This window comes from Flaviramulus sp., from assembly GCF_982512915.1.
The window spans coordinates 115,344-173,014 of sequence record NZ_CEWOCJ010000005.1 but is presented as its reverse complement, the minus strand read 5'-3'; the positions used below and the strand labels follow the sequence as shown (position 1 = coordinate 173,014).

The 57,671-nt window shown below is 30.7% G+C and carries 51 protein-coding genes, 2 tRNA genes and 1 pseudogene (2 of these 54 cut by a window edge); 8 read left to right on the top strand and 46 right to left on the bottom strand.

What is annotated here, in order from left to right:
* From AC1XJX_RS05580 to AC1XJX_RS05555, 6 genes are all read right to left on the bottom strand, one after another.
* Nucleotides 1–2,567, bottom strand: partial view of a hypothetical protein gene (locus AC1XJX_RS05580; protein WP_482002977.1) — the 5' portion only. It extends 892 nt beyond the left edge of the window; only the first 2,567 of its 3,459 coding nucleotides appear in the window; it begins with the start codon at nt 2,565–2,567; its stop codon lies beyond the left edge, outside the window.
* A gap of 97 nt (nt 2,568–2,664) precedes the next feature.
* A complete protein-coding gene (locus AC1XJX_RS05575) occupies nt 2,665–4,626 on the bottom strand; it encodes a PKD domain-containing protein (RefSeq protein WP_482002976.1) in 1,962 nt (653 codons plus the stop codon).
* 16 nt (nt 4,627–4,642) lie between these two features.
* Nucleotides 4,643–5,515 carry a glycoside hydrolase family 16 protein gene (locus tag AC1XJX_RS05570; protein ID WP_482002975.1) on the bottom strand — a complete coding sequence of 291 codons (873 nt, stop codon included), beginning with the start codon at nt 5,513–5,515 and terminating at the stop codon, nt 4,643–4,645.
* Nucleotides 5,516–5,569: 54 nt separating this feature from the next.
* A complete protein-coding gene (locus AC1XJX_RS05565) occupies nt 5,570–6,967 on the bottom strand; it encodes an Ig-like domain-containing protein (protein ID WP_482002974.1) in 1,398 nt (465 codons plus the stop codon).
* A 12-nt stretch (nt 6,968–6,979) separates the two neighbouring features.
* Nucleotides 6,980–10,129: a glycoside hydrolase family 2 TIM barrel-domain containing protein gene (locus AC1XJX_RS05560; RefSeq protein WP_482002973.1), complete on the bottom strand. Its 3,150-nt coding sequence runs from the start codon at nt 10,127–10,129 to the stop codon at nt 6,980–6,982.
* Between the two features lie 310 nt (nt 10,130–10,439).
* Nucleotides 10,440–13,250, bottom strand: coding sequence for a helix-turn-helix and ligand-binding sensor domain-containing protein (locus AC1XJX_RS05555; protein ID WP_482002972.1), 2,811 nt, complete (start codon nt 13,248–13,250; stop codon nt 10,440–10,442).
* Nucleotides 13,251–13,496: 246 nt separating this feature from the next.
* Between AC1XJX_RS05555 and AC1XJX_RS05550 the strand changes: the two genes are divergently transcribed.
* A tRNA-Arg gene (locus tag AC1XJX_RS05550) sits at nt 13,497–13,570 on the top strand.
* Between the two features lie 65 nt (nt 13,571–13,635).
* Here the strand turns inward: AC1XJX_RS05550 and AC1XJX_RS05545 are convergent.
* From AC1XJX_RS05545 to AC1XJX_RS05440, 22 genes are all read right to left on the bottom strand, one after another.
* The gene (locus tag AC1XJX_RS05545) at nt 13,636–16,884 is read right to left on the bottom strand and encodes a WD40/YVTN/BNR-like repeat-containing protein (RefSeq protein ID WP_482002971.1); all 3,249 of its coding nucleotides are present in this window, start codon (nt 16,882–16,884) and stop codon (nt 13,636–13,638) included.
* Nucleotides 16,885–17,211: 327 nt separating this feature from the next.
* Complete coding sequence (locus AC1XJX_RS05540; protein WP_482002970.1) at nt 17,212–17,367, bottom strand: hypothetical protein; 156 nt, start codon at nt 17,365–17,367, stop codon at nt 17,212–17,214.
* A 116-nt stretch (nt 17,368–17,483) separates the two neighbouring features.
* The gene (locus tag AC1XJX_RS05535; RefSeq protein WP_482002969.1) at nt 17,484–18,791 is read right to left on the bottom strand and encodes a cryptochrome/photolyase family protein; all 1,308 of its coding nucleotides are present in this window, start codon (nt 18,789–18,791) and stop codon (nt 17,484–17,486) included.
* Between the two features lie 17 nt (nt 18,792–18,808).
* Nucleotides 18,809–19,270 (bottom strand): SRPBCC family protein, encoded by a 462-nt coding sequence (locus AC1XJX_RS05530; RefSeq protein WP_482002968.1) that lies wholly within the window; start codon nt 19,268–19,270, stop codon nt 18,809–18,811.
* Nucleotides 19,270–19,731, bottom strand: coding sequence for a TspO/MBR family protein (locus tag AC1XJX_RS05525; protein ID WP_482002967.1), 462 nt, complete (start codon nt 19,729–19,731; stop codon nt 19,270–19,272). The genes AC1XJX_RS05530 and AC1XJX_RS05525 overlap by 1 nt, the downstream gene beginning before the upstream one ends.
* Nucleotides 19,728–19,895, bottom strand: coding sequence for a Lacal_2735 family protein (locus AC1XJX_RS05520; protein ID WP_482002966.1), 168 nt, complete (start codon nt 19,893–19,895; stop codon nt 19,728–19,730). Before AC1XJX_RS05520 ends, AC1XJX_RS05525 begins: the two co-directional genes overlap by 4 nt.
* A 3-nt stretch (nt 19,896–19,898) precedes the next feature.
* The gene (locus AC1XJX_RS05515; protein WP_482002965.1) at nt 19,899–20,441 is read right to left on the bottom strand and encodes a glutathione peroxidase; all 543 of its coding nucleotides are present in this window, start codon (nt 20,439–20,441) and stop codon (nt 19,899–19,901) included.
* A gap of 3 nt (nt 20,442–20,444) precedes the next feature.
* Nucleotides 20,445–21,128, bottom strand: a complete 684-nt coding sequence (locus AC1XJX_RS05510) for an SDR family NAD(P)-dependent oxidoreductase (RefSeq protein WP_482002964.1) — start codon at nt 21,126–21,128, stop codon at nt 20,445–20,447.
* A gap of 22 nt (nt 21,129–21,150) precedes the next feature.
* Nucleotides 21,151–21,366: a hypothetical protein gene (locus tag AC1XJX_RS05505; RefSeq protein ID WP_482002963.1), complete on the bottom strand. Its 216-nt coding sequence runs from the start codon at nt 21,364–21,366 to the stop codon at nt 21,151–21,153.
* Nucleotides 21,367–21,500: 134 nt separating this feature from the next.
* Nucleotides 21,501–21,734 carry a hypothetical protein gene (locus AC1XJX_RS05500; protein WP_482002962.1) on the bottom strand — a complete coding sequence of 78 codons (234 nt, stop codon included), beginning with the start codon at nt 21,732–21,734 and terminating at the stop codon, nt 21,501–21,503.
* 3 nt (nt 21,735–21,737) lie between these two features.
* Nucleotides 21,738–22,433, bottom strand: coding sequence for a GTP cyclohydrolase I FolE (folE, locus tag AC1XJX_RS05495; protein ID WP_482002961.1), 696 nt, complete (start codon nt 22,431–22,433; stop codon nt 21,738–21,740).
* A 46-nt stretch (nt 22,434–22,479) separates the two neighbouring features.
* The gene (locus tag AC1XJX_RS05490) at nt 22,480–22,752 is read right to left on the bottom strand and encodes a TIGR03643 family protein (RefSeq protein WP_482002960.1); all 273 of its coding nucleotides are present in this window, start codon (nt 22,750–22,752) and stop codon (nt 22,480–22,482) included.
* Nucleotides 22,749–23,177, bottom strand: coding sequence for a hypothetical protein (locus AC1XJX_RS05485; protein WP_482002959.1), 429 nt, complete (start codon nt 23,175–23,177; stop codon nt 22,749–22,751). The genes AC1XJX_RS05490 and AC1XJX_RS05485 overlap by 4 nt, the downstream gene beginning before the upstream one ends.
* A 93-nt stretch (nt 23,178–23,270) precedes the next feature.
* Complete coding sequence (locus tag AC1XJX_RS05480; protein WP_482002958.1) at nt 23,271–24,752, bottom strand: cryptochrome/deoxyribodipyrimidine photo-lyase family protein; 1,482 nt, start codon at nt 24,750–24,752, stop codon at nt 23,271–23,273.
* Nucleotides 24,742–26,274, bottom strand: coding sequence for a cryptochrome/photolyase family protein (locus AC1XJX_RS05475; protein WP_482002957.1), 1,533 nt, complete (start codon nt 26,272–26,274; stop codon nt 24,742–24,744). The genes AC1XJX_RS05480 and AC1XJX_RS05475 overlap by 11 nt, the downstream gene beginning before the upstream one ends.
* A complete protein-coding gene (locus tag AC1XJX_RS05470; protein WP_482002956.1) occupies nt 26,275–27,585 on the bottom strand; it encodes a DASH family cryptochrome in 1,311 nt (436 codons plus the stop codon).
* On the bottom strand, nt 27,555–27,695 hold the full coding sequence (locus tag AC1XJX_RS05465; protein ID WP_482002990.1) for a DUF2256 domain-containing protein: 141 nt from the start codon (nt 27,693–27,695) through the stop codon (nt 27,555–27,557). The genes AC1XJX_RS05470 and AC1XJX_RS05465 overlap by 31 nt, the downstream gene beginning before the upstream one ends.
* The gene (locus AC1XJX_RS05460; protein ID WP_482002955.1) at nt 27,691–29,121 is read right to left on the bottom strand and encodes an SDR family oxidoreductase; all 1,431 of its coding nucleotides are present in this window, start codon (nt 29,119–29,121) and stop codon (nt 27,691–27,693) included. Before AC1XJX_RS05460 ends, AC1XJX_RS05465 begins: the two co-directional genes overlap by 5 nt.
* A 9-nt stretch (nt 29,122–29,130) precedes the next feature.
* Nucleotides 29,131–29,748 carry a flavin reductase family protein gene (locus tag AC1XJX_RS05455; protein WP_482002954.1) on the bottom strand — a complete coding sequence of 206 codons (618 nt, stop codon included), beginning with the start codon at nt 29,746–29,748 and terminating at the stop codon, nt 29,131–29,133.
* Nucleotides 29,748–31,058, bottom strand: coding sequence for an ABC1 kinase family protein (locus AC1XJX_RS05450; protein WP_482002953.1), 1,311 nt, complete (start codon nt 31,056–31,058; stop codon nt 29,748–29,750). The genes AC1XJX_RS05455 and AC1XJX_RS05450 overlap by 1 nt, the downstream gene beginning before the upstream one ends.
* 9 nt (nt 31,059–31,067) lie before the next feature.
* Entirely contained in the window at nt 31,068–31,724 is a 657-nt protein-coding gene (locus AC1XJX_RS05445; RefSeq protein WP_482002952.1) for a TetR family transcriptional regulator C-terminal domain-containing protein, read from the bottom strand.
* 86 nt (nt 31,725–31,810) lie between these two features.
* Complete coding sequence (locus tag AC1XJX_RS05440; protein WP_482002951.1) at nt 31,811–32,467, bottom strand: MIP/aquaporin family protein; 657 nt, start codon at nt 32,465–32,467, stop codon at nt 31,811–31,813.
* Nucleotides 32,468–32,680: 213 nt separating this feature from the next.
* Between AC1XJX_RS05440 and AC1XJX_RS05435 the strand changes: the two genes are divergently transcribed.
* A complete protein-coding gene (locus AC1XJX_RS05435; protein ID WP_482002950.1) occupies nt 32,681–33,526 on the top strand; it encodes a DUF2911 domain-containing protein in 846 nt (281 codons plus the stop codon).
* Between the two features lie 58 nt (nt 33,527–33,584).
* Here AC1XJX_RS05435 and AC1XJX_RS05430 read toward each other — a convergent pair whose 3' ends face one another.
* The 13 genes from AC1XJX_RS05430 to AC1XJX_RS05370 all read right to left on the bottom strand — a co-directional run bounded on the left by AC1XJX_RS05430 (nt 33,585) and on the right by AC1XJX_RS05370 (nt 45,883).
* Nucleotides 33,585–33,785 (bottom strand): helix-turn-helix transcriptional regulator, encoded by a 201-nt coding sequence (locus AC1XJX_RS05430; protein ID WP_482002949.1) that lies wholly within the window; start codon nt 33,783–33,785, stop codon nt 33,585–33,587.
* Nucleotides 33,775–34,203, bottom strand: a complete 429-nt coding sequence (locus AC1XJX_RS05425) for a hypothetical protein (RefSeq protein WP_482002948.1) — start codon at nt 34,201–34,203, stop codon at nt 33,775–33,777. Before AC1XJX_RS05425 ends, AC1XJX_RS05430 begins: the two co-directional genes overlap by 11 nt.
* Before the next feature lie 109 nt (nt 34,204–34,312).
* Nucleotides 34,313–35,293 (bottom strand): Gfo/Idh/MocA family protein, encoded by a 981-nt coding sequence (locus tag AC1XJX_RS05420; protein WP_482002947.1) that lies wholly within the window; start codon nt 35,291–35,293, stop codon nt 34,313–34,315.
* A complete protein-coding gene (locus AC1XJX_RS05415) occupies nt 35,277–37,082 on the bottom strand; it encodes a sodium:solute symporter family transporter (protein ID WP_482002946.1) in 1,806 nt (601 codons plus the stop codon). The genes AC1XJX_RS05420 and AC1XJX_RS05415 overlap by 17 nt, the downstream gene beginning before the upstream one ends.
* Nucleotides 37,083–37,198: 116 nt before the next feature.
* Nucleotides 37,199–39,724, bottom strand: coding sequence for a PIG-L family deacetylase (locus tag AC1XJX_RS05410; RefSeq protein WP_482002945.1), 2,526 nt, complete (start codon nt 39,722–39,724; stop codon nt 37,199–37,201).
* Between the two features lie 364 nt (nt 39,725–40,088).
* Nucleotides 40,089–41,156, bottom strand: a complete 1,068-nt coding sequence (gene corA / locus AC1XJX_RS05405) for a magnesium/cobalt transporter CorA (protein ID WP_482002944.1) — start codon at nt 41,154–41,156, stop codon at nt 40,089–40,091.
* 32 nt (nt 41,157–41,188) lie between these two features.
* Nucleotides 41,189–41,731 carry a mechanosensitive ion channel domain-containing protein gene (locus tag AC1XJX_RS05400; RefSeq protein WP_482002943.1) on the bottom strand — a complete coding sequence of 181 codons (543 nt, stop codon included), beginning with the start codon at nt 41,729–41,731 and terminating at the stop codon, nt 41,189–41,191.
* A gap of 49 nt (nt 41,732–41,780) precedes the next feature.
* Nucleotides 41,781–42,728, bottom strand: coding sequence for a septum formation inhibitor Maf (locus tag AC1XJX_RS05395; RefSeq protein ID WP_482002942.1), 948 nt, complete (start codon nt 42,726–42,728; stop codon nt 41,781–41,783).
* A 27-nt stretch (nt 42,729–42,755) separates the two neighbouring features.
* A complete protein-coding gene (locus AC1XJX_RS05390; protein WP_482002941.1) occupies nt 42,756–43,349 on the bottom strand; it encodes a Maf-like protein in 594 nt (197 codons plus the stop codon).
* A complete protein-coding gene (locus tag AC1XJX_RS05385; RefSeq protein ID WP_482002940.1) occupies nt 43,349–44,266 on the bottom strand; it encodes a geranylgeranylglycerol-phosphate geranylgeranyltransferase in 918 nt (305 codons plus the stop codon). Before AC1XJX_RS05385 ends, AC1XJX_RS05390 begins: the two co-directional genes overlap by 1 nt.
* A 10-nt stretch (nt 44,267–44,276) precedes the next feature.
* Complete coding sequence (locus AC1XJX_RS05380; RefSeq protein WP_482002939.1) at nt 44,277–44,594, bottom strand: death domain-containing protein; 318 nt, start codon at nt 44,592–44,594, stop codon at nt 44,277–44,279.
* A 13-nt stretch (nt 44,595–44,607) separates the two neighbouring features.
* A complete protein-coding gene (locus AC1XJX_RS05375; protein ID WP_482002938.1) occupies nt 44,608–45,135 on the bottom strand; it encodes a KdsC family phosphatase in 528 nt (175 codons plus the stop codon).
* Nucleotides 45,116–45,883, bottom strand: coding sequence for a Rossmann-like and DUF2520 domain-containing protein (locus AC1XJX_RS05370; RefSeq protein WP_482002937.1), 768 nt, complete (start codon nt 45,881–45,883; stop codon nt 45,116–45,118). The genes AC1XJX_RS05375 and AC1XJX_RS05370 overlap by 20 nt, the downstream gene beginning before the upstream one ends.
* Before the next feature lie 197 nt (nt 45,884–46,080).
* Here AC1XJX_RS05370 and AC1XJX_RS05365 point away from each other — a divergent pair, with 197 nt between their 5' ends.
* From AC1XJX_RS05365 to AC1XJX_RS05355, 3 genes and pseudogenes are all read left to right on the top strand, one after another.
* Nucleotides 46,081–49,266 (top strand): cytochrome c biogenesis protein, encoded by a 3,186-nt coding sequence (locus AC1XJX_RS05365; protein WP_482002936.1) that lies wholly within the window; start codon nt 46,081–46,083, stop codon nt 49,264–49,266.
* Between the two features lie 85 nt (nt 49,267–49,351).
* Nucleotides 49,352–49,795: pseudogene (gene mscL, locus AC1XJX_RS05360) on the top strand (large conductance mechanosensitive channel protein MscL).
* An 8-nt stretch (nt 49,796–49,803) separates the two neighbouring features.
* Nucleotides 49,804–49,959 carry a hypothetical protein gene (locus AC1XJX_RS05355; RefSeq protein ID WP_482002935.1) on the top strand — a complete coding sequence of 52 codons (156 nt, stop codon included), beginning with the start codon at nt 49,804–49,806 and terminating at the stop codon, nt 49,957–49,959.
* Between the two features lie 6 nt (nt 49,960–49,965).
* On the opposite strand, the gene AC1XJX_RS05350 is transcribed toward AC1XJX_RS05355, so the two are convergent.
* Nucleotides 49,966–50,625, bottom strand: a complete 660-nt coding sequence (locus tag AC1XJX_RS05350) for an HAD family hydrolase (RefSeq protein ID WP_482002934.1) — start codon at nt 50,623–50,625, stop codon at nt 49,966–49,968.
* A gap of 62 nt (nt 50,626–50,687) precedes the next feature.
* Between AC1XJX_RS05350 and rlmF the strand changes: the two genes are divergently transcribed.
* The gene (gene rlmF, locus AC1XJX_RS05345; protein WP_482002989.1) at nt 50,688–51,614 is read left to right on the top strand and encodes a 23S rRNA (adenine(1618)-N(6))-methyltransferase RlmF; all 927 of its coding nucleotides are present in this window, start codon (nt 50,688–50,690) and stop codon (nt 51,612–51,614) included.
* 13 nt (nt 51,615–51,627) lie between these two features.
* On the opposite strand, the gene AC1XJX_RS05340 is transcribed toward rlmF, so the two are convergent.
* The 3 genes from AC1XJX_RS05340 to AC1XJX_RS05330 all read right to left on the bottom strand — a co-directional run bounded on the left by AC1XJX_RS05340 (nt 51,628) and on the right by AC1XJX_RS05330 (nt 55,880).
* On the bottom strand, nt 51,628–52,299 hold the full coding sequence (locus tag AC1XJX_RS05340) for a DUF2490 domain-containing protein (RefSeq protein WP_482002933.1): 672 nt from the start codon (nt 52,297–52,299) through the stop codon (nt 51,628–51,630).
* An 86-nt stretch (nt 52,300–52,385) separates the two neighbouring features.
* The gene (gene pckA / locus AC1XJX_RS05335) at nt 52,386–54,017 is read right to left on the bottom strand and encodes a phosphoenolpyruvate carboxykinase (ATP) (RefSeq protein ID WP_482002932.1); all 1,632 of its coding nucleotides are present in this window, start codon (nt 54,015–54,017) and stop codon (nt 52,386–52,388) included.
* A 33-nt stretch (nt 54,018–54,050) separates the two neighbouring features.
* On the bottom strand, nt 54,051–55,880 hold the full coding sequence (locus AC1XJX_RS05330) for an SLC13 family permease (protein WP_482002931.1): 1,830 nt from the start codon (nt 55,878–55,880) through the stop codon (nt 54,051–54,053).
* A 307-nt stretch (nt 55,881–56,187) separates the two neighbouring features.
* On the opposite strand from AC1XJX_RS05330, the gene bshB1 reads away from it, so the two are divergent.
* Both bshB1 and AC1XJX_RS05320 read left to right on the top strand, forming a co-directional pair.
* Nucleotides 56,188–56,907 carry a bacillithiol biosynthesis deacetylase BshB1 gene (gene bshB1 / locus AC1XJX_RS05325; RefSeq protein ID WP_482002930.1) on the top strand — a complete coding sequence of 240 codons (720 nt, stop codon included), beginning with the start codon at nt 56,188–56,190 and terminating at the stop codon, nt 56,905–56,907.
* A gap of 95 nt (nt 56,908–57,002) precedes the next feature.
* Nucleotides 57,003–57,078: transfer RNA gene (locus tag AC1XJX_RS05320), tRNA-His, on the top strand.
* A gap of 102 nt (nt 57,079–57,180) precedes the next feature.
* Here the strand turns inward: AC1XJX_RS05320 and AC1XJX_RS05315 are convergent.
* On the bottom strand, nt 57,181–57,671 hold the final stretch of the coding sequence (locus AC1XJX_RS05315; protein WP_482002929.1) for a M28 family metallopeptidase. Its footprint extends 520 nt past the window's final position; only the last 491 of its 1,011 coding nucleotides appear in the window; its start codon lies beyond the right edge, outside the window — the gene reads right to left on this strand; it ends in the stop codon at nt 57,181–57,183.

Sequence of the window (57,671 nt, the reverse complement as noted above, 5' to 3'; positions counted from 1 at the left end):
AAGCTTGGTAATTCTTTATTGGGGTATAAAATATAGCTGTATTGATCTTCTCTGAATAACGAGCTACCTTTTAATCCATCTAATAAATCTAGAGCTTCTTTAGTAGATAAATAACCAGCACTTAATGCTGCTACTTGGCCCTCCAACATTTCCGATAAATAAGATATTGATACCTCAGTATCATTTTCAACTGTCATTAAATTATAAGCATGGTACATATTATCAGATCGCTTATTTGAATCGATGGTATGTTGTAGATAATCTTTAGTGGTTTTAATGAAATCTAAAATATTAGCCTTTGTTATTATAGATTTTTTTGCAGTAAAACCTTCTTTATAAATGGTCATTCTGTAGTTGCTTCCTGCAATGCCTAAGCCATCTAGCACTGTTTTTCTGTCTTTGTTAGAAACTTGCCCAGAAAGGATATGTTTATTGGTTTGTAATGTTTTTACAACTTCATTAAAAAAGGTCACTAACTCATCAGAAATTTGCACAGAATTAGTTTTAGATTTAGATACTACATTGTAAAAGAAATTTAAAAAACGATTTAGGTAACATAACGTAACCATAGACACACCGTTACCAACTAATGCGTTGTTTGCATCGTTCCATTCAGGTCTTTGTGTATTTAACCAAATACCACCTTCAGGAATAAAATTAGATACTTTTGCAAGTACCGTAGCTAATAATTTTTCTATTAAGTTTACTTTATATATTTCTGAATTCTTATCAGTTAATAAAGCACCATCAGCACCTAAAAATTGTTTAGCCTCATTGATTTTTTCATCTAACTTATAATCAAAATCAATTGTGTCTTTTGGATTAATTAATGTATCAGAGTAACTTTTAATTTTATAAGGGACATTGGCATAAACAAAAATATCTTCAGAGAAACGTTTTTCTAGTAGCTTAGGGTAGTGGTTTTCAATAAATTCTAAGAATTTTAATAAGTAAATAATTTGATGATCTCCCCAATAACCGATGTAAGACCACGGATCATTTTCTTCGATAATTTCCCAATCAAAACCATCTTTTGTAACTCTATATGGGTTGTAGCCTTCAAATGTTGTAGCATTTAAAAACTTATGAATCATACTTTCAATATATTCTGGATAGGAATGCGCTAATGCTTCCCAGTTTTGAAATATATCGCGCCAGTTTCCTTCATAATCTAGAATCTTAGAGCCATCTATTTCACTTCTTGTATTTATTGAAAATTTATTCCAAGGTCTACTAGGATCCCCATGTCTTCTACTAAATTTTAAAGGTAAATATTCAAAACATAAACGTTTAAAGTTTGTATCAACATCGTCTTCCGCAAGGTTTTTTAAATAATCAAGTGTGAAAATTTCGGGGAGCGTATTTAGCTGTTGCTCTTTTTTAGAGAAGAACGATTTATTTGCTTTAGAAATGTATTGTATAAAGTCTTGTTTTTCAATATTGTATCCATCATCAAAAATACCACCACGCATAATATTAAAGAGTGTGTTAGAAAAATGACGGGTATTAATTAAGGCGTCAGCAGTTAATTGTAAACCATCAGATGCAGCTGTTAGTTCTATTAATTTTTTTGTGCCAGCATTGATATCTTTTTGAACAGCTTCAGTAATGTTATTTGTGTTTTTAATTATTTCAGCTACTTCGTTTACGCCAGTGATAGATTTATTTACATTGGCTACAAACATCCAATTTTTTTCAGAATCTGATTTAAGTTCAATCTCAGAAGAAATAAAATAAGCACCTTTTTCAGCCTTAACATCTACCTCTTGCTTTACTGATTTACCCTTTCTGAAGTTATCTAATTGTAATGAAGATAATAAGTAAATAGGGTTTTTCAAACCTGCAGACCAAACTGTGTTGGCTTTTAAAGCCTCACTAGGTTCTGCTTTATCAACTATAATAGCACTTAATGCATATATACCCAAACCAACTGCTGGTATTAATTCATTTCGCTTATAAGCATCAACTAAATTACTATGTGTAGCTTGTGTATCTGCTGGAACGCCATTAGGTATTATATTTTGTAAACCATCTAAAACAGTAATGATTTTAACATCTTTTGAGCTATTTATTAATTTAGATTTTTTAACAAAGCCAAACTGATCACTTGAGTTCCACTCGTATTGAAAAGTTAATCCTAAATCTTTATTGATTTCTTCAAAAATGATTTTGTTGCCATAAGTGTTTTTATAAAGATTTCTTTTAACTTCATATATTCCCATTTGACGAATTGAAAAAGGTTCCCAAATTAAAATTTCAGCGTTGTAATGAATTTGGAAAATCGTTTTACTACCTGTTATTTCAGCAGACTCTGTTATTTTATCATCTGTATAATAAGGGAATAATGAAAACCCTGCATTTTTTCTGCCTGCTGTTAAACCTCCGTTACTAGAAATAAACATCCAATGATTAGAGTCGCTTACGATACTCATGAAAAACGGACGCATTTCATCACAGTTAGAAATCTTGTAGTAGGTTTCATTTTCTATAGACACTAATTCTCCTTTTATAGAATTATTCACTTTGGTTGAGTTTTTAGATTCTTCTTTATAAATTTTATTGCTCATCAACTATATTGTTCAGATTATTTATAAAAAAAGGCTAGCTAGTCTAAAACTTAGCTAGCCTTTTTATTTAATAAATATATATTTTTATTTTAATTAATTATTCAAGTCTGATATCATCAAAATAGTAGGTTTCACTAGTTGGTGTTGTTTGACCATCCGTTCCATCAGGGTTGTCAGGTTTTATTACAAACTGATTAAGACCTGTATTGTTCCCAGGTATTCCAGTAAATACAATTTGTACTTCAGTCCAAGTATTGGCTTGCGTAATAGTTGCAAACTGTGGCCCTGGGTTTCCAGAACTATTTGGTTGAGGATCACTATTTACCTCAAATCTCATCACAACATTTGCTTTAGTAGAGTATATTTTTACTTTAAAGGTTTTAGTTGCATCAAAATTACTTGGGAATGGATTTTGAAAACCAGCCCATCTGTTTGAACCTGCTGCTTTATCTACTCTTAATACGAAATCAGAAGTGTTGATACCTGTTTTTGACGGGTTATTATCTAACGAAGTTGTTATACTTCCACTATCTGTAAAAGTGCCTAAGAAAGATTCACAACTTTCAAAATTAACAGGGAATGCTGTTGCTGCTACTGCAGTTCCAGTACAACCTCCACCGGTACCGCCACCGCCGCCGCCGCCGCCGCTTGGTGTTCCATAAACCATAACATCATCAAAATAATAAGTACTCGCATCTCCTACGTTAAAGTTAAAGAAAATAACCATTTTATTGAATTGTGGGGTAGCTGTAGCTTCAAAATTATATGTTAATTCTGTCCAAGTATTTGCAGCACCAGTAGTTTGCAGAATTTCAACAAAATTACCAGGCTTTCCAATTTCTTCAAGTTTTAATAACACAGGAGTGTTAGCTGTTGGCGACCAAACTTTAATTTTTACACCTTCAGAAACACTAAAATCCAATTTATCAGTTAAATCGATTTGAATGTTGTCATAAGGAGAGTTGTTTACTCTTACTACTTGACCAACTTTACATGAAGTATTTACTGCATTATCAAAATCTGGGTTATCTACCCATGTAAACAAGGCATTATCATTAATAACTGCTGGTGTATTTGTTTGAAATGTAATATTTAAATTTGCAGCTGCAATAGATTCAGCAGTTTCAGGAACACAAACAGTAGTTCCACCTCCGCCACCAGAACCTCCGGTATCGGCAACTTGCTTAATATCATCAAAATAATAAATATCTCCATCACAAGAAGCATTTCTTTCAAAGTAAAGAATCATACTTTTATAAGTTCCTGTTGTAACATCTGAGAAATCAAATGTTAATTCTTGCCAAGCTCCAACTTGCGTAATACTAGCAACTTTTTCAACTGCGGGATCTGTATCTGGGTAAGGTAAACGTTCTAATCTTAAAGTAACATCAGCTACTTGATCTTCGGCTAAAACTTTCATAGTAAACACTTTATTAGTTGTAGAAGCTGTAAAATCTAATGCTGTTGATAATTCTGCACCTAAACCAGACCATGTTTCACATCCTGATGCTTTTACAAATTGTTGAACATTACAACTTCCATTTACATCATCAATTACAGGGTTAGCAACAATTCCGCCTCCAGTATTTCCAAAAGCTTCAAATGTATGTGTAACAGCATTTGTTAAGAAAGTCCAATTTATATCACCATTTGCTGGATCTATATTTTCTGATGTTTCAGCAGTACAATCAGAAGAACCTCCACCGCCACCGTCAGTATTGTTTTCTCCAATTACAATAGTGTCTTGATATGTTCTGAAAGAACCAGCAACATTTCTTGCTACTAGCGAAACTAAATAAGTTCCAGGTTGATATATGTGTGTAGGATTTACTTCAGTTGAAGTTGTTTGGTCTCCAAAAGACCAAGCAAAAAGAGATGCGTTCCTAGATGTGTTAATAAATTTCACCACACCATATTGTTGATTTTCTGGGTAAGATATTGTATACGTAAATTCAGCAAATGCTTTTGGGAATTCATTTTGTTCATCCTCACACCCTAAAAAGGTAAAGGATAAAAAAACAACGAATACAATTTTTATTGTTTTTAGTAATTGTTTCATAATCTTATTTTTTTGTTTAGTTATTATTAAATATTTCTGCTTTGTAAACACGAACATAATCTACAAGCATGGTTTGTGGGAATACGGTTTCGTTATTAGGTGAACCCACATAATTTCCACCTACAGCAACATTCATTATTATATAGAATGGTTGATCATCAAAAATCCATTCTCCAGTTACATCTTCTGGTGTAATTTGGTTATATAATACATCATCAACATAATAGTTTATATATCCTGGGCCCCATTCTATTCCAAAAATGTGGAAATCTGTATCAAAACGAGAATTCTGTAAGGTATAAGCCTTTGTAATAGCTTCTCCAGCTGAATAACCTGGTCCATGTAAACTACCATTAATTAATGTAGGTTCTTGCCCGCGGTTTTCCATAATATCTATTTCTCCACATGCAGGCCAGGTAACTTCATCAGAATTCGCACCTAATAACCAGAAAGCAGGCCACATACCTTGTCCCCATGGCAATCTAATACGGGCTTCAAAACGACCATATTTCTGTTCGAATAAGTCTTTAGTTAATATTCTTGCCGACGTATATGAAGCTCCTTGGAAATCTTCCTTTTGTGCAGTTATTATTAAGTATCCGTTTTGTACCGAAACATTTTCAGAACTATCAGTGTAGTATTGTAATTCATTATTACCCCATCCATTATTACCTCTACCAATATCATATGTCCAAATTTCACTATTTGGAGCACCTTCAACATCAAATTCATCTTGCATGGTAATAGTATTGAAATTAGTTACCGTTTGTGTTTCGCTAGTTGAACAGCTAGTAACGGTAAAAAAGACCAAAAATGTAAGACTAAGAACCCCAAATATTAAGTTTACATTTCTATGTAATAGGTTCTGCTTAAAGATTTTTGTTTTCATTATCATTGTGTTTTTTAAATTCATTTTATTAATTTTTAAAATCTAAATGCAGAATTAATCTTCATAGAAATATACATTATCTAAATACCAATTACTTAGTGATGAAAAATTAATGTTTTCATAAATAATAAGTCCAATATTGTTTTTGTTATCCATCGTGACAGGAAATTCTAATGTAATCCATGTATCAGGAACCCAAAGAGATTTATCAAAAAACACTTGCTGTCTAGTATCATCACCACCACCATCTGCTTGGTCTGGACCAAAATCTACAAGAGTTATTAAGAAATCCATGTTTGCAGGTACACTATTTGGAATGTACATATTAACGTGTACATTAGATTTTTGAGTTGCATCTACAGTAGGATTAGCAAACTGATTACCAACAAAGTTGAAATTGGTATAATTTATCATGTTATTACCTCCGATCGCAAACTCAGAAGATTGAGTTGTTTGAAAAGGTTCCCAGAATCCATTAAAGAAGTCAACAGGAACATTTGTATAGGTATCACTGTAAATAGAAATAACCTTACTAGGATCTCTTGTCGGTATTGGTGCTAAATCAAAACCTCCTCTTGAAGAAAGTTCTAATGATCCTTTTGCTAAAACCCCACCTAACGATGCTGTTATGGTTGTTGTACCTTCTCCTATAATTGTAACAACACCAGATTCGTTTATAAATCCAACTTCTTCATTTGAAGATTTAAAATTAAAATATGAAGGTGCTGCATTTACAGTTACATTTTCACCAGATTCCAGATTAAATGTCTGAGTTAATCCAGTTATTGCTATATCTACACCAGTAAAAGCTGTTTCTGATTTATCAGCACCATCCGAAATAGCAGGTTGTGGTTGTGCAATAGTTCCTAGTTTTTCAAACTTTAGTTCATCAATCCAAAAACTATAGCCTATTCCGTTTTCTGGTCCTTCAGCATACCAAAACAAACCTCTTTCTTGTATTAATTTGGTTGCGTCTGGAATTGGAATCACATATTTTCTCCAATTAGTAGTTAATTGAAGAGACATACTAACTTGATATTTGTTTTCTCCAAAATCAGTTCCAAATCCAATTTCATTTATCAAACCAGCTTTGGTGCCTTTAGCCCAAAATGTTAAAGCATCATAACCTGTTAAATCTCTACCAGATTCTAAACGAAAGATGGCACCTGCATAAGCTCCTGCAGGATCTCCAACATTAGGAACATCAAATCTCATGGAAGAACTTCCACTATATTTATTATCAGTATCTACTGAAAAAGCATCTAAGTATGATCCGCCAAACGGGAAATAATCTAAACCGCCTGTAAAGCCATCTATAAAAACATCTCCTGATGTAGAGTTACCTGCTAATCCCGATTGTGGAGATAATTCTCTTTCACAACTTGTATTCGCTATGAAAAGCAAACCAAAAAGAAGTGTGATTTTCGAATAAATTAATTTTCTATTTTTCATTTTTCTAATTTTTTATTTTCCAATATTAATATGTACATATGTTCTAATTTCCCATTCGCTTCCATTAGGAAATCCTACTGGACTAATTGTTGGAGATGTAGCGAATTCAGATGGTGTTTGATTTGGAGAAAACCTTGGAGAATTTTGATCCATAGAACGCCAAGTACCACGAATACCAACTTGAGTGCCAGGTAAAATAAACCAATCTGGTTTTCCAAGTGTTGTTGATAAATCTAACATTAATTGCACTGGATATGTTAAGTTGAAATCTCTATGATAATCGAATGGTCCCCAATCATTAATTTTAAATGTATGAGTTAGTTTGATTTTATTATAAATTAATCTAATATCACCTCCAACACGTTGAATCATTCTAGGATCACTACCATTAGCCTGTCCATTTCCAGCATAAAAATTAGCTATAACACCTAAATCTGGATGTACTTTAGATACTATCCTAGTATGGGCTTCCCATAAATCTCTAGCTGGCGCTGAATTAGGGAACGCAAACAACGTACGATTACTTAAAAAACCTATCGCAGCATCTTGCGCTGTAGGATGATGACGGAAGACGAAACCAAAATTCATTGCAAATTTCGCGTCTTCAGCTCTATCATTATCCCATTCGTACATCCAAGTACCAGGAGTTGGGTCGTAACTAAATAAAATTTCACCAGCAGTTGTTTCTCTATTTGCTCTTACGGCAAATGGATCATCAAATACATTTCTCAGTCTTCCTGGTGATTGTACATCATTTGGTATAGCGCCAACAATTGGTTTTTGCCATAAAAAGTTTGGAGCTATTTGTAAATCTCCTATTAAGTATGTGAAACCTGTTAAGAAATTTGTTTGATTTCCGCTTCCGCTATCTTTTAAATGCCAACCTGTAAATGTTCTAGTTGCATCTGCACCACCATTAGCAACAAGTCCCATCGCCGCACCTTGAGCATACCAGTTAAATCTTCCTTTTGAAAATTCGATTTTAGCTTTAGCTCCCCAATTATCTCTTGATTGAATTTTATCTTCAAGAATCACATAATTTCCAGGACCACCTTCGGCAATTTGAAAATCTCTTCCGTTTAATGGTTGACCACCCCAAATACCACCAATTTCAAAATTCACATTTCCAAAATCTCTTTCGATGTGTATGGTTGCTCTTCTTGTTCTTGGCATAGGTATAGCGATAGAAGTAACAACAGCACCAATATCATCGATATCTTCATGGAATACACCAGTCACATCATATTTGCCGATTTTTGTTCGGTATTTTAATAAAATAGCTGGATTAGCTCCCCACCATAACTGTGGACCAAAAGCGGCTTTTAACCCATCTAAAGCGCCTTTACCATCTATCTCAGCTCCTAATATCTCACCATTGTAAATATCTAAATTAGGGCCATAATTAGCCTCTGGATATAATCCAAAGAAATCTCCTTCATAACCCCAGTGATAATGACCTGTTCTGTAAAATCCTCTTAAATCAAATTCTTTTGTATTCCATTCATATTCTGCATTATAAATTTGAACTCTATTTTGATCAAAAACATCAACATTACCTTCATCAGTGTTTACAGCAAATCGCCTTCCTCTGTTTTCATAAAATATTTCGTCAATAGGATTTTCTGCAACATTGCCTAAAATATTAAAATTCACATTAGCTTTCATGTTTGGAGAAGGAGCTCCTTCTACGCCGATAAAATAAGATTGCATATGATCAAAACCTAATTCATTTGGATAAGTTTGACTAGTAGGATCCACTGCGTCTGGAGTAGTAATTAAAGTCCCTCCTGTATTAAAAGTTGTAAATTCAGCTCTTAAATTACTAAGTTTAATTTTTCCGGAACTTTCTCCTATTAAAGCCGCTTTATCACCTCGTCCTTTTAAAACAGCTTCCATTAAGGAGATGTTTTTAAAATAATTTCTAACAAAATCACCATCAATACCCTCAGCATATGGATTTAATTGATGAGCTTCTTTTAGAGCATAATAAGCTGCTCTTGGGAATAAATCGTACAAACCTCTTTCGTTAGTTGGTCCTTTTGCACAAATTCCAAACCACTCTTCATTCATGTTATTAGCCCCAGGGTATGCTTCATCTAATGTATAACCACCAGCATTCCAAGTTGATTCTGTTTGTTGTGTATCAGCATCTTTTCTGTCATCAAATCCAGCTTTCCACCAACCATCAGAAAACTGAAATGTAAAACCTCCGATAGAGTTGTCAGATTTCCCTAAACCAGCAGCATTTTCGTATATCTCTTTCCAGTTATTAACCATATAATAAGCCTGCATTTTTTGGTCTTCTTGATTAGAAATAGCGTTAAAAGCATCAGAACCAAATTCAGTAAACATTATTGGTTTATTTAATTTTTCTTTTACCTCTTGAAATGCATTTCCAAATGACACTCCACGATACATGTTGGTACCATATATATCAACATCTTTACATTCTTCTGCTATGATGTCAATAAATAAAGTATCACCATTACAAATTGCTACTGGATGAGACCCATCAATAGATTTTATTTTTAATGCAGCCTCATTCATTAACTTATACATAGGTCTTCCACGCGATTCGCCTATGAAGATTTTTTCTTGTTCATCATCTGGAAAATCTTCAGTTTCTGCTCCTTGCCAAAAAAGACCGTAGTTATTTTCATTACCTAACAGGTACATAAGTAGTCCAGGCGTGTTTTTGTATTCTTTAACTAAGTTTTCAACTTCAGTCATTAAAAATTCTGCAGTTCTAGGATCGTCATACAACGTTATTGGAGTCCAAACACCATCTATGGTTAACCCATATCGTCCAAATGAGTGATTTAACATGGTGTAAATACCATAGTTTTCGTAAATGTATTTAATCCATCTTGCTGGTACTCCAGTGTACTGGCGTATTACATTTACATTCATGTTTTTAAGAAGTGACATTTCAGAATCAAGCCCTGCTTTGATTATATCATCAGATTTTTTCCAGAATTCAGCATTAATGGTATTGGTGCCGATTGGAATGTAATCCCAATTCATACCATTAATCATAAAATCTTTTCCATTCACTGCTAATTTCATCCCATCATCACTATTTACTACAGATACTTTTGCAGTCTGAGCAAAGGCCAGTGAAGTAAATAAGAAGAGTACTAATCTTAGAAAATTGTTTTTCATAGTTTTATTTAATTTAAAAGTTGGTCATTAAAATAATTTTTATGCATTGAACCAAATAAGGTTAACTATATAAAGTTTTGGTTTTGTTGGTCAATCTTAATTTTATAAATTTAGTAAATAGATTATCATCTGTTTAAAAAACACCTCAACAAAAAACATACACAGCAATAATTTATTGATTTAATTGGTAATTAAGCAATAAAGCCTATTCCTTTTTAAATTTTAATTAATTATTCAAATTTAACAGATTTACTAAAAATACGTTATTTGTTGTGTTAATGTATAGGTAATTTTCTAGTTTGTTGTATTGTTATATTTTTAAAATATAATCTGTTAAGCTAGCTTCATGAGCTAAATCCATCTTTTTTCTTAATCTATAACGTTTAACCTCGACACTTCTTGGTGAAATATTAAGTAATGGTGCTATTTCTTTAGATGATAAATTGAGTCTTAAATAGGCGCAAAGTCTTAGATCGTTTGATGTTAGGGTAGGATGAAAGCTTTTTATCTTTTTGAGGAAATCTTTATCAGCATTGTTAAATGCTTCTTCAAATAAATACCAGTCATCATTATTGTTTAAATTTTTATCAATAATTTTAATAACCTTTTTGATGTTTTTTCCATCTTCTATATTTTGCAATTCTTTTTTTATGGTATTTAGAAACTCATTCTTTTTTATTAAGCTCATTGTTGAAATGCCTAATTCTCTATTTTTGCTTTCAATATCCTGTCTGAGTTTATCATTGTTAAATCGCATAAGTTGCTGTTTGTTTTCTAATTCTTTCAATTCTAACTCTCTTACAGTTTTTTGCAATAATTTTTCACGTTGTTTCTTATAATATCTTTTATAAATATTGTGCATTAATAATGAGAAAAGTAAAATTGATAGAATATAAATTATTATCATCAAATTTGATAAATACCAAGGTCTTTTAATATTAAAATTATAAGATGCTATATTATTTGAAATAGTATTTCCAATTTTAGCTCTTATTTTAAACTCATAGTCTCCATATGGTAGATTTTCAAATAATGTTGAAGAATTTGCAGACCAATCGCTCCAATTATCGTAAATGCCTTCTAATTTATATTGAAATTCTGTATCTAAATATTTTTCAAATTCTGGTACACTAAAATAGAATTCAATATTATTTTCTTTATTCTCAAAGTAGCCTTTACTTGTTTTATTTATGATATGTGTAGGTGAACTTATGCTATGAGTCAGTATTGAATTTATTTTTATATTATAGTTTTTATTTTGTTGTTTGTCTAAGTCTAAAAGAATGAAACCATTAGATGTCCCTATTAAATATTTTTTATTTGTAATATTTGAGATGTTTTCATAACCAGTAAGCCCTCTAGGTAAAGATTTAGAAAAAGGTATTTTATTAATTTTTGGTGTATTGCTAAGTTTTCCTAGAGATAAATAATTTAGCTCTTTTTCAGAAAAACTCCAGAGTTTATTTGCTTTTTCATTGAATAAAAGTTTACCAGAGGTGTATTCTTCTTTTTTAAATAGTTGACTTAAAAACGTGTCTCTTAAAAAATCATTTTTGATACTATCATATTTGTAAATTCCTTCTTTATAAGCATAAAGTAATTGATCATTATATTTAATTATACTAGAATTAATTTCATTATTGATTGATGCATTTTTTTCAACAGTTATAGCTGTATTAAAATCTTTATCCATTTTAATTTTAAAAACCCCTTTATACTCATGGCTTACAAAAATGTAATTATTGAAAAACTCAAAAAATTTACTAGATCTATCAAATCCTTTAATTTTATTTCTAAATAGCCATTTATCATTTGTTTTTTGTAAAACATATAACCCATTATAGCTTCCTTGCAAAAGCAAATCTTTTCTCCCTTCTATTGGTTTTATAGACCAAGTGCCTTGCTGTGTACCTGCAATTTTTTCAGATTTATTATTTTTCACTATAGATGTTCCAGTGTCATGACCGCAAAACAATTCACCTTCTATATTAACTAAACACCAAACTGCTTCTTGAATATTTTCAACTATTTTAAAGTCTTCATTTAAGCCTAGCTCTTTATAGAATAAGCCTTGATTTGTTCCTAAGTATAAATTGTTATTATGAACTATTGAAGCGTAAACGGTGCCTATTTTACCCTCTTTATCAGTATATATTCTAAAAGGCGACTTAATATTTATACAGTTAATACCGTTTTCTAAAGCTAGCCAAATATTGTTTTCTGCATCTTCAAAAACACCATGAACTGTGTTGTTACTCAAGCCATGAATAATATCTAAATTGTAATCTATAACGCCATCTTCTGTTAAATGAAATACACCATTAGACCTTGTTCCTAAAATAAAACTTTTATCTTTTAATTGAATACTTCTAAAAACACTTATTTCAGAAAGTTTTTCATTGGCACTTATTTCCCATTTTTTAAGTAAATCATTTTCTAATATGTAAAAACCATTATTTTCGGTTTCAATTAAAAGATTATCACCTTTATTAAAAACATTAACAAGTCTGTTATTTTGTAAAATGAGGTTGTTTGAAACTAATTTTGCTTCTCCATTTTCTATTTTATAAACACCATCCTTAGTTTTTTGGAAATAGATAATTTCATCAACTTTAAATATTTTATAGATTATAGTTTCAGAATCTATTTTAGAATAAGAATTATTTGATTTATTGTAGATGTATATTCTTTTTAGTGATTGAAATAATATATAATCATCAATATTAACAATATTCCAAAATTCTTCATCTTCAAGAAATTCAATATCAAGAGTTTTAGATAGGGATGTGTAAAATAATATGCCTTGATCATTACGTTTCCAATATCCAAATTCACTATTGGCACCAGTATAAATTAGATCATCAATCTCTTTAACAGATCGAATTATTGTTTCATTTGGAGATAAATACAGTTGCCAATTAGAGCCATTATATTCCAATAGACCTTTATTATTTGCAACATAGATGTATTTTTCTTTTGATTGAGTAATAGACCAATTTTGGGTTTCTCCTCCATAATCTTTAGGTGAAAAAATCTCAATTGGTGGGCGTTCTTGAGAAATTAGTATGCTAGTAAATAAAAAAAGAATATATACTTGTAATGAGTTTTTAGTCGGTTTCAAAATTATTTATTTTAGTTGTAGTGTTACTAATATAATGAAAATAACTACTTCCAGAATACTTGTATAGTTTTTGTTTAGGCAAAAAGAAATTTTAAATAAATATTTACAGAGCTAATACCCTGATTTTTAATACTGATTTTAAAAATAATTTTCACAAAAAATAATAAACATTTCTTTTGGTTAGATATATAGTTAATTTTATATTTGCTCTCCGGAAATTTACATAAATAAATGTTTCCGTGATGAGGGCTCTTAGCTCAGCTGGATAGAGCACCTCCCTTCTAAGGAGGCGGTCAAAGGTTCGAATCCTTTAGGGCTCACTTAATAAATTAAAACCCCACTATTATGAATTGTGGGGTTTTTTGTTTCCTAAAACATACTCTTTTTAATCTTCAATATAGGGAGATCCAGCTTCTTGAAGTTTGCTAGTTATTGTATCTAATAGTGATTTTATTTCATTCAATTTAGCTAGTGAGATAGATAACTGTTTTTCAATAATACTTAGTTGCTCTTTATGAATTGAAGTTGGACCATAGGTTGATGATTCGATACCTCTTAATATCGCAAACATTCTTGTGTCTACTGTAGGAGCGGCTTTTTCACCAACTTCCACTTTAGCTTGATTTCCATAATATGATGATCTCAATCTTTCTATATTATTAGTTATTTCGGCTAAATCTTTATCAATACCACCTGGAGATATAGTACTTCTTTGAATAGCTATGTGTAATGCTTTAGCTCTTTTAGTAGCTTTATTAATTTGAATATTGAATTGTGATGCATTCCTATTAGCATTTTCAAATGAGCGCCAGAATTCTGATGTTTTTTCTATACTAGAACCTTCTAAAGCTGATTCCCGTAAAGGTTTAACATTAAATGAAATAGGTTCTGACAGTGTTTCTACATTACCATTCTCCACAAGGTACATTCTAACTGTGTATATTCCTGTTGGTGCTAAAAAACCTTTTGGAGTCACTTGATTTTCAGAATTTTGGTTTAATGTAATTGGATTCATATTTGGATAAGATAAATCCCATGTAATTCTATGCATTCCAACTTTTGCTAGTGTTTCTATTCTTCTTATAACTTCACCCTCACTATTAGTTATTGAGAAAAGAAGTTTTGCTTCAGTCTCCAACTTCTCATTTTCAAGCGTATCCCAACCAGGAAAAGGGATATCAACACTTATCATTGTTTTTTCTTTCTCCTTTCTAGATTTCTTTTTAGGTGTTTTAACCTCTTTTAAATAATAAGTAAATGTAGCTCCAAAATCAGGGTTTGGTGCAATAAAATGAGAATCACCTTGACTTCCTTTTCCTTCTTCAAAACCAAGATGAGAACGTGGTATGTACCACCAAGCATCACGAACCGGGAATAATGTGGTTTTTTGATCTATTATAGATTCAGATATATCTCTCAAGGCGGAATAATCATCAAGTACATAAAAACCTCTACCAAATGAAGCAGCTACTAAGTCGTTTTCTCTTTTTTGAATCGCTAAATCTCTAAATGATATCGTTGGAATGCCTCCCTTAATTTGCGTCCATTTTTGACCACTACTTACTGAAAAATATATACCAAATTCTGTAGCTATAAATAATAAGTTTTTATTTACATGATCTTGAACTATTCTCCAAACTAAATTTCGGTCTGGGATACTACTGGAAATAGAAGTCCATGATTTACCTCTATTATTACTTTTTAGAAGATAAGGGTTAAAATCGCCATATTTGTGATTATCTAAAGCCATGTAAACCACATTGGCATCAAATAAATCTGCTTTTATATCATTTATAAATGCTGTTGCAGGAACTCCAGTTATTTTACTTAACTCTATAGTTGTCCAATTTAGACCTCCGTTTTCTGTTATGTTTATTCGTCCATCATCTGTTCCAGCATAAATTAAACCTTTTTGTTTTGGAGATTCTGCTAATGATGTAATCGTATTATAGTTAGACATTGCTGAAACATCCCAAGGTGCATCCCAAGATTGATTTTTACCCATAATTGGTAATGCTAATCGTTCTTCATTTCTTGTAAGATCTTCTGAAATAGCAGTCCAGTTATCACCACGGTTTTCTGATTTCCATACACGTTGTGATGCAAAATAAATGGTAGTAGGCGAATGTGGACTCACTAGTATTGGAGCATCCCAATTAAATCGTTCAAAATTTTCATTCTCTGATGGTTGTGGTTGAATATCAACAACTTCACCAGTGCTCATGTCAATTCTTGATAAAGTTCCTTCTTGTCGTTCCCCGTAAATAATATCAGGATTACCCGGTTCTGTAGCTGGCTGGTGTCCATCCCAATTTAAAACAACTCTCCAATCACTATTCTGAATGCCTTGAATATTATCTGTTCTAGAAGGACCTCCTTCAGTACTATTATCCTGTGTGCCTCCATAGATATTATAAAAAGGTTTCGCATCATCAACGGCTACTTTGTAGAATTGTGTTAAGGGTAAGTTTTCAATATATTTCCATGTTTTTGTTAGGTCGAAGGATTCATACATGCCACCATCTGAACCAACAATTAAGTAATTAGGGTCGCTTTTTTTAAAGGCTATAGCATGGTTATCACCATGTTTGTTTTTTTCATTCATACGATAAAAAGTCTTACCTCCATCTTCAGAAATTTGCAAATTATTATCCATTAGGTATAACCTATCTTTTTGATGTGGTGATGCATAAAGTTCTTGATAATAATGTGGTCCTGTACCTCCTGAAACAGCATCCGACATTTTTTTCCAAGAAGCACCCCCATCTTCAGACCTATATAAACCACCAGTTCTTCTATCTAGTTCTATGGCAGCATAAAGTATGTTTGAATCAAAGTGAGACATAGCTAAACCTATTTTTCCCATCCATGATTTAGGTAGTCCATTTGTCAATTTATCCCACGTATCTCCACCATCCTTGCTTTTATAAAGAGCAGTTCCAGGTCCTCCTCCTATATATGCAGCAACAGTTCTGTGTCTTTGCCAAGTTGCAGCATACATAATATCTGGTTTATTTGGATCTATAACCAAATCAGTAGCTCCCGTCCATTCATTATCACCTAATGTTTTTTTCCAAGTATTTCCGCCATCAATTGATTTATATAAACCACGCTCACCACCTTTATTCCAAAGTGGACCTTGAGCTGTTACCCAAATGATATTGCTATTTTCTGGATGAATTAATATTCTTGAAATGTGTTGTGAGTTTTTAAGGCCCATATTTTTCCACGTAGTACCTCCATCTTCACTTTTATAAACGCCATCACCATAACCAACGTGTCTACCACCAATATCTTCTCCTGTACCAACCCAAATAGTTTCTGAATTATTTGGATCTATAGTTACAGTCCCAATAGAATATGAAGTTTGTTCATCAAAAATTGGTGTCCATGTTGTTCCTGCATTTAAGGTTTTCCAAACACCTCCAGACCCAACAGCTACGTACCATATGTTTTCGTTTTTTGGATGAATTTTAATATCTGCTATTCGTCCGCTCATAAAAGCAGGCCCTATACTTCTAAACTTCAACCCATCAAAAGGGTCTTCTTTTTTTTTGTCTGTAGATTGTTGAGCGAGTACTTGAGTTGGTAAGCTAATAAGAAAAACTAAAAGGAAATAATAGATTTTTTTCATAAAGATTTAATTAAGGTTAGTTTAAACTTTCTAGGAATTATCGAATGTCATAAAGTTAGCAATAATTTTGTTTTTCTTTATATTTATATATGTTATGTTTTCAACTATTAATTAATTAAATAGGTTATTGAATTTTTATCATTTATGATCTCATATAACTCATTGATTCATTTTTTAATACAAACATATTTTTTCATAATAATTTTTATAATATTAATAATGAACACTTTACAAATATAATTTCAGTTATTAGAGTTTGATACTTTATTATAAGTTAAAACAAATTAGCAATCAGTTTTCCAGTTAATTAAACTATATATTTCTATATCAGAAGTCTTGTTTTTTTATTTGAATTGTATCATTTCTTGTAATTAGCCAATCTTTAAATTCAGGATTTGTGTGTTTGAATTTTCCAGTTTTAAATTCTGAACAAGTTATTTTTTTGTGAGAAGAAACTAATTGAAAAACGTAATTTATAATCATAATTACGTTTTTCTTACTTAAATAGTTTTCAAAGTTTAGTCATTTTTAAATTTAATCTTTTTTTGTCTAAATAAGCAATACGTATAACTAGGTGTATTTTCGATAAAGTTTTGTTTTCAACTATTTAAAGCACTTTTATAGACCTCTAAACAACGTTCTCTAGCCATTTTATGGTCTACTATGTGTGAGGGGTATGTTAGCTCTTGAAAATCTGGAACCCACTTTTTGATATATTCTAAATTTTTATCAAATTTTTCAATTTGACTTGTTGGGTTAAAAATTCTGAAATAAGGTACTGCATCAACACCACAGCCTGCTACCCATTGCCAATTTCCTATATTACTAGCCATTTCATAATCATGGAGTTTTTTAGCAAAATAAGCTTCACCCCATCGCCAATCAATAAGTAAATGTTTACATAAAAAACTTCCAACTAACATCCGTACACGGTTATGCATAAATCCTGATTGGTTTAATTGTCGCATTCCCGCATCTACTAAAGGATAGCCGGTTTTGCCTTCACACCAAGCCTTAAATTCTTTTTCATCATTTCGCCATTCAATACGGTCATATTGAGGTTTAAAAGATTTATTTTTTGTATTAGGAAAATGCCATAAAATATTTGTAAAAAACTCTCTCCAAATTAATTCATTCCAAAAAATTTCATTTTTTTCTGCAATTGCTTTTTTTACCATAGCCCTTATGCTTACTGTACCAAAACGTAAATGAGGTCCTAGTCTTGAGGTGCTATCTTGGGAAGGAAAGTTTCTGGTAGCTTCGTATGTTTGTATTAATTTTGGTGTTACTGTAAAATCTTTAATGACTTCATTTGATTTTACAAAGCCTATCTCACTTAAATTTACATTTTGTGGTTCTATATTAGTAACTAAATTATGAAGTTTTTCTTCTGAAGTATATGTATTTAAAGGATTACCTTCAAATATTTTTTTCCATTGCTTCATGTAAGGTGTGTAAACCAAATAAGGAGTCCCGTCACTTTTAATGACATCATGCTTTTCAAATATTACTTGATCTTTAAATGAGGAAAAAACAACTCCATTTTCATTTAAAAAAGTTTCAATTTCAGAATCTCGTTTTCTTGCATATGGTTCGTAATCATGATTAGTATAAACACTTTTAATGTTAAAATTTACGATAAGATCTTTAAAAACATCTAGAGGTTTACCATGTGATATAGAAATACCACTATTATATTCATTTTTAAGCTTTGTATTTATGTTTTGCAGTATTTGATGAATAAAGGTAACCCTAGCATCTTCTTTTGGTAATTTTTCTAAAATATCGGAATCAAAAATAAAAATAGGAAGTACTTTTTCATTTCCAGATAAAGCTTCAAATAGTCCATGATTGTCTTCTAATCTTAAATCACGTCGAAACCAGAAAATAGCAATGGGTTGTTTCATTAATAAGTTTTTTACTTTTAGTAAACCCCGAATAATTCTTCTAATTTTTTTGTTCTATAGTTAAAAATCTCTTCTAGTTTTGGCTTTACTAGAATAGGATGAACTAATTGTCCGAGTATCCCAAAAGGTACTTTGTAGTCAATTATATCTTCCATTTCAACACCGCCATCAATTTCTTTTATAAAATGTTTATGATGCCATAAGGCGTATGGTCCAAAACGCTGTTCATCAACAAAATAGTGTTTATCAATGCTATGTGTAATTTCAGTTACCCATTTTGTTTTAATTCCGAATACTGGTGTTACGATGTATTGAATTATTTGTCCTGCAAACATTGGTCTGTCTGCTCCTGATAATATATGGAATCCCATATATTCTGGTGTTATAGTTTTAAGATTTTTGGGATCTGATAAAAAATCCCAAGCTTTATCTATAGAAATAGGTAGGTTTTGTTTTTTATGTAGTGTGTAAATTTTCATTAGTTATAAAATAAAATATAAGCATTAAGTGAGGTGGCTATACATAACCAAATAAAATAGGGCGCTATTAATAAATTTTTAGTTTTTAATGTTTTGTAATGCGAAAACATAAAAACCCCAATAATTAAAGTTAACATTAATATAAAGGTAAGTCCTAAACCAACCATGTGTTGGTTAAAGAAAACATAATTCCAAAGCACGTTAAGGATAAATTGGACAGTAAATAATAATAATATATTTTTTGCTGGTAGAATTTTGTACAGATAACCCATATATACTGAAAAACATATCATTATAGTTGTCCATACTGCACCAAAAACCCAACCAGGTGGTGTCCATGGCGCTTGGTTTAAATTGATATACCAATCTGTTTGCGGACCATCATTCATCAACCAAGTTCCTATAGCTAAAGCGCTAAAGTTTATAATTAAAAAAACGAAAATATATTTAAATAATTTCAAAGTTTTAATTTTTCAATTTGTTTAGCTATTTCTTCAGCTTCAGCATATTTTTTATCACTTTCAGATCTATTTATACTAGATAGCGCATGCCATTCTTTCATTAAAGATTTGTATTTATTTTGAAGTTTATCAACTTCTGATTTTTTTTTGAATAAACCGAACATGTTTTATTTTAGGTGTTTAGTTATTTTAGAATTTAATGGGCTTGTTACAGATAAATAATAATCAATTAATTGTCCATTCGTATCAACTAAGTATTTTTGAAAGTTCCATTTAACAGAAGAGTCAGTTTTGCCATTATCTATTCTTTGAGTTAACCAGCTATATAAAGGATGTTGGTTTTTTCCTTTAACATCAATTTTTTCGCTGATTAAAAAAGTAACACCATAATTCACTTCACAAAATGATACAATTTCATTTGAATTTCCTGGTTCTTGATTTCCAAATTGATTACAAGGAATGCCAATAATTTGAAGTTTATCTTTATAATTTTCATGAAGTTCTTGAAGCTCTTTGTATTGAGGTGTAAAACCACACTTAGAGGCAACATTTACAAATAGCAAGTATTTACCTCTGAAATCAGATAAATTAATGTGTTGCCCATTAATAGAATTAATGGTGATATCATAAATTGATTCTATATTCATTTTTTCTTTAGGGTTGCTTTGTATAGAAAACAGCGTAGCTAAAAATGCTATAAATGGATTCATAAATTATATTTTAAAACTAACAATACCACAATCCATTTCAAAGATTTGACCAGATAATGAGGCTGCTTTATCAGATATTAGAAACTCTGCCATATGGGCTACTTCTTCAGGATTTAGAAACTTTTTTAAAGGATGACGTTCTGTAATATTTTCAATCATTTTCTCATTTCTAAGAAGTTTCGAAGCTAGTGCTGTATCTGTAACCGTTGGAGCAATTGCATTAATTCGAACAATTGGAGCTAATTCTGCACCTAAAGATTTTACTAAACCTTCGACACCTGCTTTTGATGTCGCTATACTTGCGTGAAAGGGCATACCTAATTTTGCAGCAACCGTGCTAAATAAAAGAATGGCAGGTTTATTGCCACTTTTAAGAATAGTTAGGTATTTTTGGATGGCTTTAACAGCCCCTAAAACGTTAATGTCGAAGTCGTCCTTAAAATCATCAATACTTAGTCTCGATATAGGTTTTAAGTTGATACTTCCTGGGCAATAAATTAAGCCATCTGCAGCATCAATTTCTGGTAATTTTTCTTTAACAGCATCGCATGAATAGTGTGTTAAGTTAGTATGTGTTTCTTCTGGTGAAGTTCTACTAATATTAATTACTTTGCTATGTTTAAGGAGATTTTTTAATATGGCATTTCCAATACCCTTACTTCCACCTATTAAAATAATTGTTTTCATATGGTTTTAGGGCAATTTATATTTATGGCCTGCCCTTAAGCCTTTTTTCTATTTTTTGTTTAATAACGGTTAGTCTTTTCATTAGATCCATTATTTCGGGATCTTTTTCTTCTTTATATAGAGAATTTAAACCTAATATTAAATCTTTAACTTCTCTCGAAGATTCAATCCGCTCACTAGTTGTTTTAAAAGTATGTTTACGTTGTTCGAATTCTAGAGCTTTATCAATAATTTTCATAATTTTTAACCTTTATTCATGATTAGCGGATATAAATTCTCCACATTTTCACAATATAATGAAAACTATGTAGCTTTTGATTTTTAAATATAATTTTAAGTAAAATTTAATATTTAAGTCTTTTTTTTAACGAATTAAATTAGTTCAGCACTGCTGGGAATACCTTTTAAACGTTTTTCAACTTTGCGTTTTATAGCTGTAAGTCGTTTCATGATTTCCATAATTTTATCATCTTTTTTTTGTTTGTAGATTTGGTTTAAATCTAAAATAAGAGATTTAGCTTCACGAGATATTTCTACACGATCACTAGTTGATAAAGATTTTAATTTTCTTTTTTCAAATTCTAAGGCTTTTTTAATTAAATCCATAGCTTAATTATTTATATAGTTTTGCAATTCTCTTATTTTTTCTGGAGTATTAAATTCGCCTCCATAAAAAGCAGTTACTGTTGCTGATGTATCATCTTTGATCCCTCTTGATGACACACACAAATGTTTAGCATCTATAATAACAGCGATATTCTCAGTTTCTAAAATACCTTTTAAATCGTTGGCTATTTGGTTTGTTAAACGCTCTTGGACTTGAGGTCTTTTTGCATAGTACTGAACAATTCGGTTAAGTTTTGAAAGACCTATTACCTTTCCAGAAGAAATATATGCTACATGAGCTTTACCAATAATTGGAACAAAATGATGCTCGCAGTTTGAGTAAAAAGTAATGTTTTTTTCAACCAACATTTGGTTATATTTATACTTGTTATCGAACAAAGCAACTTTTGGTTTATTAGCTGGATTTAATCCTGAAAAAATTTCGTCAATATACATTTTTGCTACACGCTGTGGTGTTCCTTTTAAAGAATCGTCAGTTAAATCTAAACCCATAACATCCATTATTTCTTCGAATAAAATAGCTATACGCTCCTTTTTCTCAGAATCAGTAATTTTGAATGCATCTTTTTTCATAGGTGTTTCAATTCCTGTGTATAAATGGTCGTCACCTATGTCATCAATTGTAAATTCATTTAGCTTTGTACTATTTTTTTTTGCATTTAGAGTTTCTGTGTTCATTTTGTCTTTTTTATGTGCTGTTTTAGTTAGCTAATCAAAGCACTTGTTATCGTTTAGAAATTTTATTATGAGTAATCTGTTTTTGTCTACTGCATTTAAAGCGTCCTTTTTCAAAGACTCTTAATTTTTCATGTTTAGTTTTTCTTCCTTGAACCCTTTTGCGCCACATTTTGAAACTACTAGGTTTCATTTCTCTTCGCATTAAGTTAATAACCTCCTGTTCTTTTAAACCAAATTGAAGGTGTATAGCTTCAAAAGTGGTTCTATCTTCCCAAGCCATTTCAATAACCCTGTCTTTTTCTTCAAAAGTTAAATTCATAGATATTGAAAATCATATTGTTCGTCATGCTTTATTTTCTGATCTAGTAGTTTATTGAAAAAAGCTTTATTCTCTTTGAATGTTTTATTGTTTTTAAAACGAATATATTTTCCTTGAGCATGGATACTAGCACCATTAGTTTTATAGATTACTAATTGATAATAGGGTATAACCCAAGTAAAATTTTTTAAGCCTTTGTTTATATAAACTAAAATGCCGCCAGTTCTTAATTCAATATTTGCATAATTTATATCAGAAACTAAATTTATTATATTCTTTAAATTTGTGCTCACATCTTCAATAATCATTCGTTTACTACCAATACCTTTCATTTTAAATGAATGAATAATTGAAAAAGGTTTTCCAACTAAATCTGAAATTAAAGATTCATTTTCTTTATTAGTGTATGTAGAATCTAGTATCATTATCTTATCTTTTTCAAAGATACAAAATGTTTAACTTTTAAAAGTAAAAGTTAAACATAATATTTTATTAAAGTATAAGATTTATTTATTGTGCTAAAATTGACTGCTATTTTTTCTAGCAGTGTGCTTTTTTAATATGCGTATACTCTCAGATTTAACTAGTGAATTATTCCTCATATTCCAAAGAATATCGGATGCTTTTTTTCTAGTTGCCTCGAGTTCAACAATTGGATAAGGATAATCAATACCTAATTTAAAATTGTAAAATTGTTGCTCTAAATCAGTCATTAAATAGGGTTGATGCGCAAATGGTATCTCCAAATCTTTTAGTTCTGGTAGCCATTTTTTTATAAAAGTTGCTTCGGGGTCATGCTCTAAACTATTTTTTATGGGGTTATAAATTCGTAACATATTTATTCCAGTTTCACCTGCCTGCATTTGTAATTGCGGGAAGTGAATGCCTGGTTCAAAATCTAAAAACATCTTAGATAAATGTGTAGTGGCTTCTTGCCAAGGTTGCCATAAATTATGGGTAAAGAATGAAACTACTAAAGCTCGCATTCTAAAATTTAAGTAACCAGTTTCGTTTAGGCAGCGCATACAAGCATCAACTAAAGGATAGCCGGTATTACCAGTTTCCCAAGCTTTTTGATAATTTTTTGAGATGCTTTTTTTTAGTTTATGGAACCCTTTATTTAAACTAACCTCTTCCATGCTGTGCTCCATTTCAAATTTTTGAACAAAATGAGATTGCCATCGTAAACGGGACATGAAAGCTTCTAAAGCTTTTTTATTTTTAGATGTTTTTTTTAAATGATAAGCTTCATGGTAAACTTCTCTTATAGATAAATTTCCCCAAGCTAAATAAGGAGATATTCTGCTGCAACTGGTTCTAGCTAATTCTGGTTTAGAAATATTAAACATATAATCGACATAGCGTTCTTTAAAAAATGAAGCTAAGTACTTTAAACCCATTGTTCTTCCGCCTTTTTGAAATGGCGTATTTAAATCAGTTTTTAAATCTGTTACTTTAAAATTTTGTTCTAGTTTTTCTATGTCTTGAATAGAGAGTAATTGATTTTCTGCTGGTAAAAAGGGTAGTGGTTCAATTTCAAAAAAAGCATCACATAATTCCATCCACTTTTCTCGATTTTTTAAACCTCGATGTACGCCATTGTTAATGTTTTCATGCCAATTAATAAGATTATTTTTACAGAACCTTTTAAAAGATTTATCTCTATCAAAAGTTATTAAAACTCCCGTTTCTTGATGTGAATAAACATCTTTTATGTGATACTTAGTTAATAATTGATTTATTGTTGCTATTATATCTGAGTTTACAGCTAAAATTTTTGAATTATAAGGCAATAACTCCTTATTTAAATCTTTAATAGATTGCTTAATAAAATCCCAGTGTCTTTTACTGTAATGCGAATCGTTAATTAATAGCTGTTCAAACACGTAAAGTAACAATACAGGTTTACCTGATGATAATGCCTTGTGAATAGCTTCATTATCCTGCAAACGTAAATCACGCTTTAGCCAAACAATATGTACATTAGGTTTAATATTCATTAGGATTCTCTATAATATGTTTTGCTTTTTCTTTTATGTTTTGCAGCTCTTTTTTGTCAATTTTATCAAGCAAGTTATACATTATGCCCATTCTAAAATTAGTACCTAATTGTTCTCGTTTATCATCAAGAAAATTCCAATATAGGCTATTAAAGGGGCAAGCATCTTTTTCTGTTTTTGTGTTTTTATTATAGTGGCAATTAGAACAATAGTTACTCATTTTATTGATGTAAGAGCCTGATGATACATAAGGTTTCGTGGCTATTTTTCCACCATCTGCAAATTGGCTCATCCCTCTAGTATTGGTAAGTTGTACCCACTCAATAGCATCAATATAAATACCTAAATACCAAGCATCAACTTCCTCTGGATTTGTTTGAGTTAGTAACGCATAATTTCCGGTAACCATTAAACGCTGTATATGATGCGCATAGCTATTCTCAATAGAATTGGTTATGGCATGTTTTAAACAATTCATTTTTGTTTTTCCTGTCCAGTAAAAATCAGGAAGCTTATTATGGTTTTTTAGTTCATTTTTTTCTTTGTATTCGGGCATCAAAGCCCAATACATACCTCGCATATATTCACGCCATCCTATAATTTGTCTTATAAAACCTTCAACTTGAGAAATGTCGATGTTATCATTTTGTTTTTTATAGTAGTTCATTACAGAAATTACAATATCTTTTGGTGAAATCAATTTCAAATTCATTGCAAATGATAATCTTGAATGAAATAGATAGTTTTCATCTGTATGCATGGCATCTTGATAATCGCCAAAATGAATAAGTAAATACTCGCAAAAATATTTTAGCTGTTCTAATGCCTGAACTCTCGTTATGGGGTATTCAAAGTTTTTAGTTTTGATTATCCCAATGGTTTCAATTTCTGCTTTTTCAATATCCTTTAATACTTGTGTAGTGTCATTTTTAAAAGACTTAAAAGCTGGTATTTTAATATCTCCTTTCCATTTATTTCTGTTGCTTTTATCAAAATTCCATTTTCCGCCCTCAGGCTGATCGCCAATCATTAAAATATCATGTTTTTTTCGCATATCTCGATAGAAATTTTCCATGAGGTATTGCTTTTTGCCTTTGAAAAATGTACCTAAATCATTGCGATTGGTATAAAAATGCTCAGCAGAAACAACGTCTGTTTTAATTTGTAATGATTTACAAAAATCAACTAATTGTTTGTCTAATCGATATTCATCAGGGAATATGTATTCAAAACATTCGATGTGGTTGTCTTTAATTAATACTGAAAGATTATTTGTTAATTTTTGAGTATTTTTTTTATCATTAATTTTCAAATAAATTACTTGATGTCCTTTATTTTTTAAATCTTGAGAAAACTGACGCATTGCAGCAAAAAAACCAATAACTTTTTGAATGTGATGTTTTACATAATCGGTTTCTTGTTTCATTTCAAAAAGGCAATACACCACATCATCATTAGTTTGTTTAAACCAAGAATGTTTGATGTTTAGTTGGTCGCCTAATATGAGCCTCAATGTTTTCATTTAAAAAAGTGTTTCTTGTAACCATGTTTTTTGAAACTTATCAAGGCTATCATAGTTTTTAGCTTGTAAGTCCACATTAAATTTTCTATCTCTAGGGTCGTTTCCTACACCAGACACATACATCCAATTCCCATAATTGCTATGTACATCATAATCAATAAGCATAGATTCAAAATAAGCAGCGCCAACTCTCCAATCAAGTAACATATCTTTGGCAAAAAACGAAGCCACATTTTGCCTACCTCGGTTACTCATCCATCCTGTTTTTTTAAGTTCTATCATATTGGCGTTAACAAACGTGGATTTGGTTTCTCCGTTTATCCATTTTTGAATTTGGGATTCATCCAATTTCCAGTGATATTTTTCATTTAGTATACCGCCAATTTTAAAAATATTATTTTGATGTTTAAGTGAAATATATTTAAAATAGTCACGCCAAATCAATTCAAAAATGAGCCAATAAGTAGAATCATTTTTATGATATTCATTTTCAAAATTTACGATTTCCCAATAAATAGTTCTAGCAGAAATACTACCATTTGCTAACCAAGCTGAGAATTTCGAGCTATAATCAATACCAAGTAATCCGTTTCTTGTTTTTTTATAAACTCCAAGTTTTTTGGTTTCAAAAAAGTAATGTTTCAGCCTTTTTAAAGCATCCGTTTCACCACCTTTAAATGGGAACGCTGTTTTTACATGTATTTCAAAATTCTCAAAACCTAAATCTTTTAAGGTTGGGATTGTGGTTTTATTTTGAATACTTTTTATTTTTTCGGATGAATCATTTTTTATGGAAGGCCTAATCATAGTGTTTTTCTCTACGATTTTCCTAAAGTTTGTAAATACTTGTGGAATTTCCGAAACCGACATGTTGATATCTTCTGGATGATATAGAAATTGATCGAAAATCTCGATAAATTTTACATTTTCTGGTAAATAAGATTTTGCGTTTTTATAAACATCTGTTTCTTCGCTAGTCCATTCTTTTTGAAAATAAATGGATTGTATGTTATACGCTTCAGTCAATTTAAAAAGAAGGTCTTCTGGTTTGTCGAAGTATACAAAAAGTTCAATATTAAGTTCTTGTAGATTTTTTCTTAAATCATGAATAGTTTCAATTAAAAACTTTGCTCTGTATTTTTCGGTTTTTTTAAAACCAAAAGCTGAATTTTCAAAATGTCTAGGATCAAAAAAATAACACGAAATAACTGATTTATGACTTGTGATAGCATTATTTAACACTCTATTATCTTGCACTCTCAAATCGTTTCTAAACCAAACTAATCCTGTGGTGTTTTGTTTCTCCTGCATTTTTCACTACAATATTTTACATTTTCCCAATTTTTTCCCCATTTTTTTCTCCAGCTAAATGGTAAGTTGCATGTTATACATATTTTTTGAGGTAAATGCTGTTTTTTAATTTTTGACATCTACTAATTTATTAATCATGCCTTTAAAAATAAACCCATGAAACGGTAATACACTATACCAATATATGCGTCCCCAAAGACCACGAGGTCTAAAAGTAGCCGTTTGCTTAAGCATATTATCTTCAATTTTAAACTCTAACCAAGCTTCACCGGGTAATCGCATTTCTGCATAAAGAAGTAGTTTTTTTTCCTTTTTATCTGCAAAAATTACCCTCCAAAAATCTAAAGCATCTCCTGTGTGTAGTTCGGTTGGACTTGTTCTCCCTCTTCTTAAACCAATTCCACCAAAAAGTTTATCTATGTAACCTCTTAGTTTCCATAAAAATGTACCATAATACCAGCCAGTAGAACCGCCAATTCTCCAAATTTTATCAATAGTTTTATTAGCATCTTTAACCTCTTTAGTTTTATAATCTTTAAAGCAACCGTATTTAGGTACATTAATGTATTTATGTAAATTATTACGTAATGTACCACTACTAATCATGGAATCTTTCCAACTAGAAATTATACTATTTTGTTCTATTTTCTCAAAGGCTAGTTTAACAGCTTGTTTATATGTTAATGGATTCACACCAAGTTTTTTATTGATATCACTTGGTTTTCCAATAATCTGAATTCCCATGCTATCAACTAAAGAAGACGCTAGTTTGTATGAAGTAGATGTTACAAAATACAACCAATATGACGATAATTTTGTTGTCATTACAGGAACTGTTAAAATGTAACGTTTTAAATTTCGAACTTCTGCAAATTGAAGGAGTAACTCTTTGTAGGTTAAAATTTCTGGACCAAAAACATCATATTTTTTGTTAAATAAATTCTCGTTTCCAACTGCTCCATATAGAAAGGATAAAACATCTCTTACAGCTAGTGGTTGTGTTTTTGTATTTAACCATTTTGGAGCTATCATAAAAGGAAGTTTTTCAACTAAATCTCTAATAATTTCAAATGAAGAACTTCCTGAACCTACAATAATTCCTGCTTTAAAGATTGTAGTTGCATATTTTTTTGAAGCTAAAATATCTTCAACATTTTTTCTAGAGCGTAAATGTTTAGATAGCTCCTTTTCGTTAGTAATGCCACTTAAATAAATTACCTGTTTCGTATTGGTAGTTTCAATATAATTTTTAAAATTTATAGCACATGCTTCTTCAAGTGATTCAAAATTATTTGAAGAATTAGACATTGAGTGAATTAAATAATAAGCAACATCAATATTTTTTGGAATATTATTTAGTGTTTCAGGTTTTAAAAAATCAACTTCAACCACCTCAATTAATTCTTCTTCTAAGTAACTTTTATCAGCACGCAATTTATCTCTAATAGCACAAACTACATGATTACCTTCATTGACAAGATACGGTATAAGCCGTTTACCAATGTAACCAGTAGCTCCTGTAACAAGAATAGTCATTTTTAAGAATTAAGATTTCGGTCTTTGATAACCAAAACGAATTTTATTTTCCGGAATCGAATAACCGTCTAATCCATTTATTGCTGCTATTTCAGCCTTAGGAAGATTTACAAATCCATCATTTTCTATTAATTCATCATTAATATATAAACCTATTATTTTACCAATAACTAGGATGGTATTATTTGCCTTAATGTCATATTCTTCAACAAATTGCATTGCCATTTTAATTGGAGTATCTTTTACAAATGGCGCATAAAAATCATTTATGTATTCTGAAATTAAATTTGTGACATCAAATTCTGAAATAGAACTATCATATTTTGCAGATGTGTGGTGAGCATCTTCAAGAATACTTTTGTGGATGTGATTAATTGTATAAAAACCTGTTTCTTTAAGGTTTTCGTAGGTATTTCTTATAACCGTATTTGGCCGTAAAAAAAAACCTAACATTGCTGGACTGGAACCTATGTGAGTAACAGAACTAAATACAGCCACATTTTCAATACCGTTAGCAGATTTTGTGCCAATCAAATTTGCTGATTTATAACCGGAACAACAATTTATAAGGTTAATTTTATAAATATGTTCAAGGTTTTGTATAGCTTCTTCACTAAAATAAGTCATTATAAGCTTTTGAAATTATTAATTTTAATATGTTGAGCTTTTAAATCAAACATTAAATTGTATAGCCCGAAGAAGGTTCTATTTATATAGATAAAATGTTTAGAACCTCTATTGGCATTCATCTTTTTTAAATCTGTACTTTTTGAGTATCGCTCACCCAATTCAGCTATTTTTCCAAAAAAATCAACATTTGAAAAATCAAAAACTTCTGAATGAAAAGGTTGTGTAAATAAGCTTAACATTTCGAGGAACATGTTGGTGAAAAACTCTAATTCTTCTTTACTATCATCATTTCTTAATATTTCAAGCTCATATAACTTAGATGTAAAATGATTACTATCATTAATAATCTCCTTCTTAGCTAACTCAAAATAAGGTGTGTAAAATTCCATAGGAATGGATTTCATACATCCAAAATCTAAAGCTATTAATTCTCCTTCTTCTGATATTAAAAAGTTTCCAGGATGTGGGTCTGCATGTACTTTTTTAAGTGTATGAATTTGAAACATATAAAAGTCCCAAAGTGCTTGCCCTAATTTATTTGATTTTTCCTGATTTGTATTATAAGCTGTAAATTCTGAAAGATGCTCACCTTCCATATAATCCATAGTAATTATTCTTTCTGATGATAAATCTTCGTAATAAATTGGAAATTTTAAGTTAGGAATGTGTTTACAAGCTAAAGCAATTTCTTTACTTTGTTCAACTTCTAAAATATAATTTGTTTCTTCAACTAATTTGTTTTCAACCTCTTTAAAATATTTATCAGAATCTTTACCTTTTATATTAAACATACTCATTGCAATAGGTTTTACCATAGCTAAATCTGAAGCAATACTTTCCGCAACTCCTGGGTATTGGATTTTCACAGCAAGTTTTTTCCCATTTTTTTCTGCTATATGCACCTGACCGATGCTGGCAGCGTTTACAGAAGTTGCGTTGAAAGTATCGAATAATTCATTTGGGTGTTCTCCAAAATATTTTTTAAATGTTTTTATAACTAGTGGTGGTGATAATGGTGGTACAGAAAATTGTGCTAACGAAAATTTCTCTACATATGCTTGTGGCAAAATGCTTTTTTCCATACTTAGCATTTGTGCTACTTTTAAAGCACTTCCTTTTAGTTGCTTTAAACCATCATAAATATCAGAAGCGTTACTTTTATTTAGACGTTCCTTTGCCTCTATTTCTGTATTTATTATTTTGTCGCCATAATATTTTAAATAATTCACACCAACTTTAGCTCCTGTAGAAACTAATTTACTAGCACGTTGAATTTTTGAAGTAGGTATTTTATCTATGGTTTTCATTAATATATATTAGTTCATTTGAAATTTTTCTTTGAATAAGAATTTCCCAAGATCTATGACACTTTTAAGAGGTGCAATATCTAAAACATCAAAACTTGTATTAACAGACTTCTCAATAAATATGTCTGTTTTCTCAAATGATGAAGAGGTATCGTCTAACCAGAATTTTATAGTTAATAACAATTGAAACCAAGCAGTTTCTTTTAAAGTTTTTTCTTGAATTTTTTCAATTTGTGCTTGCTTAACATCTAACATTTGTATTTCTAAATCTCCAATGTAATTGGTGAAATGTTGTTTTAAAACAGATAGTGTTTGCAAACCCTTTAAATTATTTTTATATTTATAAAGCACATGTTTAACATAACTTCTATTGGCTGTTAAATTCTCAAAAAAAGTGAAATAAAAGCTTAATAGTTTATTTCTTGAATCAAAAATTTTGTAATCTTCGCTTTTATGAAGTGTTTCTATTGAGTTTGTTAGAAATGCTTCAAAAATACCTTTCTCAACAGCTTCGAATGATGAGAAGTGTTCGTAAAATTTAACTTCCTCAAAATTATTTATTTTAGAAAAAACAAATACAGATTTTGGGTTTTGGTCATATTCTAAAACATATTCCATGTAAAATGAAATGATGTCATTTTTGGTAATTGTTTTTTTCTTTGCCATAAGTTTTAAATTTACGGTAAAGATACAAAACGTTTAACTAATTACTATAATTGTTAAACAAAATAAATTTAAACTTTAAGTTAAATTTAACAACACTGGTTGTCTTTAACTAATTTGCAGCTTGACACAGCACTAATAGCACCTAATATAGGAGCGGTAATATAAAGCCATAAATATTGGAAATTACCTGTAAAAAGGGCAGGGGCGATAGAGCGAATAGGATTCATTGAAGCTTTTGTTATGGGACCAGCAAACATAGCCTCTAAAAGTATAACACCACCAACTGCTACAGCAGCCATTGATCCAATTTCTTTACTACCTGTTGATACATTAATAATAACTACCATCAAAAAAAAGGTAAGTATAAATTCTAAAATAGCTGCTTTGTATGAAGGAAAACCATCTTTAGGTGTAGTTTCTCCTAAAAATTGGCTTTCGGGAAATAAAATACATAAAACAAAAATGGCTAAAATCGCTCCAATGGCTTGCGCTAAAATATATGATGGCACTTTTTTCCATGAGAATTTTTTTGCAAAAGCAAAACCTATAGTTACTGCAGGGTTAAAATGTGCTCCAGAAACTTCTCCAAAGGCATAAATCATCGCCATTACTATAAGACCCCAGGTGATTGCTACCCCAACATGTGAAATGCTATTATTGGTTATTTCGTTAATAGTCATGGCACCACAACCACAAAATATCATAGCAAATGTTCCTAAGGTTTCGGAGTAAAATTGTTTCATATTTTAACTTGTTTTCGTTAAGGATTTGAGTGGTATCATTTTGCTTTTTTTTGCAAAATATATAGTGTAAAGTCCGACCATTTTAGTAACGTTAAAAAAAATATTTTGAACAAATATACAATACCTTATTTTATGGTTTGGTTAACATTTAAAGAAATTTGTATCCGTAATTTTATGCAAACATAAAACTTAAATTATTTAACACTTTTTAAAATGAAAAAACTACTATTACTATTATTAGCATTTGGTACGATGGGTACTGTAAATGCTCAGATTTTAACACCTGCACCAAGTCCTGCTTCTAAAATGGAACAAATGGTAGGTTTAACTACTGTGAGTTTAGATTACTCGCGCCCAAGTATGAAAGGGCGAACTATTTTTGGTCATTTAGTGCCTTTTGGAAAATTATGGAGAACTGGTGCTAATGCAAGAACAAAAGTAACTTTTAGTACCGATGTGGTAGTAGATGGAACTACTCTTAAAGCTGGAACGTATGCCATATTTTCTGTTCCTGCAGTTGATACTTGGGATATTATTTTTTACACTGAATTTGAAGGTGGAGGTGCTCCAGCTAACTTAGATGAAACTAAAGTGGCTGCTAGAGTTAAAGCTGAAGTAAATAAGTTTCCTTTTGATGTAGAAACTTTTACAATTGATATTAATAATATAACTACCAACGGTGCTACTTTAGATATAGTTTGGGAGAAAACAGCTGTTGGAGTGCCATTTACTGTGCCTACAGATGATATTGTTTTGGCTAGTCTTAAAAAAGTAATGAATGGACCAACTGCAAATGATTATTACAGTGCTGCTGTTTATTATGCTACTACAGATAAAGATATTAAGCAAGCAAAAGAATGGATGGATAAAGCTATGTCTATGGTTGAAAAACCTGCTTATTGGCAATTAAGACAACAATCGTTAATTTATGCTAAAGCTGGTGATAAAAAAGCAGCTATTGAAACTGCTAAAAAATCTTTAGCTGGTGCTGAAATAGCTGGAAATGCTGATTATGTTAAAATGAATAAAGATTCCTTGAAAGAGTGGGGAGCTATGTAGTTTCTGGATTACAAAATAAAAAAAACGCAACCAATTTTAGTTGCGTTTTTTTATGGAGTTAATCTTCATCATCTAAAAAGAAAATTTCTTCTACTGGCTTTTTAAAGAGTTTGGAGATTTTAAGTGATAGAACTGTAGATGGTACATATTTATTTTTTTCCATGGCATTGATTGTTTGCCTACTAACACCTATTTTATTAGCTAAATCTGCTTGTGTCATATCAAATATGGCACGTTGTACTTTAATATTATTCTTCATCGCTATCAGATTTTAGTTTTAAAAAATTAAATCGAATGATGAAGAAAATTAATGGCGTAAACATATTGTAAACTAAAACGGTAAAAAAGTTGTCTTCGTAAATAAATATCACTGTGAGTAATAAAACTACATAGTTTAGTATAATAGCCCAAACCAAGGAATCGTTTCGGAGTTTGTAAATAAACTCATCTTCAATTTTTTCTTTAGTGAATCCTACCAAAAGACCACCAAATATGATGAGAATACATATAATTTCATCTAAAAATTCAAACCCTAAATTATCAATAAAATTAAAATCGAATAAAGCGTCTTCTTCAAAATCAAAAATTTGTAATACCAGACCTAATAGTATGCCTAAAATAAAAAGTACCCATCCAATTTTTTTGTACTTGTTTGGTAATAAATAATGTGTTTTCATTTGTTCGTTTTATAATTGATTAATATGATTGATTTTTCAAAAGTAAAACAAACTTTACATATAGACAAATAAAATTAACTTAAAGACTCAAGAACTATACTTTTAAGATTTAGTAATGAAGGTTAATAAGGTTTCTAACATCATCTAATAGACTGATAAGATTTTTACTAAAATCGAAAGTCATGATATCGCTTTCTTTTTTGCCCTCTCGAAGAAGCTTATTAAAATGAAGTATTTCGTAGTTATACCCAATGGTTTTGTAATTGAAATCTTTGATATCTTCTTTTCCATCTTTTATGATTGACAAAGTAGCAGGACTGTGAAACATTCTATTAATTTTAATAGTTGCTAATTCACACTTAAAAATAGCCTCGCAGGGTAAATTTTCAAGGAGTGAAGCAGTCAATTTTGCCTTGATATTGTTATCATAATTAAAAACCATTTCACAAGAAGAGTCTGCACCATTATCAAAAAATGTGGCATTTGCCTCTATACTTTGTGGCTTACCTATGGTTGAAAGTGCTGCAAATATCGGGTAAATACCTATATCTAATAAACTACCACCGCCAAGTTCTTTTTTAAATAGTCTAGCTTCACCATCAAAATCTCTGTAAAACCCAAAACTGGCTTCCATATTTAACAGGTCACCATAGGTTTTATGTTTTAAAGCATCAACTACAAATTGATAATGTGGTAAAAAATAAGTCCACAAGGCTTCAATCAATAAGGTGTTATTCTTTTTTGCAGAAGCTATCATGTCTTTTACCTCGATAGCATTCATTGCAAAAGGTTTTTCACATAAAACAGCTTTACCTTTATTTAGGCAAAGTATGGTGTTTTCTTTATGTAAAATATGCGGAGTTGCTATATAAACAGCCTCAATAAAGGGATCGTTTACTAAATCTTCATAACTAGAATAGGCCTTTGTTGCATCATATTTATTGGCAAAATCAGTTGCTTTTTCTTGCGTTCTTGAAGCTACAGCATACAATTTAGTATGCTCTAGCTTTATTAAATCTTGTGCAAATTTATGAGCAATAGAACCTAACCCAATAATACCCCAATTGATTACTTTATGATATTTTGACATTTTCTTTTTGTATTAATTGTATTAAAAGCGCAGTAACTATTACTAAAATACAGCCAAATAAATTTAGCCATAAATAAGGCATCCAATTAAACCACCAACCAACAATTACTATAATTTGAGTAATGATAGCAGCCAAAAAAACAGCATTTCCTTTTACAAATTTTATGAAGAATGCTAAAAGGAATATACCTAAAACATTCCCGTAAAATATAGATCCGATTATGTTTACTAGTTGAATTAAATTTTCAGCAAGATTTGCAAAACAAGCAATAACAATAGCAATTAACCCCCAAATAAATGTAAATATTTTAGTAGCCTTTACCATATGATCATCATCCTTTTCTTCCTTTAAATTTCGACCATATAAATCAATCGAAGTTATGGTAGCTAAAGCATTAATTTCAGAGGCTGTTGAAGACATGGCTGCACTTAAAATAACAGCAAGTAGGAGTCCAATAAGGCCTTTTGGTAAATATTTTAGTATAAACGAAATAAACATATAATCTCTGTCATTCGTTTCGGTGTCTTTAGCAGCTGCTTTGTATAAGGTATTCAGCGCTTCCTTTTTTTCTTTGTAAACTGCACTATATACCTCAAATGTATTTAATTCAGCATTTAGTTTATCATAGGAGTTTGCATAAGAGGTGTCAATAGCTCTTTTGATTAAATATTTTGATTGTAAGCGGTGAGATTTATCAATACTATCTAAAACAAATAAATCTTTACGTAAACTTTCGTTTTCACTATTTGAAAGTTGAATACTTAATTCTTTTTTTCTGTTGAATAACTTATTTTGTTCTTCTTGAAGTTCTTGATATTGTTTAGAATACTCTGAGGCTAAGACCTTATTAGTTGAAGCATCTATAAAATTTAATGGTGCTGGATTAAATTGATAAAATACAAAAACCATAACACCTACTATTAAAATAAAAAATTGCATGGGCACTTTTAATAAACCATTAAAAATTAATCCCATTTGCATCTCTTTTTTTGATTTCCCTGAAAGATAGCGCTGTACCTGACTTTGATCAGTACCAAAATAAGCTAAAGCCAAAAAAGTACCTCCTATTAATCCAGACCAAACCGTATATCTGTTTTCCAAATCAAATGAAAAATCTAAAACTTCCATACGGCCATTAGCACCTGCAATATCTAAAGCTTTTGTAAAAGAAACATCTTCAGGAATTAAAGTTAAAATCACAACTAAAGCTGCTAACATACCAGCAAAAATGACGAACATTTGTTGTTTTTGAGTTACGGTTACTGCTTTCGTACCTCCAGAAACGGTGTAGACAATGACGAGTAAACCAATAATAATGTTTAGGGTTATAATATTCCAACCTAAAACAATTGATAAAATTATGGCAGGTGCAAAAATGGTGATGCCTGCAGATAACCCTCGTTGAATTAAAAATAAAATGGCAGTAAGACTTCTGGTTTTTAAATCGAAACGATTTTCTAAAAACTCATAAGCTGTATAAACTTTTAAGCGATGATAGAGCGGAATAAAAACCATACAAATAACTACCATGGCTATAGGTAAGCCAAAGTAAAATTGAACAAATCCCATGCCATCAGAAAAAGCTTGTCCTGTAGTAGATAAAAAAGTTATAGCGCTGGCTTGAGTTGCCATAACCGATAAACCTATAGTCCACCATTTTGAGGTATTGCCACCTTTTAGATAATCTTGCACGCTTGTGCTATTCCTGGTTTTCCAAGTACCATAGCCAACAATTGTTAATAAGGTGGCTATAAGTACTGCCCAATCTATCCAATCTAAAGTTTGCATGATTTAAAAGGCTTGCATGATTAGATAAAATATAATGATATAAATGGCATTTGTAATTAAAACTATGGAGTAGAGTTTTAACCAAGGTTGTTTTTTTTCATGGTCTTCAGTCATCTTTAATCGTTTAGTTTAGCTTCTAGTTTAAGATTTTCTTTACCAATAGAAAGCATATTTGCAAATAAGCGGTAAGCGCCAGATACACCTTCTGGGAACTCTCTAAAAAAGCTCAAACCTGTATAAATATAATAACCTTTACCATGTTTTGCAACCAAAAGACTACCATCTTTTGGGGTTTCATCTTTATCATTCATTGAAAGAATAGGGGTAAACGCCTCAGACCAACTATCTGGAAAATATAAACCACGTTCTTGCGTCCAGCCTTCAAAATCTTTTTTGGTAATGGTATTTGGGGAGTTTAATATCTCGTGATTAGGATTTAAAAAACGTACTTCCGAATTCTCATCAGTTACACGATCTCTCGATAATTTCAAATCGTAAGGTGCTAAATTATCAACCTGTAAACCACGACTTGTATTATATTGCACAATCATATTACCGCCATTGGCAACAAAATCAAACAATTGTTGTTGCTTAAACTTTAAAGTTTCTAGTGTGTTGAATGCTCTAATACCAACTACAATAGCATCTAAATTACTTAAATTTTCACCGTTAATTTCTTCGGGTTCTAAAATTCTTACGTTATATCCAATTTGCTCTAAACTTTCAGGTACCACATCGCCAGCACCTTGTATATAACCAATGTTATCACCTTTCTTTTTAATATCTAAACGTACAATTTTAGACTCACTTGGTAATAAAACTGTTTGGAAAGGAATGTGCTCATAACCAATCTCAATAAGTTCTTTGGTATAAACGCTATCGTCAATATGCACCATAGGCGTTATCAATCCTTCACTTTGATTTTTGGGAGGAATAATCGTGAAAACGAGTGTTTGTTCTTCTCCTTTATTTTTAATCTCAATTTTTTGTTTTTCAGGATACACACTCCATTCTTTAGGATGTGCAATATCAATAAAACCTTGTATATTATTGCGGCCAGATTTCACAACCACTTTAATCTCACGTTGTTTATCGTTATCAAAAATGATTACTTTTTCGTTTATTTTTGCTGATGCCGCAGGTATGATTTCAAAAGGGAGATACAATTCACCTTTATCTGGTTTTGAGTAACGCTGAATGATAACTTTAGTAAACGTTATAGGCACATTATTAATTAAAAGATTGAAATCAATTTTTAAATCTCTAGGCGTTTCAGGTAAGCCAATTAAAGCATCATTTAATACTTTGTACATGCCCAAAGAGCCTTTTTCGCTTAACCAATAAGGTGTTGTAATATTTTGATTTTTATCAATAATTAAACTTTCGTTGAAGCCATATTTTGTGTTTTCTTTTAGCGGGATTTGTTTGATAACTTTTAACCCATTCGAACTCTCAAAACTCTCCAACGTTATATTTTTATTACTACGGTTTAAAACTTCAACATTTAGTTTTATTAACTCACCAGGAGTTGCCCAATTCGTTTCTGCTGAAGCTTCTAAGTACAAACCAGCACACATTTCCATGATGGATTTTAACTGATTTATTTTTTGTGTTTTCCAATGTTCATCTTCTAGCTTATCAATTAATTTATAAGCCTCAAGAAGTTGTGACATGTGTGACGAAGGATTTTTAAAATTAAAATTGTTTTCTAATTCATATAAAATATCTCCAATAGCTTTACCGCCTTTTACACGGTTCCAGCTGGTATCGATTCCTGCAAAAACATCATTATCACCTAATAAAGGTGCTCCTTTTAAAAATTCGATGTATTCGTTTTGAGAGCCACGTTGTGCTAACCTTCCAAAACCTTGGCATAAATGCTGGCTACTGGCTAAGGATGCTACCTCGTTGTTTGATAATCCTTTTATAGGATAATACACGCCAACATCAAAACTTATTAAATTACTTTTATCAGCTTTTTCAAAATTTTCTTCACTTCCAAAAAACCACCAACCTGTGTTAAAAAAAATACGTTTAGGCTGCCATACATTCACTTTTTTTAGTTGCTCTTGATACGCCTCTTTATTATTAACTAAATCAAAAGCCTCCATACTTAACATGGCAGAACTTGTGTGATGTCCGTGTGTAGAGCCAGGTGTTCTGTGATCAAATCTATTAATAATCACATCTGGTTTAAACTTTCTAATGGCTAAAACCACATCGCTTAAAACTTGCTCTTTATTCCAAATACTTAAGGTTTCATCAGGATGTTTAGAATAACCAAAATCGTTGGCTCTAGTAAATAGCTGTTCGCCACCATCAACACCTCTTGCAGCCAATAATTCTTGCGTTCTAATAACTCCTAAAAGTTCTCTAATTTCTGGACCAATAAGATTTTGACCGCCATCACCTCGAGTTAATGATAAATAAGCAGTTCTTGCTTTTTCTTGGTTAGCCATGTAGGAGATTAACCTCGTGTTTTCATCATCTGGATGTGCAGCTACATACAGTACTGAACCTAAAAAATTTAGTTTTTGAATAGATTCGTAAATCTCTGAAGATGCAGGGGTTTTTGGTTTTTGTGCTTGTGAAAATGATGTAGTTAAAAGACCTATAAATATTAAAAATAAACGTTTATTCATGTTTTTGGTTTAGCTAAAAACCAAATATAAAAAAGAAACCAACGATTATCTTGGTTTTAGTTTTTATTTAACGCTTGATGTTGAATGCTATTTGTTTTTTAGCTCGTTTAACGTCAAGATATGAAATCGTTTTATTGTTTTATATCTAATAATAAACGAATTTAGTTGTTTTTTCTGACTAAATCAATTGATAAATAGCTTAGCGGTTACAAATTTGCAACCTGTTTGCTTACTAATGGTTTTGTAAGGTTGCAAGTTTGTTTTTTTTGTTTGCGTTAAGGATAGTAGCGGCATCCTTTTTTGAGGTACGAAAAAAAGATGCATCGGATAGCCTGACCTTAAGGTAACGCAAAAAAATGATTGTTTATAACCACTTTTTTCTTTTAAAATAGAGTAGCATCCCTAAAAATATCACAATCATAACGCCCCAAAGGACGAAATAGGCGTTTTTGTATTTTAGTTCTGGGATGTATTCGAAATTCATGCCATATACACCTGCAATAAAGGTTAACGGGATAAAAATGGATGCCATTATGGTAAGTACTTTCATGACTTCGTTCATTTTATTGCTAATGGTTGTCATGTACATATCCATTAAACTCCAAATCATTTCACGGTATATGTCAATGTTTTCTGAGACTTGTATTAAATGGTCGTAAATATCCCGGTAGTAGGTGTGTGTTTTTGGATCGACAAGCGCACTTTCGTTTTTTTCTATCCGGTTTAGCACTTCGCGTAGTGGAAAAATGGCGCGACGTACGCGTAATATTTCGCGTTTTAAATCTTGAATTTCTTTGCTGATATCTTCTTTAACATTGCCTGAAAATATTTCGGTTTCGAAGTCTTCAATTTTGTCACCTAAAATTTCTATAACACTAAAATAATGGTCTACAACGGCATCAATTAAAACGTAAAGTAAATAATCGGACTTCATGGAGCGTACACGCCCTTTGGCATGTCTAATGCGCTCTCTAACAGAATCAAATACATCCCCTTCAGATTCTTGAAACGATAAAACGTAATCTTTACCTAATATAAAACTTACTTGTTCTGAGACTATTTTTTCGTTAGCATCATAATACAACATTTTTAAGACTACAAAAAGATAATCATCGTACTCATCAATTTTTGGACGCTGTGAGATGTTAACTATATCTTCAAGTACTAAAGGGTGTAACTCGTAATGTTCTCCAATTTTTTCGATGGCTTTTACGTGGTTTAAACCATTTATGTTAATCCAAGTAATAGAGCCTTCTTCAAAATCAAAACATTCTTCAACGTTGGTAAGTTCTTTTTCAACAACGTAATCTTTCGTGTAATCGAATGCTTCTATAAATAATTTTTGATTAGATTTTTCTCCAGTATATATAACGCTGCCAGGTATTTGACCTACTTTTTTTTTGGATTTTTGGCTTCTTATTTTTTTAGACATTTGTAGCATTATTATATAAATATATGTAATATTTATACAGCATCACTACCATCATCCAAGATATCATCAATCGCATCTTTTTTGATTAGTGTAACTGCTTTTTGTAACATAAGATTGTTTGGATAGGTTACCAAATCACCATTTTCAAGTCGTAAGTGTATTTGAAACGCTCTAATATCTTCAATAATTGCGGTTATGGGGAAATCTTTATCATGTATTTCTATTTTATCTCCTACTTTATAAGGAAAGTTAAAAAACATGATAATACCAGAAGTTATGTTACTTAAAATAGACCATATTGCAAATAAACCAATCCCTATTACAGCAAATACAGAGGAGAAAATAACGGCTAAATCATGAAATTCTGTCCCGAAAACTAAAGCTTCAATTAATATGCCTATAAAAAAAATGGTTACCGTTATGTAACGTCTGATGAGTCTTATTCTGGCATCATTAATATCGTTTCTTTTAGCAATTTTTGTTACTGTAAATTGTGTTATAAATCTTAAAATCAACAATGAAATTATGACTATTAGACTAATAATTAATTCATTTTTGTAGTCGTTTATAAACATAAATATGGTTTGAGGTTTATACAAAGATACATATCATAATTAAATCAGTTTAATTTAAAAGTAGTGTTTCTCTGAGTTTTTCGTCTTCATTATGATTTTTTTGCCAGTAGGGAGATTTTATGGTTTTTAACAAGGTGGCTTTTGTAGTCATCATTTCAAAATTGTCACCAAAACTGCTTGTAGAAGTTTCTGACCATTCAAAAATATCATAGGGGAACTTAGGATTGAATTGTATTGAGATGGTTCTATTTAATTCAGGATAGGAAATGGAATAGGTGTTATTATTTAGTGAAGCTAAAGCTTTATATGGTTTTATATCAATGTGTCTTAATCTTGTATATTCAAATGCGGGGATAATTTCTAAATCGCCTACGGGCAAAGATTTTGGATTGATTCTTATCTGAACCCATAATTCATTTTCTAAAATACTTTTCTTTAAAGTGAAATTTTGATCGCCTTCATTCCCGAAATACGAATGAGAAGTTATTTCAAATTGATCTTTATTATTAAGTTGCGTATATACATGTCCGCACCATTCCTGTACAGAAGCCGATACTTTTAAAGCATGGTAATTATTAGCTATTGGATAAAACGTACTCTGCATAATTGAGTACGGATAAATGCCAGTTAGAAAATTTTTTGTAGCATTTAGTTTTAAAACCGGTATATTTTCAGAACTTCTATAATCAGCTTTAACTTGTTTTTCTGGTAAAAACTCCTCGGTAACATAAACTAAAACAGCGTAACCCACTCTCATTTCGCCATAACGTGCTTGTTGTAATTTATAAGAAGAAATTTCAGCTTCACCAGCATACCAATAGGCTTTAAATTCAGGTGTAAGTTTTACTTTAGTTTTTTTTGGTTCTGTTTCATGCTCTATTTTGCTTTCTATGTTATAACCAACTTCTTTATTTTGTTTTTTACAAGAAGAAAGCACTGTTAATAATACTAGGATAGTATAAAATGAAAGTTTGATTTTAGTAACTTTTTTTAACATGATGGTTTTTTTTATAAAGTTACGAACTTAAAGCGTTGCTGCTATTGCATTTAACGTTTTGTAAACAAGATGCACAGGCAACCCCATAACGTTAAAATAAGAGCCTTCAATTTTTGTCACACCTATTTGCCCAATCCATTCTTGAATACCATAAGCCCCAGCTTTATCAAAAGGTTTACAAGTGTTTATGTAGTATAAAATTTCCTCGTCACTTAAAGTTTTAAAGGTCACTTTTGTAATGTCAGATAAAGTTTTTTCGAAGGTTGTAGTTGTAAAACAAACAGATGTGATTACCTCATGGGTTTTATTACTTAATGATTTTAAAATTTTAAAAGCATCGGACTCATCAATGGGTTTACCTAAGGCTTTACCTTCGTTCCAAACAATAGTATCACTGGTTATTAAAATATCAATAGGTCTTAAGTCGTTTTTGTAAGGCAATGCTTTTAGTTGAGCTAGATAATCACTGATTTCAAAATGTTTTAAACGCTCGGGATATTCTTCAATTACCGGTTTTAATCTTACTTCAAAATCTAAACCCAAATCTTTAAAAAATGCCTGTCGCCTTGGCGAACCAGATGCTAATATGATGTGATGGTTTTTAAGTTTTTCGTACAGCATTAATTAAGTATAACATACTTGTATAAAAGTAATGAAAACATGCCAAATAGCATAACTAATTTATACATTTTACTTAAAAGATTGTAGTCTTTTTTTGTTTCTGAACTGAATGTTTTTATGGTGATATAGAGAAGAGGCGCCACAATAAAAATTAAAAAATAGCCAACAACTATGGGTTGTTTGTAAAGAGTTGAGATGACATAAAATACAGTTCCTATTAAAGGAATAAAATTTAAAATAGCTAACATTGTTATAGTTCTATTTTTACCAATGGCAATAGGTAAAGTATTTAAATTAGCCTCAGTATCCCCCTCAATATCCTCAATGTCTTTAGTTATTTCTCGAAGTAAATTTATTGAAAAAGCAAACAGCGCATAATCAAAAATAACTCTAAAAAAAGTAAACTGAATTTTTTGATTTATAGGATTTGTAGCTGGTAGTAATTCAAAAATTCCAACAATAATAATACTTAATGCCACGAGTATTGAAATAACAATATTTCCTATTAAAGGCGTGCTTTTTAGGTAGGTAGCGTAGATGTAAAGTAAAACAGAAATAATAACAAATAAAGAGAAAAAAGGCGCTCTGTTTACTGTATTTGACAAATAAAAGCCAATACCAACACCAACTACATTTAGTGCTATAAAAAAAGTGTAAGCTGTCTTTTCCGAAATTTCTTTGCCAATAATAATACTATTTGGTTTGTTTATAAAGTCTGTTTCTATATCATTAATATCGTTAATTATATAACCAGCTGCTGCTATACATATCGTTGCTAAAATTAAAAGTGCGATACCTAATTCACTTAAACTTACTTCAGCCCCAAATGGTTCTAAAAGTCCATATTTTATGAGTAATTGAACTAATGCAATCATTAATAAGTTTTTCCAACGGATGAGCTTAAAAAAAGATAACATAAGTTGCGGTTTATAGTTTAGACATGAGGCTGTCAATAAAAATTTTAATTATAAAAACCACAGCAAATAATAAGATAATTGTAAGAATCAAAGCTTTATTAGCTTTACGTTTTTGTGATTTTCTTATTTTGTTTTTTATTTTTTCTTTGTCTTCTTTTGAAAGTGTTTTATGAAGAAAATCTAATTGATAATGTAAATGAGTTTCATTGTTTAATTTTTCTTTAATCTCAGAAAAAGCTTTTTTAGAATTTTGATTAAATACACTCTGGCTATTACCAAAACCAATGTATCCAAAACCTGGGCTATGTCTTCTGCTTTTTCTTTCCAATTTTAAAGATTAATCAATTTTTAGCTTGAATATCTGTATGCCATTTTCCTTGTACTTTAAGTACTTGTTCAATCACATCGCGAACAGCACCTTTACCTCCTTTTTTATGAGAAATATATTTTGAAACATTTTTTATTTCAGGTACCGCATCTTGAGGGCAACATGGTAATCCAATAATTTTCATAACCTGATAATCTGGAATATCATCTCCCATGTAAAGTACATTTTCCGTTTTGATATTCTTTTTATTTAAGTAATCATGTAATTGTTCAATTTTATTTTGAGAGTTTAAATACACATCACTTACTCCTAAACCATTTAATCGAATTCTAACACCTTCATTTGTTCCTGCAGAAATTATACATAAGTTAAAACCCATATTTAGAGCTGCTTTAAGGGCATAACCGTCTTTTACATTCATAGTTCTAATTAACTCCCCTGAGGTAGTAACCATCACAGATCCATCTGTAAAAACCCCATCTACATCAAAAATAAAAGTAGTAATGTGTTCTAAATATTCTTTATAACTTTTTTCTTCCATGTGTAATTTGTATTGATTTGGTTAAGAGTTTGTATGTTTCTTTATGATGTTCGTTTGTTAAAAGTTTCAAATGCCTGTTTATTGTTTTTTTGTCGTTTCTTTTAGCAGGTCCTGTTTGGGCCATATAAGGCGACAAATCTTGAATTTTTTTTGCAGTTTCAAGAATTAGGGGTTTGAGTAAATCAAATTCTGCACCTTCACTCTCGGTAATTTCATGTCCAATTCGATACAACTGATTTGTAAAATTATTTACAAAAACAGCTGCTAAATGTAACACACTTCTTTGGTCACTATTCACTCTTTTAGTTGGACTGCCAATGCTTACTGCCAATTTTTTTAAAATCGGATAACTCTTTTTGTCTAAAGTTTCTATGCAAATTGGTACATAAGCAAAATCCATTTCGGTAGTTTTACTAAAGGTTTGTAAAGGATATAAAACACCACGTTTGTGTTTTTTATCCAAATCGTAAACATTGACACTTCCTGAGGTGTGAACTACCAATCTATTTTCAAAAGGAAGTTGTTTAGAAAGTTTGCCAACAGCATCATCACTAACAGCAATGATGTAAATATCTGCATCTTTAAGTGTATTTAAATCATCAGTAACGTCAACCGTTTTATTGTATTGAATAATTGGATCTAAATGTCTGTTAAACCATTGAATAACAGATATGTTTTCAGCTTTATTAAAAGCTTTAAACAGATGAGTTGCTACATTGCCTGCGCCAAGAATTACTACAGAAATCATAGTGCTAAAATACTAACGAATTATGAATAAAAATTATGAATCTAAATTTTTTATTGCAGATATCTCTTTTAATAATCTATTATTGGTTTTACTTTTTAGAAAAGTACCGCAGTAGATCATGCTTTTTTTGAATACTTTAACACTTGAAAATAAACTTTAATCCTTAAATTTGCAAGACCTTTAAAAGGGCTATGATTATGCAAGAAAAACTCGCCAAAATTCTTTTTTCTACAAGACTTACTGCTATTTTGTTTATTGTGTTTGCAGTTGCTATGGCTGCTGGTACCTTTTTAGATGCAGGACAAGAAACATCCCCAACGCCTTACACCCGGAATCTTATTTATAATGCTTGGTGGTTCGAAGCTATAATGGTGTTTTTTATCATCAATTTTGCAGGTAATATTGTGAGATTTAGACTTTACAAAAAAGAAAAGTGGGCCACATTTATCTTGCATATTGCGTTCATATTTATTCTTTTAGGTGCTTTTATTACTCGTTATGTGAGTTTTGAAGGCATGATGGCTATTAGAGAAGGAGAAACAGAAAATACCTTTTTATCAAGAGAAACTTACATTACTGCATACATTGATGGGGATTATGAGATTGATGGATTACCACAGCGTTTAGCATTCGAGAAGAAAGTTGATTTTTCAGGACGTTTGGATAATGATTTTGAAATTGTAACAAAATATGATCAACAACCAGTAACCATCAAATTAGAAAAATTTATTATTGGTGCTGAAGAAGATATTATTCCTGATGAAAATGGTGAATCCTATTTAAAAGTTGTTGAAGCTGGAGAGAACGGACCTCATAACCATTTCTTGAAATTAGGTGAAGTACAAAGTATGCATAACATCCTTTTCGCACTTAATAAACCTACTGAAGGCGCTGTAAATATTACCTATGATGGTAGTTCGTTAAGTATTTTATCGCCTTTTGAAGGTGAATACATGACCATGGCAACTATGGCTCAAGGGAAACTTGTAAAAGATAGTTTACAACCTCTTTACTTACGTTCAAGATACGTTATTGGTAATATGCAATTGGTGTTTCCAAAGCCTGTTATAAAAGGCGTTTTTGATATCGTTCAAAAATCTCAATTACTTAAAAATGATGAAGATGGTGTGGTTTTAAAAGTATCTACAAACGGAGAAACAAAAAGCATTGGGTTGCTTGGAGGTATGGGTAGAAATGGAAATTTTGAGCAGATTACAGTAGGCGGATTAGACTTTGCTTTTAAATACGGCTCTAAAGTATTAGAGTTACCTTTTTCATTAAAGTTGAATGATTTTGAGGCTGAACGTTACCCTGGTACAGAACGAGGTTATTCGGCTTATTCTAGTGAAGTTACTGTGATTGATGAACCTAAAGAAAGTTATGATTATAAAATTTATATGAATAATATTTTAGATCATGGTGGTTATCGCTTTTTTCAATCTAGTTTTGATCCAGATGAAAAAGGCACTATACTATCTGTAAATCATGATTATTGGGGAACTTTATTAACCTACATTGGTTACATGATGCTTTATTTTGGACTAATGGCTATTCTGTTTAGCAAACATTCTCGTTTTGGCGATTTAAAAAGACTTCTTGAAAAAGTAAAATCTAAAAAGGCAAAGGCAACTTCTATTGTATTGTTACTATTTAGCTTAAATAGTTTTGCACAAACCCATACAGCTGATGATGGTCACGATCATACAAAACCACTAAAGGCTCAAATGGATTCTATTTTAAAGGCTAATATAACTCCAAAGCAACAAGCTGATGAATTTGGTCATCTGGTTATACAAGATCTTAGCGGGCGTATGATGCCAGTTAATACGTATGCTTCAGAAATGCTTCGTAAATTGAGTAAAAGTGATATTTATGAAGATTTTGATGCCAACCAAGTATTTTTGTCGATGCAAGAAAGTCCAATGCTTTGGTATAATATTCCAATTATCTATTTGAAACCAAAAAAAGGCGATTCTATAAGAAGTCTTATTGGAGTTGATAAAACTGAAAAATATGTGACGCTTGCAGATTTTTTCTCTGAAACAGGTTCTTATAAATTAGCACCTTATTTAGATGAAGCCTACAAAGCACAAGTACCTAACGGTTTTCAAAAAGAATTTAAGGAAACAGATCAGCGTGTTAATTTATTATATAATACGATTGAGGGTATGTCTTTAAAGATTTTTCCTATTCCGAATGATGAAAATAATAAATGGATTTCAACTTTTGAGTTTATAAAAGACCCAACAAAAATTCAAGATTCACTCTATAGTAATTTTGTAAAAAATGGTTTTAAAACCTATTTATATACCTTAAACCAAGCAAAACAAACAGGAGATTTTTCCCAATCATCAAAACTTTTAGAGGCGTTCAAAAAAACGCAACATAAATATGGTGGTTCTGTGATGCTTACTGATGACAAAATAAACACTGAAGTACTTTATAACAAATACGACATTTTTAAAAAACTTTTTAGTTGGTATTTATATGCTGGTAGTTTTTTATTCGTGCTACTTATTGTTCAAATATTCAAGGATAAAAATAAAATACTTAATACTTCTACAAACGTATTTAAGTGGATTATTCTCGGATTGTTTTTATTGCATACTTCGGGTTTAATAGTTCGTTGGTATATCTCTGGTCATGCACCTTGGAGTGATGCATACGAGTCTATGATTTATGTAGCTTGGGCAACTATGTTTTTTGGTTTAGCGTTTGGAAGAAAAAGTGATTTAACAATAGCTTCTACAGCTTTCGTAACCGCTATGATTTTAATGATTGCACACTGGAATTGGATGGATCCTGCTATTGCTAATCTTCAACCTGTTTTGAATAGTTATTGGCTCATGATACACGTGGCTGTTATTGTTGCAAGTTATGGCCCATTTACTTTAGGGATGATTTTAGGCGTTGTATGTTTATTTTTAATGATTTTCACTTCAGAAAAGAATAAACTTAAAATGGATTTAAACATTAAAGAGCTTACCATAATTAATGAAATGGCATTAACAGTTGGTTTAGTCATGCTTACCATTGGAAACTTTTTAGGCGGTATGTGGGCAAACGAAAGTTGGGGACGCTACTGGGGTTGGGATCCAAAAGAAACTTGGGCACTTATTAGCATCATGATTTATGCTTTTGTAATCCACATGCGATTAGTACCAGGTTTAAGAGGTCGTTGGTTTTTTAATCTCATGTCAATTATAGCCTTTGCTAGTATAATGATGACGTATTTTGGTGTTAATTTTTATTTAGCAGGCTTGCATAGTTATGCTAGCGGAGACCAAATAGTGAGTGTTAAATTTATTGGTATAGCGTGTGGTATTGTTACCATACTTGGTTTCTTTGCCTACAGAGGTTTCAAAAAGCATTTTGCTAAGTAATACCTTAAAAGCTATTTTGAATTAATAATTTTACTTGTAATTTCAATCTAATTATCTTTGCTGTTTTTTTAAAAACAGTTTAGGTATGAAATTATTTAAAGAATTTAAAGAGTTTGCAGTAAAAGGTAATATGATGGATATGGCCATTGGTATTATTATTGGTGTTGCCTTCAATAAAGTTATCGATGTATTAGTTAAAAAAGTGTTTTTGCCACCATTATCACTTTTAACAGATGGTGTTAATTTTGAAGATAAAAAAATCATTTTAAAAGAAGTTGTAACTAATGCCTAAGGTTATATCCTTAGGGAAGAAGTTGCTATTGGTTATGGCGCTTTAGGTGAGGCTTTTTTAGACTTTTTCATAATAGGTTTTACTGTTTTTATAATTGTTAAGTTTATGAATAAACTTAGGAATAAAGCCCAAGACGCGAATGATAATACAGTTACAACACCAAAAGCCATTGGGTTATTAGCAAAACTAACCAGTTTAATGGAAGAGCAAAACACCCTATTAAAAAGCAAGAAATAATCTAAAATATGGCAAAAACAGGGCGCGATAAGAACACAAAAAACAAAGCTAAGCATTCAAAATTAATGGCTCAAAAAAAGAATAAGAAGAAAGCTGAAGAATTTATTAGAAAAGAACGATTAAAGGCTATCATTAAAAAAGCTAGAGAAGATAATCAGTGGTGATTTTGTTTACAAAAAAAGTTTATTAATTTTTGAATAAGTTATTTCCTCAAAATTTTTAATTACCATATTTGCTTTACTGTAATCTTGATTTTTTGAGTGAAAACTATCATAACCTACACAAAATATATGTGCTGCTTTTGCAGCTTCTATACCGTTAGTAGAGTCTTCTATAACCATACATTCCTTATTAGTAAAACCTGTAGCTTCAGCAGCTTTAATAAAAATTTCTGGATGCGGTTTACTTTGTTTTAAATCGCCACCACTAAATTTTGTAATAAAATACTTATCTAAATCAAATCGATCAAATATTTGTTCAATACTCATCATAGCTGCCGATGAGGCTAATACCAATTTTAATCCATTGTTATGGTAATCTTTTATTAAATCGAGAGCACCATCAATGAGTGTTAAGTCTGAATTACTTTCAAAAAAACGGTTATAGTGTTTTCGCTTAATAGATACTAATGTTTCAGGTGCATGCACTAATTTAAAATGGTCACACAAACGCTTGCAAATATTTATGGTTGATTGCCCAGTAAAAGATTCATAAAGTTCGGTTGAAACATCAATTCCAATCTCATTAAACATATCGTTATAGGCTTTGTTATGCATTGGTTCGCTATCTATAATAACGCCATCCATATCAAAAATAACTGCTCTTAACATCTATAATTTTTTTACGAAGATAAAATATTTCATTTAACCACGATACTCATTTTAAGTTTGAAATCATTAATTTTACTGGCATCACTAATTATTTAATTAACTTTAAAGAAATCATTAATAACCAAAACTTTCATCCAAAAAATAAGCATAAGTCAGGCTATGATTTAGATGCGTTATGCAAATTATATCCCAATTTGTTACCTTTTGTTTTTCTAAATAAATTTGAAAATAGAACAATTGATTTTGCAAATCCAAATGCTGTAAAAGCATTGAATACAGCATTGTTATTTACTTATTATAATATTAGTTTTTGGGAATTCCCTGATGTTAATTTATGTCCGCCAATTCCAGGAAGAGTTGATTATATTCATCACATTGCTGATTTATTGGAAACCTCAAACATTAAAGTTAATATTAAGGTTTTAGATATTGGAACAGGGGCTACTTGTATTTATCCTATTTTAGGAAATGCAGCGTATGATTGGACTTTTGTTGGAACAGATATAAATACAGCGTCGTTAAAGTACGCACAAAATATTATCAATAAAAATCAATTAAACTATGTTGTTAAACTAAAGCATCAAAAGGAGCGTTCTAAAATATTTCAAGGTATTTTAAATAAAGATGATAGATTTACAGTTTCCATTTGTAATCCACCATTTTATAAGTCTGAGATTGAAGCTATAGAAGCTACAACCAGAAAATTGAGAGGATTGAATAAGGATGATAATAAATTTGTTCGAAATTTTTCAGGTTTAAAAAATGAATTATGGTATGAAGGTGGTGAAAAAGCATTTATACATAATTATTTATATGAAAGTTCATTGTTTAAAAATCAATGTATATGGTTTACTACATTAGTATCTAAAAAAGAGCTAATTAAAGGGGTTTATAGCTCTCTAAAAAAGTTAAAAGCTACTGATATTAAAACTATAAATATGGTTCAAGGTAATAAAATATCTAGAATTATTGCTTGGACTTTTAGCTGATTTCAAAGTAGTTTTAGTTTTTTCTTAAATCTGTTTTAAAGTATAAACCAACTTGTAAACGATTTAAATTTTGATTATTTATTTCGTGGTTTAGATATCCTAATTGTATACTATTGTTTTTAGAGATATTCATCCCGATTGCGGTGTAAAATCTATTTTCAGTAAAAACTTCACCTTTTAAGTTTGCAAAAACCTCATTATTGATGTTTAAAAAAAAGGTTTTATTTATGTTAATTTTTGCACCTAACTGATAACGAAATCTATTGAGTAATGAGTGATTATTTTTAAAATTCAAAAAGCGATGTTCTAATCTAAATCTTTGGTAAACAGGTAATTTAAATAATTTGCATTTATAGGTAATTTGTTCATAAGGTCTGTTTTCATAAAGGTGATTTTCACCCGAAATCAGAAAACTTCTGTCGATGTCTAAATAACAATATACCAGAGTTAGTTTCGTGTTTTTATTTAATTGGTAATCAAAACCAGTATAATAAAATAAAAGGTTAATATTATCAAATACTTCAAATGAACGAAGTTGAATACCAGTTTTAATGCTGATTTTATTAAAGATTTTATGATTAACATCTAGGGTGTACCATGCACCAAATTTATCTTCAGGTGTTATTTGAGAATAACTCAACTTAAAAGTAAAAATAAATAATATTGTAATAAGTAAGTACTTCATTGGGTTTTATTGGAGTATTGTGTTTTCTATTTTGAATAGAATAAAAGGAGCTCATATGAGCTCCTTTTGATAAATTATAACTCTAATTAAAAGTGTTCGTGTAAATGATGATGTTCATCAATTAATGGTCCACCTTCAATAATTTGTTCAGATGCTTGGTGAGCAAATTTCTCAAAGTTTAAATGGAAAGAGTGTGCTAATTGTATAGCTTTTCCAACATAAGCTCCTTTTTGTAACCAGGTATTCATTGGGTCTAAAATTTCAGAAGGGACACCAGGACAATATTTAGGCATAAACAAACCAAAAATAAAGTTTTGTTCGTAATCTACTTCATCTAAATCACCATTAAGAATAGCTGTAATCATAGCTCTTGTATATTTTAATTTTATACGAGAACCAACGCCATATGGTCCTGCACTCCAACCAGTATTAATTAACCAAACATTAACACCAGCATCTTGCATTTTTTTACTTAACATTTCTCCATAAACCGTTGGGTGAAGTGGCATAAATGGTTCGCCAAAACAAGCAGAGAATGAGGGTACAGGTTCAGTAATACCAGCCTCGGTTCCTGCTACTTTTGCTGTGTAACCAGATATAAAATGATAAGCAGCTTGACCAGGTGTAAGTTTAGATACTGGAGGCAGAACACCAAATGCGTCACAAGTTAAAAAGAAAATGTTTTTTGGATTGTTTGCATACAGTGTTTCTTGAAAATTATCAATATGATAAATTGGGTAACTTACACGAGTGTTTTGTGTAATACTACTATCTTCATAGTCAGGTTCGCCATTTTCTTTTAAAATAATGTTTTCTAATAAAGCACCGGGTTTAATTGCTTTAAAAATATCTGGTTCTTTTTCTTCAGTTAAATCAATTACTTTAGCATAACAACCGCCTTCAAAATTAAAAATAACGTTATCGGCTGTCCACCCATGTTCATCGTCTCCAATTAATTTTCTATCTGGATCGGCAGAAAGTGTTGTTTTTCCAGTACCCGATAATCCAAAGAAAATAGCTGTATCACCTCTTTTGCCAACATTAGCAGAACAGTGCATTGGTAATACATTTTTTTCAACAGGTAATATCATATTTAAAGCTGAGAAAATACCTTTTTTCATTTCCCCAGTATATGCGGATCCACCTATTAATGCGATTTTTTTGGTGAAGTTTATAATAGAGAAGTTTCCTTGACGAATACCATATTCTTTAGGATTAGGACATTCGTATCCTGGTGCATCAAGAACCAACCAGTCTTCTTTAAAGTTTTCAAGTTCTTTTAAACTTGGTCTTAAAAACATATTATAAACAAATAGATTAGACCAAGGATATTCTGTTACGGTTCTAATATTTGTTCTAAATTCTGGTTCTGCGCACACATAACCATCTCTGGCGTAAATCTCTTTTCCTGAAAGGTATTTAGTGACTTCTTTTTCAAGTTTATCAAAGTTTTCTGGCGTAATAGCTTTATTAGTTTTTCCCCACCAAACTTTTTCTGTTGTATAATCATCTTTTACAATAAAACGATCTTGGGGAGAACGTCCTGTAAATTTTCCCGTATTTATTGCTAAGGTTCCATCTGCAGTTTCTTTACCCATGTTTTTTTCAATGGTAATTTCTTGAAGTTTTTCTGGAGATAAGTTCCAATGAACATCAACGTTTTTTATCCCGTATTTAGCTAAACTCGCTAAGTTTTCGATTGTTACTGACTCTTTCATTTTATTAAATTTTAAGGTTTGTATTTATTTTAATTAAAATGGCCAAATTACTGGCACTAATATTAACGTTAGTATAAAAAATATAAATAATAGGGGCGCTCCAACTTTAAGGTAATCTATAAATTTATAACCTCCTGCTGTCATCACCATGGCGTTTGTTGTTGTTCCAATGGGTGTTAAAAATGCAGTTGAAGCACTAATTGCAACTACTATCATAAATGGCGCTGGTGATAAGTTTAAAGAATTTGCAGCTAATATGGCTATTGGGGCCATTAATACAGCTGTAGCAGAGTTATTTATTACTTGGCTAAAGGTTGTAGTTAGTAGAAACACTCCACCTAGTAAGGCTATAGGATGTATAGATCCTAAATATGTAACTAAACCATTTGCTATAATTTGTGCGGTTCCCGTTTTCTGTAATGCAATCCCCATTGGAATCATAGCAGCTATCATTACAACACTCGTCCAACTAATCCCCTTATAAGCTTTTGTTATAGGGACACAACCTGTTAATAAAACAATTCCAGCTGAAATTAAAGCAGCTATTGAGCCAGGTACGAGATTAAAAACCATAAAAATAATCATTAGGAATAAAGCCCCTAATGCTATATATGATTTTAAATTTAGGCTTTCTACATTTTTAGCCATTCCCTCTGGACTTCCAATTATAACTAAGTTTTCATGTTGTTTTTTTAAATCGTCAATATGCTCCCAAGTACCTCTTATTAAAAAAGAGTCGCCAACTTTTACAACAATATCTTTTTCTTCTAATGGTTTATTATTTCTAGAGGCTGCTAAAAGTTGTATACCAAATCTTTTGAAGTAGTCTCCTAATTTATATTTTCTGCCAACTAAAATAGAGTTTGGGTTTACAATAACTTCTGTCATACCAACTTCTTGGTTAATAAGATTATGCTTTAGCTCATCTGTTATTGGTTCTAATGGTAAAAGACCTAGTCTAAAAGTTATCATTATTTTATTTATCGCTTCAGTTTCACCTTTTACTGTTATTATATCATGATATAGAAATGTTGTGTTAGGACTCGGGAATTCCTCAAAAGCAGGTATTCCTTTTAATAAATTTGGATGTCTTCTTTTTATTCTAATAATAGATACATGATAATTTTTTTCAAATTGCCATGCTTCAATTTTGGTATTTAATAAAGGAGATATCGATCTAACAAGTAATCTATAGTATCCACTATCAACTTTATATGCTTCAATCCAATTGTGAAGTGTAGATTCGATATTGACTGGTTTGTTATTAGTTTTGTTTTTGGGTAATAATTTAAAACCTATGTATCTAAAATACAATAGGGCGATTATTAGAAGCGGAAAACCAATTAACGCAAATTCAAAAAATGAGAACCCTTCAAAACCAGCATTTGATAAAGCATTACTAGCTATTATGTTTGGTGGTGTACCTGTTAAAGTAAGTAATCCACCAGTATTTGATCCAAAGGCTACTGGCATTAACATTTTAGATGGCAAAGTACCAATACCCCAAGCAGACGATATGGTTAAAGGCATTAAAGTGGCTACTGTACCTGTATTACTAACAAAACCAGATAAAATACCAGCTCCAAGTGTCACAATTACTAGTAATTTTGGAACACTATTACCAGCCCATTCAATAAATTTCTTGCCAGCCATTGCAGTCCAACCAGTTTGAGCAATACCTTCTCCAATTATAAAAAGTGCGGCAATCATAATAACAGTTGGATTACTAAATCCGCTCAATGTTTCTGTTACATTTAATATACCTGTTAAGTATAAACTAATCATAGAAATAAGAGCAATAACATCAGGAGGGAATTTTCCCCATATAAAAAGTCCAATTGTTAAAATTAAAATGAGTAACATTAAATAAATCATGTTTTCTAATTGTTTATTAGCTTTATATTTGCATAATTGAAATAAAGCTTGTTACACCTTATTTAGTGTAAAATTACAAGGGATAAAGACCAATAATTATGACTATTGTCATACTTTGGTTTTTAATAACACTTTTCAATTATTCGTATTTTTAAGGTATTAAAATTAAGTATTATTATTACGAATACGTTTTCGTGATTATGAGTTTTGAGATTTTCTGAGTTTTTCTGAGTTTTTATTGTAAATTATTACATAAGAAATATACAAACTAGATTAAAAATTATAAAAATTAAGTATGAAATTAGATATTCTTGCTTTTGGCGCTCATCCAGATGATGTTGAATTGGGATGTGGTGGTACTATTGCAAAAGAGGTAGCCAAAGGAAAAAAAGTTGGTATCATAGATTTAACACAAGGTGAATTAGGAACAAGAGGCACTATCGAGACTAGGTATATTGAAGCGGCCGAATCTGCTAAAATTTTAGGAGTTTCTGTTAGAGAGAATTTGAAATTTGCTGATGGGTTTTTTATAAATGATAAAATACACCAGTTGGAAATTATAAAAGTAATTAGAAAATACCAACCTGAAATTATTATTTGTAATGCCGTTGAAGATAGGCATATTGATCATGGTAAAGGTAGTAAGCTAGTTAGTGATGCTTGTTTTTTAAGTGGATTAATTAAAATTGATACTAAAACAAACTCTGGTGAATCTCAAAAACATTGGAGACCTAAACAAGTATATCATTACATGCAGTGGAAAAATTTAGAACCAGATTTTGTTGTAGATATTTCTGAATTTATCGATGAAAAAATGGCTTCTGTTCTTGCTTATGAAACTCAATTCTATAAAAAAAACAGTAATGAACCAGAAACGCTCATTTCAACTAAAAATTTTACAGATAGTGTAAAGTATAGAGCTAGAGATTTAGGGCGGTTAGTAGGAGTAGAATATGCCGAAGGATTTAGTGTAGAACGCTATGTAGCTGTGGATAGTTTGTTTGATTTAAAGTAGTTACAATTTCTTTAAATAAAATATTAAAAAAGTCTTTGTAGAAAAGATTGAAATCAATTACATTTGCACACGCGTTACAAAATGCGGAGTTACATGGTGGTTGTAGCTCAGTTGGTTAGAGCATTGGTTTGTGGTACCAAGGGTCGCCGGTTCGAGCCCGGTCTTCCACCCAAAAAGTAAAAGCCTTTCAAGAAATTGAAAGGCTTTTTTTGTTAGTTTATTTTAAAATTTATAGAAAATATTATTTTAAAAATGAGTATAAAAATCTCATTTCTAATCAACTATAATTCTTTCGTCTCTATTAGCTAACTCCCAAGCTGTATGAAAAATTAAACGAGCACGAGTTTCTAAAAATTCGTAATTAATTTTATCTGGCGTATCACTAGGTCTATGATAATCAGCATGTGTGCCATTAAAATAGAAAATAACAGGAATATTATTTTTGGCAAAATTGTAATGATCTGAACGATAATAAAAACGATTAGGGTCTTTATCATCATTATAAGTATAATCAAATTCCATGTTAAAGTATTTTTTATTTACCTCTTCAGAAATATTATGCAACTCTTTACTTAATTTATCTGATCCTATTAAATACAAGTAATTTTCTTTTCCTTCATGTTTCGGATCAACACGTCCAATCATATCTATGTTTAAATCAACTACCGTATTTGCTAAAGGAAAAACAGGATCTTCATTAGTATAGTATCTAGAGCCATAAAGTCCAATTTCTTCTCCAGTTACGTGTAAAAAAAGTATTGATC

What these genes read in the sequence shown, in the direction of transcription:
- AC1XJX_RS05350 (WP_482002934.1), bottom strand. Translation starts at nt 50,625, where the DNA reads ATGTTAAGAGCAGTTATTTTTGATATGGATGGCGTTATTATAGATAGC.
- AC1XJX_RS05490 (WP_482002960.1), bottom strand. Translation starts at nt 22,752, where the DNA reads ATGAATTTAACTTTTGAAGAAAAAGACAGGGTTATTGAAATGGCTTGG.
- bshB1 (WP_482002930.1), top strand. Translation starts at nt 56,188, where the DNA reads ATGAAATTAGATATTCTTGCTTTTGGCGCTCATCCAGATGATGTTGAA.
- AC1XJX_RS05385 (WP_482002940.1), bottom strand. Translation starts at nt 44,266, where the DNA reads ATGTTATCTTTTTTTAAGCTCATCCGTTGGAAAAACTTATTAATGATT.
- AC1XJX_RS05575 (WP_482002976.1), bottom strand. Translation starts at nt 4,626, where the DNA reads ATGAAACAATTACTAAAAACAATAAAAATTGTATTCGTTGTTTTTTTA.
- AC1XJX_RS05475 (WP_482002957.1), bottom strand. Translation starts at nt 26,274, where the DNA reads ATGAAAACATTGAGGCTCATATTAGGCGACCAACTAAACATCAAACAT.
- AC1XJX_RS05355 (WP_482002935.1), top strand. Translation starts at nt 49,804, where the DNA reads ATGGCAAAAACAGGGCGCGATAAGAACACAAAAAACAAAGCTAAGCAT.
- AC1XJX_RS05460 (WP_482002955.1), bottom strand. Translation starts at nt 29,121, where the DNA reads ATGACTATTCTTGTTACAGGAGCTACTGGTTACATTGGTAAACGGCTT.
- AC1XJX_RS05420 (WP_482002947.1), bottom strand. Translation starts at nt 35,293, where the DNA reads ATGTCAAAATATCATAAAGTAATCAATTGGGGTATTATTGGGTTAGGT.
- pckA (WP_482002932.1), bottom strand. Translation starts at nt 54,017, where the DNA reads ATGAAAGAGTCAGTAACAATCGAAAACTTAGCGAGTTTAGCTAAATAC.
- AC1XJX_RS05530 (WP_482002968.1), bottom strand. Translation starts at nt 19,270, where the DNA reads ATGAAAATTTACACACTACATAAAAAACAAAACCTACCTATTTCTATA.
- AC1XJX_RS05480 (WP_482002958.1), bottom strand. Translation starts at nt 24,752, where the DNA reads ATGAATATTAAACCTAATGTACATATTGTTTGGCTAAAGCGTGATTTA.
- AC1XJX_RS05565 (WP_482002974.1), bottom strand. Translation starts at nt 6,967, where the DNA reads ATGAAAAATAGAAAATTAATTTATTCGAAAATCACACTTCTTTTTGGT.
- AC1XJX_RS05570 (WP_482002975.1), bottom strand. Translation starts at nt 5,515, where the DNA reads ATGAAAACAAAAATCTTTAAGCAGAACCTATTACATAGAAATGTAAAC.
- AC1XJX_RS05455 (WP_482002954.1), bottom strand. Translation starts at nt 29,748, where the DNA reads ATGACTTATTTTAGTGAAGAAGCTATACAAAACCTTGAACATATTTAT.
- AC1XJX_RS05410 (WP_482002945.1), bottom strand. Translation starts at nt 39,724, where the DNA reads ATGAATAAACGTTTATTTTTAATATTTATAGGTCTTTTAACTACATCA.
- AC1XJX_RS05395 (WP_482002942.1), bottom strand. Translation starts at nt 42,728, where the DNA reads ATGTTAAAAAAAGTTACTAAAATCAAACTTTCATTTTATACTATCCTA.
- AC1XJX_RS05515 (WP_482002965.1), bottom strand. Translation starts at nt 20,441, where the DNA reads ATGAATCCATTTATAGCATTTTTAGCTACGCTGTTTTCTATACAAAGC.
- AC1XJX_RS05470 (WP_482002956.1), bottom strand. Translation starts at nt 27,585, where the DNA reads ATGCAGGAGAAACAAAACACCACAGGATTAGTTTGGTTTAGAAACGAT.
- AC1XJX_RS05425 (WP_482002948.1), bottom strand. Translation starts at nt 34,203, where the DNA reads ATGAAAACACATTATTTATTACCAAACAAGTACAAAAAAATTGGATGG.
- AC1XJX_RS05370 (WP_482002937.1), bottom strand. Translation starts at nt 45,883, where the DNA reads ATGATTTCTGTAGTAATTCTTGGCGCAGGCAATGTAGCAACTCATCTG.
- AC1XJX_RS05505 (WP_482002963.1), bottom strand. Translation starts at nt 21,366, where the DNA reads ATGAAAATTATTGATAAAGCTCTAGAATTCGAACAACGTAAACATACT.
- AC1XJX_RS05510 (WP_482002964.1), bottom strand. Translation starts at nt 21,128, where the DNA reads ATGAAAACAATTATTTTAATAGGTGGAAGTAAGGGTATTGGAAATGCC.
- AC1XJX_RS05440 (WP_482002951.1), bottom strand. Translation starts at nt 32,467, where the DNA reads ATGAAACAATTTTACTCCGAAACCTTAGGAACATTTGCTATGATATTT.
- AC1XJX_RS05375 (WP_482002938.1), bottom strand. Translation starts at nt 45,135, where the DNA reads ATGGAAGAAAAAAGTTATAAAGAATATTTAGAACACATTACTACTTTT.
- AC1XJX_RS05340 (WP_482002933.1), bottom strand. Translation starts at nt 52,299, where the DNA reads ATGAAGTACTTACTTATTACAATATTATTTATTTTTACTTTTAAGTTG.
- AC1XJX_RS05330 (WP_482002931.1), bottom strand. Translation starts at nt 55,880, where the DNA reads ATGTTACTCATTTTAATTTTAACAATTGGACTTTTTATATGGGGAAAA.
- AC1XJX_RS05435 (WP_482002950.1), top strand. Translation starts at nt 32,681, where the DNA reads ATGAAAAAACTACTATTACTATTATTAGCATTTGGTACGATGGGTACT.
- AC1XJX_RS05365 (WP_482002936.1), top strand. Translation starts at nt 46,081, where the DNA reads ATGCAAGAAAAACTCGCCAAAATTCTTTTTTCTACAAGACTTACTGCT.
- AC1XJX_RS05390 (WP_482002941.1), bottom strand. Translation starts at nt 43,349, where the DNA reads ATGCTGTACGAAAAACTTAAAAACCATCACATCATATTAGCATCTGGT.
- AC1XJX_RS05415 (WP_482002946.1), bottom strand. Translation starts at nt 37,082, where the DNA reads ATGCAAACTTTAGATTGGATAGATTGGGCAGTACTTATAGCCACCTTA.
- AC1XJX_RS05485 (WP_482002959.1), bottom strand. Translation starts at nt 23,177, where the DNA reads ATGATACTAGATTCTACATACACTAATAAAGAAAATGAATCTTTAATT.
- folE (WP_482002961.1), bottom strand. Translation starts at nt 22,433, where the DNA reads ATGAACACAGAAACTCTAAATGCAAAAAAAAATAGTACAAAGCTAAAT.
- AC1XJX_RS05500 (WP_482002962.1), bottom strand. Translation starts at nt 21,734, where the DNA reads ATGGATTTAATTAAAAAAGCCTTAGAATTTGAAAAAAGAAAATTAAAA.
- AC1XJX_RS05545 (WP_482002971.1), bottom strand. Translation starts at nt 16,884, where the DNA reads ATGAAAAAAATCTATTATTTCCTTTTAGTTTTTCTTATTAGCTTACCA.
- corA (WP_482002944.1), bottom strand. Translation starts at nt 41,156, where the DNA reads ATGTCTAAAAAAATAAGAAGCCAAAAATCCAAAAAAAAAGTAGGTCAA.
- AC1XJX_RS05535 (WP_482002969.1), bottom strand. Translation starts at nt 18,791, where the DNA reads ATGAAACAACCCATTGCTATTTTCTGGTTTCGACGTGATTTAAGATTA.
- AC1XJX_RS05445 (WP_482002952.1), bottom strand. Translation starts at nt 31,724, where the DNA reads ATGGCAAAGAAAAAAACAATTACCAAAAATGACATCATTTCATTTTAC.
- AC1XJX_RS05430 (WP_482002949.1), bottom strand. Translation starts at nt 33,785, where the DNA reads ATGAAGAATAATATTAAAGTACAACGTGCCATATTTGATATGACACAA.
- AC1XJX_RS05400 (WP_482002943.1), bottom strand. Translation starts at nt 41,731, where the DNA reads ATGTTTATAAACGACTACAAAAATGAATTAATTATTAGTCTAATAGTC.
- AC1XJX_RS05540 (WP_482002970.1), bottom strand. Translation starts at nt 17,367, where the DNA reads ATGATTATAAATTACGTTTTTCAATTAGTTTCTTCTCACAAAAAAATA.
- AC1XJX_RS05450 (WP_482002953.1), bottom strand. Translation starts at nt 31,058, where the DNA reads ATGAAAACCATAGATAAAATACCTACTTCAAAAATTCAACGTGCTAGT.
- AC1XJX_RS05560 (WP_482002973.1), bottom strand. Translation starts at nt 10,129, where the DNA reads ATGAAAAACAATTTTCTAAGATTAGTACTCTTCTTATTTACTTCACTG.
- AC1XJX_RS05520 (WP_482002966.1), bottom strand. Translation starts at nt 19,895, where the DNA reads ATGTTCGGTTTATTCAAAAAAAAATCAGAAGTTGATAAACTTCAAAAT.